The organism is Massilia sp. YIM B02763, from assembly GCF_030412015.1.
Taxonomy (GTDB): domain Bacteria; phylum Pseudomonadota; class Gammaproteobacteria; order Burkholderiales; family Burkholderiaceae_D; genus Telluria.
Genome location: NZ_JASNRD010000003.1, coordinates 228,314 through 285,256, shown reverse-complemented (window position 1 = coordinate 285,256; position 56,943 = coordinate 228,314). Strand labels below are relative to the sequence as shown.

The following is a 56,943-nucleotide window of genomic DNA, read 5'->3' as shown; positions in this document are numbered from 1 at the left end:
CTTGAGATGGTTTAATTAATCAAACGAACAAATGCGGGAAGATTTCCTCTCAGACCATGGAGGAAACGCATGACGTTCTTGTATATACCGGATCACGGCGTGCCCCAGCGGGCCCTGGGTGAGCGGAGGGTCGACCGCGAGACGGCGGCGACGATCGACGCTGTTCTGCGCGTGCCGGGCCCCAGGGCGGCCGCCCATGCGCTGGCCCGCCACAATATCGATGTGATGACGGCGGTGCGCCTGGTGGCTTCGCCGCAACGACGGCGGGAGTAGCCGCACCGCGCCGCACCGCGTGCATGTGCCGGCGATCGATACGGCCGGGCTGCCCCGGCGGCCATCGATCGCGGTAAAATGGCGTCCCTGGCAAGACCTTTCTTCCTTGCCTACTCGAATCGACCACATGAACGTCCCACGCGAAATCAGTGCCGACGCGGCGAAACGCCTCGCGACCGAAAAGCACACGCCCATGATGCAGCAATACCTGCGCATCAAGGCCGACTACCCCACCATGCTCGTCTTCTACCGCATGGGCGACTTCTACGAGCTGTTCTACGAAGACGCGGAAAAGGCCTCGCGCATCCTGGGCATCACGCTGACGGCACGCGGCGCCTCGGGCGGCAATCCGATCAAGATGGCGGGCGTGCCGTTCCACTCGCTGGATCCCTACCTCGCCAAGCTCGTCAAGCTGGGCGAGTCGTGCGCGATCTGCGAGCAGATCGGCGATCCGGCCCTGTCGAAAGGTCCCGTGGAGCGCAAGGTCGTGCGCGTCGTCACGCCGGGCACGCTGACGGATTCGGACCTGCTGCCGGAAAAGGCCGAGCGTCCGCTGCTGGCCGTGTGCACCGTCGCCAACCGCAAGGTCGTCACGACGGGCCTGGCCTGGCTGTCGCTGGCCAGCGGTGCGCTGCGCCTGATGGAATTCGCGGGCGATGCGCGCGTGGCCGCCACCCGCCTCGTGCAGGAACTCGAACGCATCGCGCCGGCCGAGGTGCTGCGCGCGGATGCCGATGCGGACATGTTCGAAGCCAGCCCCGTCGGCCATACGGCGCGCGTGCCCGAGTGGCATTTCGACGTCGTCCACGGCCACAAATCGCTGCTGGACCAGCTGGGCGTCGCGACCTTGTCCGGCTTCGGCGCGGACGGCATGGGCGCCGCGTTCGGCGCGGCCGGCGCGCTGCTGCGCTATGCCCAGTCGACGCAGGGACGCGGTCTGCAGCACGTGAAGAGCCTGTCGGTGGAATCGGAGAGCGAATTCATCGGCCTGGACGCCGCCACGCGCCGCAACCTGGAGCTGACGGAGACCATCCGCGGCCACGAGTCGCCCACGCTGTTCTCGCTGCTGGACGGCTGCCGCACGGCGATGGGCTCGCGCCTGCTGCGCCACTGGATCCACCACGCGAAGCGCGACCAGTCCGTGGCCCGTTCGCGCCACGAGGCGATCGGCGCGCTGGCATTGAACGAAGCGGCGCACGATTTGGCCGCGACGCTGACCCACGTGCCGGACGTCGAGCGCATCACCACGCGCATCGCGCTGCAGACGGCGCGTCCGCGCGACCTGGCCAGCCTGCGCGACGGCCTGAAGCAGCTGCCGGCCCTGCGCGAGCAGGTGGCGCGCTGCTTCATCCCGGGCGACTCCTGCCTGCTGCGCGACATCCACGACGCCCTGGCCGTCCCCGAAGACTGCCTGGACCTGCTGGTGCGCGCCGTCGCCGAGGAACCGGCGGCCATGGTGCGCGACGGCGGCGTGTTCGCGCGCGGCTTCGATGCGGAGCTGGACGAACTGCGCGCGCTGTCCGAGAACGCGGGCCAGTTCCTCGTCGACCTGGAGACGCGCGAGCGCGCCCGCACCGGCATCGCCAACCTGCGCGTCGAGTACAACCGGGTGCACGGCTTCTATATCGAGGTGACGAACGGCCAGGCCGACAAGGTGCCGGAAGACTACCGCCGCCGCCAGACGCTGAAGAACTGCGAGCGCTACATCACGCCGGAACTGAAGGCCTTCGAGGACAAGGCCCTGTCCGCGCAGGACCGCGCGCTGGCGCGCGAAAAGCTGCTGTACGAACTGCTGCTGGGCGACCTGGCGCCGCACATCGGCTGCCTGCAGCGCATCGCCGCGGGCATCGCCCAGATCGATGCGCTGGCCGCGCTCACGGGCCACGCCGTGCGCAACAACTGGTGCGCGCCGCAGCTGGTGCAGGATCCTTGCTTGACCATCGTCGAGGGCCGCCATCCGGTGGTCGAACAGCAGATCGAGCGCTTCATCGCCAACGACTGCGTACTGTCGAACGACCGGCGCCTGCTGCTGATCACCGGTCCGAACATGGGCGGCAAATCGACCTTCATGCGCCAGGTCGCCCTGATCACGCTACTGGCCTACATCGGCAGCTACGTGCCGGCGGCCAGCGCGACGATCGGCCCGATCGACCGCATCTTCACCCGCATCGGCGCCTCCGACGACCTGGCCAACGGCCGCTCGACCTTCATGGTCGAGATGACGGAATCGGCCACCATCCTGAACGGCGCCACCGAGCACTCGCTGGTGCTGATGGACGAAGTGGGCCGCGGCACGTCCACCTTCGACGGCCTGGCGCTGGCATGGGCGATCGCGCGCCACCTGATCGACGCGAGCCGCAGCTTCACCTTGTTCGCCACCCACTATTTCGAACTGACCCAGCTGCCGGAAGCGCATCCGAGCGCCGTCAACGTGCACCTGTCGGCCGTCGAGCACAAGGACAGCATCGTGTTCCTGCACGCCGTGCAGGACGGCCCGGCCTCGCAGAGCTACGGCCTGCAGGTGGCCCAGCTGGCCGGTGTGCCGCCGGCCGTGATCCGCGCCGCGCGCAAGCACCTGGCGCGGCTGGAATCGCAGGCGCTCGACGCGACGCCGCAGCTCGACTTGTTCGCGCCGGCACAAGCAGACGATGCGGCGGACGATGCGGTGGACGCGGACGGCGCCGCCCCGGCCGTGGCGCCAGCCGGCATCGCCCCCTCCCCCGCGCTCGCGCTGCTGGACGACATCGATCCGGATGCCTTGACACCGCGCGAGGCGCTCGAGCGCCTGTACGAACTCAAGCGCCTGGCCGCCGGCTGATGCGCAAGCGCCGCCCGTTCGTCCGACTGTCCGCCCTCCTGGGCGCGGCCCTGCTCGCCGCCGGCGCGTTCGCCGCCGGCGACGGCAAGCAGGACGACCATGGATCGGCGCACCGCTTTGCCATCATCGGCCACGGCGCGGCGGACGGCGGCGACAAGCGCCTGAAAGAGGCGCTCGGCGACAACGACGGCAAGGACGTGGCCTTCCTCGTCCTCACCGGCATCAAGGGGGCGGCCGAACCCTGCAGCGACAAGCTGTACCAGCAGCGGCGCGAACTGGTCGACGCGGCGCGCCGCCCCGTCGTGGTGCTGCCGGCCGGCAGCGACTGGACCGAATGCCGCAACAGCGCCGGCCGCACGAACGCGATCGAACGCCTGAACCGCATCCGCGAGCTGTACTACGGCGAGCCGTCGGCGCTGGGCGCGCACAAGCTGTCGCTGACGCGCCTGTCGACGAGCCCGCGTTTTCGCAGCTATGCGGAAAACGCCCACTGGTCGGTGGGCAAGGTGCTATACGCCACCGTCAACATGCCGGCGGATAACAACCACTACCTGACGGCGGCCGGCCGCAACAGCGAATACGAGGACCGCCTGGTGGCCAACCGCTTCTGGCTGAACCGCCTGTTCACCATCGCCAGGCGCGACAAGCTGGAAGCGCTGGTGCTGTTTTCGGAAGGCGATCTGAAAGCCTTCTCCCAGCCGACCGGCCTGCGCGCCCTGCTGCGCAGCGCGCTGCCGGAAAACGACGGCTTCGCCGAGACGCGGCGGCAGGTGCTGACGCTGGCGCAAAAATTCCGCGGCAAGGTACTGCTGGTCGACAGCGGGCGGATCGCCAAGGGCGTGAAGCCGGCGATCGAGTGGCAGGGCAACGTGGGGCACCTGTCGGTGGGGGCGCAGGCGGTCGAGGTGGCGGTCGATCCGGCGAACCGGGTGCTGTTCAAGGTCGACAAGGGGACGGGTGGCAAGAAGGAAGACCATCCGAAGGCGGAAAGCCAGAAAACAGGCAAGAAGTAACCCCGTCGCCCCTGCGCAGGCAGGGGCCCAATCTCGCGTCAATGCTCGGAAATCGGGTCCCTGCCTGCGCAGGGACGACGTTGTTAGTGTTCCGTACTACGTATTACTGCAGCGGCTGGCTACGGAAATGGTCGCCCGGCTCGCTGTCCTCGATCTCGTCGTGCGCATGGCCGTGGTGGCCGTGGGCGCCGTGCACGTGGCCGTGGGCCACTTCTTCCGCGGTCGCTTCGCGCACGTCGATCACCGACAGTTCGAAGCGCAGTGCCATGCCGGCCAGCGGGTGGTTGCCGTCGAGCACGACCTTGTCGTCCGCCACGTCGGTCACGGTGAAGATCACCGGCTCGTCGTCGCCGCCTTCGGCCACGCCTTCGAACTGCATGCCGACTTCGATCGGTTCCGGCAGGCGCTTGCGGTCCTCGACCTTCACCAGGTTCGGGTCGTAGTCGCCGAACGCATCGTCCGGCTCGATCTGGATGGTCGACGTGTAGCCCACATCCTTGCCGTCCAGCTCTTCTTCGATCTTCGGCAGCGTGTTCTCGTAACCACCGTGCAGGTAGACCATCGGCTGGGCGCCGTCTTCGATCAGGTTGTTCTGGGCGTCGGACAACTTGTAGTTCACCGACACAACCGTGTTCTTGGCAATCTTCATTGCGCTTCCTTTCGTGGGTAAGGGTCCGATTATACCCCCATCACCGTTTTTCCCCGCCCCGCCCATGGGTATAATGGCGCATGCAAAAACTTCAGCTCCTCGGGAACATTACTCCCGCCCAGTTCCTGCGGGATTACTGGCACAAGAAACCGCTCCTGATCCGCCAGGCGATCCCCAATTTCAAGCCGCTGCTCAAGTTCGAGAAACTCGCCGAACTGGCCCGGCAGAACCACGTCGAATCCCGCCTCGTCACCCTGGCCGATGGGCAGTGGGACATGCAGCACGGTCCGCTGACCGAACTGCCCCCGCGCACCCAGCGCGAATGGACGATGCTGGTGCAAGGCATCAACCTGCACGAGCCGAAGGCGGATGCGCTGCTGCGCCAGTTCCGCTTCGCGCCGGATGCGCGACTGGACGACCTCATGGTCAGCTTCGCCACCGACGGCGGCGGCGTCGGCCCGCATTTCGATTCCTACGACGTGTTCCTGCTGCAGGCGCAGGGCAAGCGGCGCTGGCGCATCGGCGCGCAGCAGGACCTGACGCTGGTCGAGGGCGTGCCGCTGAAGATCCTGGCGAACTTCGAACCGGAAGAAGAGTTCGTGCTGGAGCCGGGCGACATGCTGTACCTGCCGCCGCATTACGCCCACGACGGCGTGGCCGAAGGCGAGTGCATGACCTATTCGATCGGTTTCCGCTCGCCGTCGTTCCAGGAACTGGGCGAAGCCTTCCTGCAATTCATGGCCGACTCGATCGACCTGCCGGGCCGTTATGCCGATCCGCAGCTGACGCCGGCCAAGAACCCGGCCGAGATCCCGCGCGACATGCTCGCCACCGTCACGGAAGAGCTCAACAAGGTGCGCTGGGACGAGGAAGACGTCACCATCTTCCTGGGCGAATACCTGTCCGAACCGAAGCACAACGTGTTCTTCACCCCCGTCGCCAAGCCGCTGACGGTGGGCCGCTTCATGGAACAGGCGGCCAAGCGCGGCCTGAAACTGTCGCCCAAGACGCTGATGCTGTACCGCGGCAAGAACGTGTTCATCAACGGCGAGTCGTTCGCCGTCGGCCGCGCCGACAAGGTCGTGCTGGACGTGCTGGCCAACGAGCGCGGCCTGGACGGCGCCATGCTCGACCAGGCCTCGGACGACGTGCTGGACGCGCTGTACACCTGGTACTCGGACGGCTGGCTCGAACTGGGCTGACGGGACGGGTCGGACATGGTCGAGCCGGCGATCCAGCGTTTCGACACCCGCGCCGCGTTCCAGGCGCACCTGCGCGCGGCATTCGCCCAGGCGCGCGCCACGCTCGACCTGTTCGATCCCGATGGCGCGCTGTTCCTGCTCGGCACGGCGGATGCCGATGCCGAACTGCGCCGCTTCCTGCGCGGCGGCGGCCAGCTGCGCGTGGCCGTCCATTCCAGCGGATGGCTGGAACGCGAGGCTCCCCGCTTCGTCCGCCTGCTGCACGATTTTTCGCATGCGGTCGCGTGCCGGACGACGCCGCGCCACCTGCGCGAGCTGAGCGACTCCTTCTGCATCGCCGACGACCTGCACGTCGTGCGCCGCTTCCACAGTGCCCATCTGCGGGGCGAAGCGGCCTTTGACGCACCTCAAGAAACCGAAGTTCCACGCGCCCGTTTTACGGCGATCTGGAGCGAGTCGCTGCCCGGTTTGCAGGCGTCCACGACGGGTCTCTGAAGACAGCGTTTTTGCCATTTTTCCTATGAAAAACAGCGCCCTGACAGGCGGTCACATCTTGTAACAATATGAAGCTTGGGCGTTCCGGCAATAGTTACAGCTTGACACGAGTTTTCTATTGCGATTCAGTAAATTTGGCTATAATATCGCGCTAGGAAGGTTCCCGTTGTCTGTAGGCACTTTTTCAAAGTATAAATAGCTACGAGAATTCCTGACGAGCGATAATTACCGGTAATTATTCATCGCACCACCTTTTGAATATTAAGGAAAAAACCATGAAAAAATCTCTGCTGATCGTTTCCCTGCTGGCTGTTGCTCTGGCTGCTTGCTCGAAGAAAGAAGAAGCCGCTCCGGCCGCTCCGGCTGCTGAAACCGCTGCTCCGGCTGCTCCGGCTGCCGACACCACCGCTGCTCCGGTCGCTCCGGCTGCTGACGCAACCGCCCCGGCCGCTCCGGCTGCCGCTGACGCTGCTGCTTCGGCCGCTTCGGCTGCCGCTTCGGCTGCTTCGGCTGCTGCTGACGCCGCTTCGGCTGCTGCTGCTCCGGCAACCAAGTAATTCGACTCCGGTCGAAAAAGAAACCGGCCTTCGGGCCGGTTTTTTTTCGTCCAGAGGTCGAATTACGTAGGGTGGACGGGTTCCCCGTCCACGCGTTCAAGCAACCTATGAGCGGCCGCACCGCGATGTCGAGCAGCGCATGGGCGGCCGCACGGCAATGTCGAGCAGCGTGAGCGGCCGCACGGCAATTCAAACCGGGGTTGAACGCGTGGACGGCAGAGCCGTCCACCCTACCAATAAAAAAACCGGCCTCACGGGCCGGTTTTTCGTATGAAGCAACAGCGAGATTATTTCAGCTCGTCCGCCAGCAGCTTCAGGATCTTGGCGCCAGTCGGCGACGTTTCCGGCTTGCCGTCGTTGGTCTGGACGGTCACGTCGCTGGTGGTCGCGCCCTGCACGGCCGAGACGAGCACGCGGTACTTCTGCGCTTCCTTGTTCTTGTCCTCGTTGCCGAACAGCTTGCTGAAGAAGCCTTCCTTCTTGACCGCGTCCGGATCGACGTAGCGTACGAAATAGATGCCCTGCACGCGGTCGCGGTCTTCCACGGTGAAGCCGACACGGTCCAGCGCCAGGCCGACGCGGCGCCAGGCGCGGTCGAAGCCTTCGTCGACGACGACCTTGTTGCCTTCCAGCTTGGCGTGCTGCGCTTCCATCGGCGCATTGGCGACGAAGGCGCTGGCTTCCTTGACCTTGGTGCCGGTCAGCTGGGCCATCAGGCGGCTCAGGAATTCGGCTTCCAGTTCCGGATCGTTCGGACGGGCGGTCCAGGTGGTCGATTCGTTCTGCTGGCCGACCAGCACTTCCTCGGCGCCGCGGTGGCTGATGTAGACCTCGGTCGAGCCGTCCGCACGGCGTTCCAGGCGGGTGCGGAACTTGTCGCGCTCGCCCGTCGAGTAGGCCGAGTCGAACACCTTGCCGATGGTGCGGCGGATGAAGTCCTGCGGAATCTTGGCGCGGTTCTCGGCCCAGTTGGTTTCCATGATGCCGGTCTGCTGCGACTCGGTTTCCACCGTGAAGCCGGAGTTGGCCCAGAATTCCTGCAGCTGCGGCCACAGCTGCTCCGGCGTCTGCTTGACCACGAGCCAGCGCTGGTTGCCCTGGCGCTCGATGCGCACGGCATCGGTCGACACCTGGCCGACCTGCTCGCTGGCCGCCGGCAGGCCCGGCGCCTGGGCGCTGTGCTGCTGCTGGTAGCCGGAGGCGGTGGCGACGCCGCGGCCATCCGGCACGGCGTAGCGGTTATCCTTCTGGAGCTGGGTCAGGTCGGGCGGGATGTCCAGCGGGGCGGCCTTCTTCGCGGCCTTGTAATCCACTTTGTCCGATTCGAACACGGTCGTGCACGCTGCCAGGGCGAGTGCCATGGCGGTCAGCGCCACGGTGCGGGTCATAGTCTTGCGATTGGTCATATGTTAAAGCGGGTAAGGCAGATCCAGGGTCCGAAGACCGTTCATCAAAGGACGCCGGCTTCGCGCAGCGCGGCGCGGACCGTGTCGTGGTATTGCGCGGACAGCGGCGCCAGCGGCAGGCGCAGTCCGGCCGGCATCTTGCCCATCTCGGCCAGCGCCCATTTCACCGGCACCGGATTCGGTTCGATGAACAGCTTGCCGTGCAGCGCCAGCACGCGGTTGTTGATCTCGGTGGCGCGGCCGATCTGGCCCGCCATCGCCGCCTCGCACAGTTCGTGCATGGCGCGCGGCGCCACGTTGGCCGTCACCGAGATATTGCCGGCGCCGCCGCAGAACATCAGCGCGATCGCGGTCGCGTCGTCGCCCGAGTACACGCCGAACGGCTTGTTGCCGGCGAAGGAACGGTCGACTTCGCGCAGCAGCTCGATGCCGCGGCCGATATTGCCGGTCGCATCCTTGATGCCGACGATATTGTCGATCGGCGCCAGGCGCAGCACCGTCTCGTTGCTCATGTCGGCCACGGTACGGCCCGGCACGTTGTACAGGATCACCGGCAGGTCGACCGCTTCCGCGATCGCCTTGAAGTGGCGGTACATGCCTTCCTGGGTCGGCCGGTTGTAGTACGGGACCACCTGCAGGGTGGCGTCGGCGCCCACGTCCTTGGCATGACGGGTCAGCGCGATCGCTTCCGCAGTGGAATTGCCGCCGGTACCGGCGATCACCGGGATGCGGCCGGCCACGTGCTCGACCGCCAGCTTGACCAGTTCGCAGTGTTCCTCCGGGCTGACGGTGGCCGATTCGCCGGTGGTGCCGACGATGACGATGCCGTCCGTGCCTTCCGCGACGTGCCAGTCGATCAGTTTGCGCAGGGTGTCCCTGTCCAGACTGCCGTCCTCGAACATCGGAGTGACGAGTGCTACTATGCTGCCCTTAATCATATCTCTGGACCGTGCCGTTAATAAATAAAAATTGGATTGTAGCGGATAGCCCGCGGTTATGGTTCATTCCGCGCCAGATAAATGGTCGAGCCGGGCCGTCGCCGGGTCGAAGCCCTGGCCCACGGCGCACAGGCGCTGCAGGCGCGCCGGACGCGGTCCTTGCACCACCCCATCCTCGAACGCGACGACGCGCAGGCCGCCCCGTCCGGCCAGGCCGAGCAGCTCGCCCGGCATGAGCAGGAAGTCCGGATTCGACGGCTTGCCGAAGGTTTCGTTCCCGCGCGCGAAGGTTTCGTAGATCAGCACGCCGTCCGGCGCCAGCGAGGCCGCCAGCGCGCCGAACAGCGGACGGTGCAGGTAGTTGGTGACGACGATGCCGGCCAGGCTGCGCGGCGCGAACGGCCACGGGTTGCCGGGGGCCTCGACGTCGTACTCGACGGGTTCGATGTTCTCGCCGGCCGCGGCGGCCAGGGCCTCGCGGTCGCGGTCGAGGGCGATCACGACGTGGCCCAGCGACGCCAGCAGGCGCGCGTGGCGGCCGCTGCCGCAGGCCAGGTCGAGCACTTCGCCCTGCCGGATGAGCGGGGCCCAGCGCCGCACCCAGGGGGATGCGTCTTCGAAACGATGGTTCATGGTGGTATCCCGATGCGAACGGTGCCGCTCAGTTGCCGCCCACCAGGGCCAGCAGCGGCATGGCCAGCAGCCGCAGCCCGATGCCGGCCACCGTCTCGACGAAGAACAGCCAGTAGGTGACGACCTTCAGCAGGATCAGCGCCAGCAGGATCAGGAAGCCGTACGGCTCCAGGCGCGCGTACTGGTAGGCGGCCTTGTGCGGCAGCAGGCTGAACACGACGCGGCCGCCGTCCATCGACGGGATCGGCAGCAGGTTGAACGCCATCAGCCACAGATTGGTTTTGATGCCGGCGCTGGCCACGAGGTTCGGAAAATCTTCCTGGACGTCGAACACGTGCAGGCAGATCGCCAGCAGCATCCACAGGAAGGCCATCAGGAAGTTGGCGCCCGGACCGGCCAGCGCCACGAAGGCCATGTCGCGCTTCGGGTGCTTCATCTGGCCGTAGTTCAGCGGCAGCGGCTTGGCATAGCCGAACACGAAGCTCGTCATCAGATACATGACGGCGGGAATGACGACGGTACCGATGGGATCGATGTGGGCCAGCGGATTCAGGGTGGTCCGGCCGGCGGCGTGGGCGGTGTTGTCTCCGAGGCGGCGGGCGACGAATGCCTGGGCGGCATCGTGCATCGTGATCGCAAAGAGGACGGGAAGTGCGTAGACCGCTAGGTTGCGTATGAGTTCATCCATTCTGCGATTCTATCAGAGGGCGTGGTCGGGACAGCCAGAAGTGGTAAGTAAAAGCAACTAAAGAGCCATGTCGTTCCCGCGCAGGCGGGAACCCATGCTGAGCAACCGGATTCGCTATGTCAAGGATGCCACTATCGTCCGGCAGGTCGACTTCGGCATATCAGCATGGATTCCCGCCTTCGCGGGAATGACGGTGTAGTTTACATATCGCGACTTACAGCCCGAACACGGCCGGATCCCCCCGCCCCTCGCGCAGCAGCGCCGGCTCGGGCCCCGTCAGGTCGACGATGGTGGTGGGCTCCAGCGTGCCGGCGCCGCCGTCGATCACCAGCTCGATCTGCTTGCCCAGGCGCTCCTGCACTTCCTCGGGGTCGGACAGCATGTGGTCGTCGCCGGGTAGCTGCAGCGTGGTGCCGATCAGCGGTTCGCCCACTTCGTCCAGCAGCGCCAGCAGGATCGTGTTTTCCGGCACGCGGATGCCGATCGTCTTGCGCTGCGGGTGCGACAGGCGGCGCGGCAGCTCGCGCGTCGCCTCCAGGATGATCGTGAACGGCCCCGGCGTGACGGCCTTCAGCTGGCGGTACTGCTGGTTGTCGACGCGCGCGTACTGGGCGATCTCGGACAGGTCGCGCACCAGCAGCGTCAGGTGGTGCTTCTCGTCGACGCCGCGGATGCGGCGCAGCCGCTCGACCGCCGCCTTGTCGTCGAGGCGGCACACGAGGGCATACGCGGAATCGGTGGGGGCGGCGACGATGCCGCCCGACTGGATGATCTGGGCCGCCTGGCGCAGCAGGCGCGGTTGGGGATTCTCGGGGTGGATCTCGAAATATTGGCTCATCGTGTGGGCAAGCGCTCAACGCGCGTAATTGGTCTGGCGCAGCGCCTGCAGCGCCGCGATGCGTTCTTCCATCGGCGGGTGCGAGGCGAACAGCGCGCCCCAGCCGCCACCGCCGCCGGCAATGCCGGAAGCGGCCATCGATTGCGGCAAGCCGCCCGGCTGCATGCCGCCCAGGCGCGCCAGCGCATGCTGCATCGGCACGGGGCTGCCCAGCAGCCGTGCCGAGCCGGCGTCGGCGCGGAACTCGCGCTGGCGCGAGAACCAGGCCACGATGATCGAGGCCACGAGGCCGAACACGATCTCGCAGACGAACACGGTGATCATGTAGCCGAAGCCGGGACCGCGGTCGTCCTCGCCCTTGCGGAACAGCATATTGTCGACGAAGAAGCCGACCACGCGCGCGAGGAACACGACGAAGGTGTTCACGACGCCCTGGATCAGCGTCAGCGTGACCATGTCGCCGTTGGCGACGTGGGCGACCTCGTGGCCCAGCACGGCCTCGACCTCGTCGCGGTTCATGTTGGCGAGCAGCCCCGTGGACACGGCCACCAGCGCGGAATTCTTGAAGGCGCCGGTGGCGAAGGCATTCGGTTCGCCCTCGTACACGGCCACTTCCGGCATGCCGATGCCGGCCCGCTCGGCCAGCGCGCGCACCGTGTTCACCAGCCACAGCTCGCTCGCATTGGCCGGCTGGTCGATGACGCGCGCTCCCGTGGACCACTTGGCCATGGGTTTGCTCATCAACAGGGAAATGATCGCGCCGGTGAAGCCAACGACCAGCGAGAACACCAGCAAGGCGGGCACGTTGATGCCGGCGCCGCTCACGGGACGGGCGACGCCCAGCACGTTCAGCACGACCGACAGCACGAGCACCACCGCGAGGTTGGTGGCGAGGAACAGGACGATGCGTTTCATGGCGGCGAACCTCCGGACGGATACTGCTTATCAGACCGTCAAGATAAGGCCATGATGGATGAAATTCAAGCGATGATCGGCTTCGTTAAGACAGCTCTAAGCGCCAGACCGTCGCCCCTGCGAAGGCAGGGGCCCAGGCTCGCTCCCTAGAACCAGTCGTGCCAGACGGGCTTGAGGCCCGCCGGCAGCGGCGGCAGCTTGTCGAATTCGACGCGCGCTTCCCCCGGCGCATGGAAATCCGTGCCGCGCGAGGCCAGAAAGCCGTAGCGGCGCGCCTTTTCGGCATAGATCGCGTACTGGTCCGGCGTGTGGCTGCCCGTGACGACCTCGATCGCGTTGCCGCCCAGCTGGCGGAATTCGTCGAACAGCGCGCCCTCCGCCGTCTCGTCGAAGCGGTAGCGGCCCGGGTGGGCGATCACGGGGATGCCGCCGGCGGCGCGGATCCAGCCCATCGCATCGGCCAGCGTGGCCCAGCGGTGCGGCACGTAGCCGGGCCGGCCCTCGGTGAGGAATTTGCGGAACACTTCGGACGTCGTGCCGCAGGCGCCGATTTCGCACAGGTAGCGCGCGAAGTGGGTGCGCGACAGCAGGTCCGGATTGCCCACGTACTTGACGGCGCCCTCGTAGGCATTCGGGATGCCGGCGCGCTCGAGCTGCGCGGCGATCTCGCGGCCGCGCGCATCGCGTCCCGCGCGGGTCGCGGCCAGCCCCCGGTTCAGGATGGCGTTGTCCTCGTCGACCTGCAGGCCGACCAGGTGTACCGTCTCGTTCGCCCAGGTGATCGAGATCTCGACGCCGGCCACGAAGCGCATGCCCAGCTCCAGCGCCCGGGCCCGCGCGGCCTTGATGCCGCCGACCTCGTCGTGGTCGGTCAGCGCCCAGGCATCGACGCCGCCCTTGCGCGCGTAGGCGGCCACGGCGGCGGGCGCAAGCACGCCGTCGGAAACGTTGGAATGGCAGTGAAGGTCGACTTTGAGCATGGCTACCATTGTACGCGGAACGCAAAAACCGCGAACGGCTTACCAAATACGCAACGGCAAGCCGACCGGCAGGGTGGACGGCTTCGCCGTCCACGCGTCCGACCAGAGCGTGATGCACGGCGATGCCTGCCCGGATTGAACGCGTGGACGGCAAGCCGTCCACCCTACCCGTCAGGCAGCGAGAAAATCCTCGATCATGCGCGCCAGCCGTTCCGGCTGGTCATGGTGCAGCATATGCCCCGCGTCCGGCATCATATGCGGCGTCACGTCCTGCAGCATGCCCAGGCGCCGGTCGATTTCCGCGCGCGCCTGTTCCTTCGGTCCCATCCAGCGCCACATGTCCGTGTGCTCGGCCTCGACCCACAGCACGGGCGCGGCGATGCGGCGCCAGCAGGCGAGCACTTCCTCGGCTTGGTACAGCAGCGGGTTCGTCATCTTGTGCGCGGGGTCGCCCAGGATTTCCCACAGGCCGTCCGCGTTTTGCGCCGCCCAATGCCCGGCGAGGAAGGCGGCGCGGGCGTTGGACAGGCGCGGATTGGTCTTCTGCAGGCGCGCCGCCACCTCGCCCAGGTCGGCGTAGCCCCGCATCGCCGGCGGTGTGCGCAACTCGTCCAGCCACTTGGCATAGCGCCCGGGCGCCTGCTCCGGCCTGGTCGCCGGCAGGCCGAAGCCTTCCAGGTTGATCAGGCGCGCGATGCGCTGCGGGCGCACGCCCGCATACAGGCTGACGATATTGCCGCCCATGCTGTGGCCGAGCAGGTCGACCGGGGCGTCCGGCGAATAATGGTCGAGGATGGCCTCCAGGTCGGCGAGGTAGTCCGGATACCAGTAGGTGTCCGTGCCGGAACGGTCGGACAGGCCGAAGCCGCGCCAGTCAGGGGCGATCACATGCCAGTCGCCCGCCAGCGCGTCGACGACGAACTGGAACGACGCCGACATGTCCATCCAGCCGTGCGCCATGAACAGCTTCGGCGCGCCCTCCTCTCCCCAATGGCGCACGTGCAGGCGCAGGCCGCGGACGGGTAGGAATTCGGAACGGGACGGTCTCATGGCGCTTCCTGTGCTGGCTAAAATAGTACGGTCGTTCGGATCTTTTGGGATTATAAGCGCAAAGCTTGAATTCCCGCAGCGAGGCCCCATCTTCGCCGTCTGCCGATGGATGCGGACGCGAGGGCGTAAAATAGCGGTATTCCAACCTTTCTTCCGCGAGCACATCCATGGCGATTTACCAGCTGGGCGAACATGCGCCCGAGATCGATGCATCGGCCTACGTCGCCGAGTCGGCCAACCTGATCGGCAAGGTGACGCTCGAGGCGAATGCCTCGGTGTGGTTCGGTGCCACGCTGCGCGGCGACAACGAGCGCATCACGATCGGCGAAAACAGCAATGTGCAGGAAGGCACCGTGATGCATACGGACATGGGCTTTCCACTCGTGCTCGGCAAGAACGTCACCGTCGGCCACCAGGCGATGCTGCACGGCTGCACCATCGGCGACGGCACGCTGGTGGGCATCCAGGCCGTGGTGCTGAACGGCGCAAGGATCGGCAAGGGTTGCCTCATCGGGGCCGGCGCCCTGGTCACGGAAGGCAAGGAATTCCCGGACAACTCGCTGATCCTGGGCAGCCCGGCCAAGGTCGCGCGCACCCTGACGGCGGAAGACCTGGGCAAACTGGAAAGCATTGCGGCCGGCTATGTCGAGCGCGGCCACCGCTACAAGGCGGAACTCAAGAAAATCGGATAAAAGAATGACGACTGATACCAGCAAGGACACTCTGCAAAAATTCATCTTCGACAACGCCGCCGTGCGCGGCGAGCTGGTCGAGATTTCCAACGCGTGGCGCGAGATCCAGTCGCGCCACGACTACCCGAAGGCGGTGCGCTCCCTGCTGGGCGAGATGGTCGCCGCGGCCGCGCTGCTGTCGGCCAACCTGAAGTTCAACGGCTCGATCGTCATGCAGATCCATGGCGACGGCCCGGTGAAACTGCTGGTGGTCGACTGCGACGCCGACCTGCACCTGCGCGCCACCGCCAAGCTGCGCGACGGCGCCGTCGTGGCCGACGATGCCAAGGTCGAGGAACTGCTGAACGCCGGCGGCCAGGGCCGCTTCGTGATCACGCTCGACCCGCAGGACAAGGTGCCGGGCCAGCAACCGTACCAGGGCGTGGTGCCGCTGGTGGGCGAGGACATCGCCACCATCATCGAGAACTACATGCTGCGCTCGGAACAGATGGACACCAAGCTGTGGCTGGCGGCGGACGACCAGGTCGCGCGCGGCCTGCTGCTGCAGAAGCTGCCGCGCAACAGCAATATCGAAGGCCAGGTCGCGCAGGCCAGCGAGGAAGAAGACGCCGAGACCTGGAACCGCGCCGTGATGCTGGGCCAGACGCTGAAGCAGGAAGAACTGCTGTCGACCGACGTGGAAACCCTGCTCAAGCGCCTGTTCTGGGAAGAGACGATCCGCGTGTTCGACCCGCTGCATCCGGAATTCCACTGCACCTGCTCGCGCGAGAAGGTCGGCAACATGCTGAAGATGCTGGGCAGGGAAGAAGTCGAATCCGCCCTGCACGACCTGGGCGAGCTGGGCATCAACTGCGACTTCTGCGGCAAGCACTACGGCTTCGACGCCGTCGACTGCGCGCAGCTCTTCGCCAGCGAGACCGCGGCGGATGCGGTGGCGCCGGCGTCGGACGTCAAGCACTGACCGGTCGCCGCTGGCATGGTGGGCACGTGGTGCCCACCCTACGGGCGGAATAGCGCAGGGTGGGCATTACATGCCCACCTTTTTTTTCGCCGAACGCCGCGCCATCGAAAAACCCTATCTTATGCATTGGTAATATAAACAGCATCACTTTACCAACAATGTTAAGCTGTTATTCATCGACGCAGCGTTTCTGCTGTGGATTAACAAAGCTATGGAGAACATAAGATGAACATCAATATCGGCATTACCACCGAAGACCGCGCAAAGATCGCCGACGCCCTGTCGCACGTGCTGGCAGACAGCTACATGCTGTACCTGAAGACCCATAACTTCCACTGGAACGTGACGGGCCCGATGTTCCAGACCCTGCACACGACCTTCCAGGACCAGTACACCGAACTGTGGAACGCGCTGGACGACATCGCCGAGCGCATCCGCGCGCTGGGCCACTTCGCACCGGGCACCTATGCCCGCTTCGTGGAACTGTCGTCGATCAAGGAAGAAGCCGGCGTGCCGAACGCCCAGGAAATGATCCGCCAGCTGGTCGACGGCCAGGAAGCGCTGATCCGCACCGTACGCAGCGCCTTCAGCATCGCCGATGCCGCCAACGACCAGCCGAGCGCCGGCATGCTGAGCGACCGCATGGAAATCCATGAAAAGAACGCGTGGATGCTGCGTTCCTTCCTGGAGAACGGCCAGTCGGCGTAATCCGTACAGCCAGACAATGTCGTCCCTGCGCAGGCAGGGACCCAAGTTCTGTCCGCGTCATTGCAACGCATGCAAAATTGGGTCCCTGCCTGCGCAGGGACGACTCCGTTTACGCCGTATTCCTTCACCCAAGCATATCCATTTTTCTTGCCACGCTGATCATCGCGGCCTGTAACGCGACGGCACCGTCGCGTGACGGAGCGCCCGCGCGCTCAGCGCTCGCGCCGCGCGTCCCTGCCGTCCGCCGCGGCGCGCAGGGTGCCGGCCAGCGCATCGAGCGCGAACGGCTTGCGCACGAGTTGCACGTCCAGCGACTGCAGCCGCTCCGGCTCCACCATATAGCCGCTGACGAGCACCACCGGCAGCCCCGGACGGTGCTGCGCCAGCCAGCGCGCCAGGTCGATGCCGTCCATGAAACCCGGCATCATCACGTCCGACAGCACCACGTCGAAGGCGGCCAGGTCAGCCTCCACCGCGGCGTCGGCGCTGGCGGCCACGGACACGCGGGCACCCAGCCCCTGCAGCAGCGCCGCAGTCGTTTCCGCCACCTCGGCATCGTCCTCCACGCACAGGATGCGCATGCCGTCCAGCGATGCGGTCCCGCCCTGCTCCGGCGCGGCCGCCGCTCCCGTCGGGGCGCTGCTGCGCGGCAGCAGGATGCCGACCGTGGTGCCGACGCGTTCGCGCCGGATGTAGGCGAAGCCCTGGCTCTGGATGGCGAAGCCGTAGACCTGCGACAGCCCCAGGCCCGTACCCTTGCCGACCGGCTTGGTCGTGAAGAAGGGTTCGAACGCCTGGCGCGCCACCTCCTCGGACATGCCTTCGCCGTCGTCGGTCAGGCAGACGCAGACGAAATCGCCCGCCAGATGGCCGGCCTCCGGCAGGGCCGGATCGGGCAGGGTCCAGTTGCGCACGGCCAGCTCCAGCATGCCGCCGCGCGGCATGGCGTCGCGCGCATTGCCAGCGATATTCAGCAGCGCCGCATCGAGTTGCGTCGGGTCGGCCAGCACGGGCCAGGTATCGGGCGCCACGCGGGTGCGCAGGCGGCGCTCGGCGCCGAGCGTACGCAGCAGCAGTTCCGCCGTGGCGCGCAAGTGCGCGCGCAAGTCCAGCACGATGGTGGCCAGCGGCTGGCGCCGCGCATAGGCCAGCAATTGCTGCGTCAGCGCGGCGCCGTGGTCGCTGGCGCGGCGGATGCCGTCCAGCGCCCGGCCGACGCGCGTCTGCGCGTCCTTGTCCAGCAGCATGCGCACGAGGGTCTCGCCGCCGGAGATGACTTGCAGGATGTTGTTGAAGTCGTGGGCCACGCCCCCGGTCAGCCGCCCCAGCGACTCGAGCCGGCGCGCCTCGGCCAGCGCCTGTTCGACGCGGCGCCGTTCCTGCACCTCGCGCTCCAGCGAGGCCGTGCGCTCGGCCACGGCCTGTTCGAGCACGCCGGCCTGGCTGCCCAGTTCCTCCAGCCGGTCGCGCAGCGCGAATTGCAGGCGCCGGGTGCGCAGCGCCGAACGGATCGCCATCAGCAGCGCCTGGCGCGTCGTCGGCCGCGCCAGCAGCGTCACGTTGCCGATGCCGGCCAGGCGCGCGAACCGGTCGGTGTCCACGGCGCCGACGGCGGCGAGCACCAGCAGCGGCACGTCGGACCAGGGCGACTGGCGTCCCAGCGCGGCGTCCAGTGCTTCGGGCGAGCACTGCGCGAGCCCTTCCTCGGTGACGACCGCGGCCAGCGCATGGTCGCCGAGGGCCGCATATAGATCGGCAGCCGCCGCGCAGTCCTGCCAGGCGACGCCTTCGCCGTCGAGCAGCGCGCGCAGCAGGGCCGCATCGCCCGCGGCCGGGGCGAAGATGGCGACGTGGGCGGTATCACGCTTCAAGCGGAGAAGCGCCGGCCTCGCGGTCGGCGACGTCGATGCGCGCGCCGATGCGCACGCCTTCCTCGGTCAATTCCAGGGCGTGGATATCGGGTGCATGCTTGCCCTGGCGCTTCTTCAACACGCAGATCGCCTTGTGCACGACGTTGTCGCGCTCGTAGTAGCGCAGCGAAATGATGTTGTCGGTGATGATGCTGAGCGCATCCGGCTCCTTCGACGTGTCCAGCCGCGCCGAGTGGGCGCCGACGATGATCGCCATCACCTTCATGTTGCTGAGATAGGAAAACAGCTCGTGCATCTGCGGCAGCAGCGATTTTTCCTCGCGGATGATGTCGAGGTAGGAGTTGATGCTGTCGATGATGATCAGGCGCGCGTTGCGGTCCTCGACCAGGCGGCGCACGCTCCAGATGAATTCTCCCGGCGAGATGCGCGACGGGTTCACGCGGCGCAGGTGGAAGTGGCGCGGGTGCTCGCCGTCCTCGTTGCTGCCGTCGTTCTCGACCTCACCCTCTCCCATGTGCGCCACCACGCGCGAACGCAGCGTCGTTTCCGATTCGTCGAAGTTGAAGTAGCCGACGTCGTGGCCGGCGCGCACCGTGGCCAGCGCATACTGCAGCGCCAGCGTCGTCTTGCCGACGCCGGACGGACCCAGGATCATCGTCGAGCTGCCGGCCGTGAGCGGGCCGCCGAACAGCGCATCGAAGCGCTCGATGCCGCTGCAGATTTCCAGGGCCGGGCAATCGCGCTGGTGCTCCTGGGCGATCAGGCTGGGAAAGACCAGCACCTGGCCGGTGAGGATCGCGTAATCGTGCCAGCCGCTCTGGAAATCGCCGCCGCGCAGCTTCACCACGCGCAGGCGCCGGCGCGCGGCGCCGAAGCTGCGTTCCATCTGCTCGAGCGCGATGACCCCGTGCGCGGCGCTCTGCAGGTCGAAGTCGGGCGGGTCGCTGGTCACGTCGTCGAGCAGCAGGACGCTCGCGCCCATCTGCGTCAGGCGCTGGCGCAAGGCGATGATCTGGCGCCGGTAGTGCGCGCTGTCGCGCGCCAGCAGGCGGATCTCGACCATCGAGTCGATGACGACGCGCGCCGCGCCGGACCGCTCGACCCGCTCGGCCAGGCGGTCCACCAGTTCCGACAGTTCGCTCTCGGTCGGCAGCAGGATCGTCTGCGGCGCCGGCGCACCCGGGGGCAAGGGCAGCATCTCGACGAGGTCGATGCCGTCCAGCGACCAGCCGTGGTTATGCGCCGTGGCGCGCAGTTCGTCGGCGCTTTCGGACAACGTCAGGTAAAGGCAGCTGTCGCCGGCCTTGATACCTTCGATCAGGTAGCGCAGGCCGAGCGTGGTCTTGCCCGTTCCCGGACGGCCTTCGATCAGGTGGATACGGTTGCGCAGCAGGCCGCCGCGCAGCACGGCGTCGAGTTCGGGAATGCCTGTCGCAAGGCGGGTGAGTTCTGGGGCCATCTGGATCCGATCGTGGTAGAAATGGCAATGTTTTCCAGAATTCTAGCGAACTGTGCGGAAGAGTTTGGTTCGCTTCCGCACGCAGTGCACGGATGACCGATGCGTGCACCGCGGCGATGTTGGTCAGTCGTTTCTGATCATGCCGTCAGAATTTCCTTCTATTTCTATTCGCACAATGCCATCGAGCAAGTTGAGTTGCATCAATTGGCCAAAATCAATTGCACGGTCCAATAAGCGCCAGTGTACGGATGCGTGCACGTGGCACCGGGACGATGTAGCTTTTATACAAGCAGACATGGCTCCGGTTGTTCCAATCTTGTGGAGGTCAGGAATGAACCAGGCAGACTCTATCGATTGCGGCGACACACTGGCAGTACTCGACAACACCAAGGCAGACGCCCCACCCTCGCGCCGCATCGTCGCGCGCTACCCCATCGCCACCATCGGCTCGCGCACCAGGCGCGGCGGCCAGGTGGTGCTTGCCGGCGACGACCAGCAGGCCGACGACTTTCGCGTCGCCTGCGTGGGCGACCGGGTGCGCTATCCGGACGGCAGCGAGAGCGTGATCGTCTCGGGCGCGGGCCACGCGTCGACCTTTGCCGATCGTCCGATCGCGCTGGTCGGCAGCCACGTGGCGAATGGCGACCGCATCGTCGCGCGCGCGCAAAGCATCGGCGAGATCGTCGTCGTCGAAGGCGAAACCATTCCGGGACTGCTCGATCCGGGCTACTTCCCGCAGCAGGACGCCTGCCGCTGAGCCGAACTATGCATGCCGCCTGCTCCGGCGCGGCGGCATGCGGGAGGTATGCCTACGCCGACGGCGTGGACGGCGGCAGGTGCAGGTCGATCACCTTCATGATCGCCAGGGTGGTATCGAGGCTCATCTCGCCGGCGGCGAGCGCCGCGGCGAGCTGGGCACGCGGCAGGCCGGCAGCGGCGGCCAGGTGCGCCAGGCCGTCGGCGCGGGACACGTTCGCCAGCGCGTCGGCCATGAGATCGGCGTCGCCCGACTCGAAGGCGGCGGCCAGGTAGGCGGCGATCGCCTCGAGCGTGTCGAGGCTGGCCGGATCCGAGGGCGGCAGGTCGCTCATGGTGTCAAACTCGTATCAATCCGGGCATCAATCGCGGCATCAATCGTCGAGCGGCCGTTGCGGCTGCTTCTTGTCCTTCTGCGGCGGCGGAGGCGGCGGCTCGGTCATCATGACGGCCGGCTTCTCGTCCTTGCGCAGCACCTGCACGAAGATCTCGTTCGACTTGATCATGCCCAGCTCGTAGCGCGCCCGTTCCTCGACGGCGCCCAGGCCGTCGCGCAGGTCGCGCACTTCCGATTCGAGCTTGGCGTTGCGCGCGATGAGCTGTTCGGTCTTGGCATGGCTGGCGTCGAGCTGCGACTCCAGGTCGGCCACGGCCAGCCAGCCGCCCTTCCCCAACCACAAGGGGTACTGGATCAGCAGCAGGAGGACGGCAAGGGCAAGGGTGATGATGCGCATGGAAGTTCATGGGTGGATGCGCAAAGCGGCCCGCACGGCAATGCCGCCCGGGCCGCCCGTCATCCGGTCGAGCGATTACTTCAGGTTGTAGAACGCGTCGCGGCCCGGGTAGCTGGCGATGTCGCCCAGGTCTTCTTCGATGCGCAGCAACTGGTTGTACTTGGCCATGCGGTCCGAACGCGACAGCGAGCCGGTCTTGATCTGCAGGGCGTTCATGCCGACGGCGATGTCGGCGATGGTCGAGTCCTCGGTCTCGCCCGAACGGTGCGAGATGACGGCGGTGTAGCCGGCGCGCTTGGCCATTTCGATGGCGGCGAAGGTCTCGGTCAGGGTGCCGATCTGGTTGATCTTGATGAGGATCGAGTTGGCGATGTCCTTCTGGATGCCTTCCTTCAGGATCTTGGTGTTGGTGACGAACAAATCGTCGCCCACCAGCTGGACCTTGCGGCCCAGCGCCTGCGTCAGCGTGGCCCAGCCGTCCCAGTCGCCTTCGGCCATCGCGTCCTCGATCGAGATGATCGGGTACTTGTCGCACCAGGTCGCCAGCATGTTGGTGAAGTCCTGGGCCGACAGCTTCAGGCCGCCTTCGCCTTCCAGCACGTACTGGCCATCCTTGTAGAACTCGCTGGCGGCGCAGTCCAGGCCGATGGCGATGTCCTGGCCGGCCACGTAGCCGGCCTGCTCGATCGCCTGCATGATCAGCTTGATGGCTTCCTCATGGTTCGCGACCGACGGGGCGAAGCCGCCTTCGTCGCCGACGGCCGTGTTCAGGCCCTTGCTGTGCAGGATCTTCTTGAGGGTATGGAACACCTCGGCGCCGTAGCGGATGGCTTCCTTGAACGACGGGGCGCCGACCGGGATGATCATGAATTCCTGGATGTCCAGGTTGTTGTCGGCGTGCGCGCCGCCGTTGATGACGTTCATCATCGGCACCGGCATCTGCATCGCGCCCGAACCGCCGAAGTAGCGGTACAGGGGCAGGCCGGCTTCTTCGGCGGCGGCCTTGGCGACGGCCATGGAGACGGCCAGCATCGCGTTCGCGCCCAGGCGGCTCTTGTTCTCGGTGCCGTCCAGGTCGATCAGGGTGCGGTCCAGGAATGCCTGTTCGTTGGCGTCCAGGCCCATGATGGCTTCGCTGATTTCGGTATTGATGTTCTCGCAGGCCTGCAGGACGCCCTTGCCGAAGTAACGCTTCGGATCGCCGTCGCGCAGTTCGATGGCTTCGCGCGAGCCGGTCGACGCGCCCGACGGTACGGCGGCGCGGCCCATCACGCCCGATTCCAGCAGCACATCGCACTCGACGGTCGGATTGCCGCGCGAGTCGATGATTTCGCGGCCGATGATATCAACGATAGCACTCATGGTTCTTTAGTCTCCAGAAAGTAAATCGATTGGGGGCGTGGCCAGCCGCAGGACACGCTTTCAAGTTGCCGTCGCCCCCGCGCAGGCGGGGGCCCAATGTTGCATGCGCTACCGTACGCGTCATTGGGCCCCTGCCTGCGCAGGGGCGACGTTGTTTTACTGTAACTTATTCGAAGTTGGACTCGATGAATCCAGCCTTCTTGACGATGCGGTCGATATCGACCAGCGTCGTGAGCAGTTCCTTCATGCGTCCCAGCGGCACCGCGTTCGGGCCGTCCGACAGCGCGCAGGCCGGGTTCGGATGGGTTTCCATGAACAGGCCCGACACGCCGGCGGCGACGGCCGCGCGCGCCAGCACCGGCACGTGTTCGCGCTGGCCGCCGGACGAGGTGCCCTGGCCGCCCGGCAGCTGCACCGAGTGGGTCGCGTCGAACACGACCGGGCAGTTCGACTCGCGCATGATGGCGAGACTACGCATGTCCGACACCAGGTTGTTGTAGCCGAACGAAGCGCCGCGCTCGCAGGCCATGAACTGGTCCGGCAGGCCTGCTTCCGCGGCTGCGGCACGGGCCTTCTCGATCACGTTCTTCATGTCGCCCGGCGCCAGGAACTGGCCCTTCTTGATATTGACCGGCTTGCCCGAACGCGCGCAGGCGTTGATGAAGTCGGTCTGGCGGCACAGGAAGGCCGGGGTCTGCAGCACGTCGACCATGCTGGCCACGTGCGGGATCATCTCTTCGTCGTGCACGTCGGTCAGCACCGGCACGCCGATTTCCTTGCGCACGTCGGCCAGGATCTCCAGGCCCTTTTCCATGCCCGGGCCGCGGAACGACTTGCCCGAGGAACGGTTGGCCTTGTCGAACGACGATTTATAGATGAATGGAATGCCCAGCGCCGAGGTGATTTCCTTCAGCTGGCCGGCCACGTCCATCGCCATCTGGCGCGATTCGATCACGCAGGTGCCGGCGATCAGGAAGATCGGCTGGTCGAGACCGACCTCGAAGTCGCACAGTTTCATGCTGCATCTCCTTGCACGGCCGGCGTATTGGCGGCCTGGTTATTGGCATTGCCTGCCTGGTGCGCCAGCGCGGCGCGGATGAACGAGCTGAACAGCGGATGGCCGTGGCGCGGGGTCGACTTGAATTCCGGGTGGAACTGGACGCCGACATACCACGGGTGCGCCTGGCGCGGCAGTTCCATGATCTCGCACAGGTCTTCGTTCGGGGTGCGCGCGGCGACCACGAGGCCTGCAGCTTCGACCTTCGGCAGGTAGTAATTGTTCGCTTCGTAGCGGTGACGGTGGCGCTCGGTCACGACGTTGCCGTAGATCTCGGCGGCCAGCGTGCCCGGGTTCACGGCGCAGGTCTGCGCGCCCAGGCGCATGGTGCCGCCCAGGTCGGAATTGGTGTCGCGCTTCTCGACCTTGCCGTCGTGGTTCTGCCATTCCGTGATCAAGGCGACGACCGGCTGGTCGGTCTCCGGATCGAACTCGGTGGAATTGGCGTTCGGCAGGCCGGCCATGTGGCGCGCGTATTCGATCAGCGCGACCTGCATGCCCAGGCAGATGCCCAGGTAGGGAATCTTGTTTTCGCGGGCATAGCGGGCGGCCATGATCTTGCCTTCCACGCCGCGCTTGCCGAAGCCGCCCGGAACCAGGATGGCGTCGTACTTGCCCAGGTGGTCGCAGCCCGTCGACTCGATCTCTTCCGAGTCGATGTATTCGATGTTGACGCGGCTTTCCGTGTGGATGCCGGCGTGGCGCAGCGCCTCGGTCAGCGACTTGTACGATTCGATCAGGTCCACGTACTTGCCGACCATGCCGATGGTCACTTCGTGCTTCGGATTCTCGAGGGTGTGGATCAGCTTGGTCCACATCGACAGGTCGGCCGGCGGGGCCTTGATGTCGAGGGCTTCCAGGATGATCTCGTCCAGGCCCTGGTCGCACAGCACCTGCGGCACCTTGTAGATGGTGTCGACGTCCCACACGGAGATGACGGCCTGCTCTTCGACGTTGGCGAACAGCGAGATCTTGGCGCGCTCGTCGTCCGGGATGCGGCGGTCGGCGCGGCACAGCAGCGCGTTCGGCGAAATGCCGATCTCGCGCAGCTTCTGCACCGAGTGCTGGGTCGGCTTGGTCTTCAGTTCGCCGGCCGACGAGATGTACGGCACCAGGGTCAGGTGCACGAAGGCGGCGCCCTTGCGGCCCGAACGCAGCGACAGCTGGCGCGCCGCTTCCAGGAACGGCAGCGACTCGATGTCGCCGACGGTGCCGCCGATCTCGACCAGCGCCACGTCCACGCCTTCGGCGCCGCGGCGGATATAGTCCTGGATCTCGTTGGTGATGTGCGGGATCACCTGCACGGTCTTGCCGAGGTACTCGCCACGGCGTTCCTTGCGGATCACCGATTCATAGATCTGGCCCGTGGTGAAGTTGTTCACCTTCTTCATGCGGGTGCTGATGAAGCGCTCGTAGTGGCCCAGGTCCAGGTCGGTCTCGGCGCCGTCGTCGGTGACGAACACTTCGCCGTGCTGGGTCGGGCTCATGGTGCCCGGGTCCACGTTGATGTACGGGTCGAGCTTGAGCATGGTGACTTTGAGGCCGCGCGATTCGAGGATCGCGGCGAGAGAGGCGGCCGCGATCCCCTTGCCCAGGGAAGACACGACGCCGCCAGTGACGAATACGAATTTGGTCATTGTGCTGATGGTGCCGAACGGCACGCGCGGGAAATTGAAATTATACCTTAAACCTGCAAATACTTCTTTATTGCAATTATGAAATACGCGAGCAATGTAGCGATACCGCCATGGTGAACCGCATCCGCATCGCATCGGCGCAAGGTATCCTGGTAGCAAAACTACAAGAGAATCGACCCCTTCCAGGCGCATCTGCACTCAAGTGTTGGAAAAGTGCACTAGAAATGTAAGCACCCGTCCTAAAGAAGTCATTACACATACACAAAACCCACTAAACTAAGAGTTATTTCCGTCAAGAATTTCTTTCATAAGGGCAATGATGGGTATCTTCAGCAACTTCAATATCGGCAAACGTCTGGCGCTCGGTTTCGCACTGACGCTGGCGATGGCCGTCGTGATCGCCGGTTTCGCCATGTCGCGCCTGCAACAGGCATCCGACCATACCAGTTCCGTCCTCGCCGAGCCGCTGGCCAAGGAGCGCCTGATCACGGAGTGGTACATGCAGATCTTCGGCGCCGTGCGCCGCACCGCCGCCATCGCCAGGAGCAGCGACCCGTCGCTGAACGCCTATTTCAAGGAAGATTCCGCCGCCACGGGCAAGCGCTCGGCCGACCTCGTCAAGCAGATCGAGCCCCTGATCGCCGCCGGCGAGGAACAGGCGCTGTGGGACCGCATCTCGGAACTGCGCAAATCGTATTCGAGCGCACGCGACGCCGTCACCAAGGCCAAGGCCGATGGCGACGTCGAACAGGCCAACAAGATCCTCGACGAGAAATTCACGCCTGCCGCCAAGGCCTACCAGGAAGCCGTACAGCAGCTGGTCGCCATGCAGCAAGCCCGCATCGCGGCCGACGCCCAGGTGCTCAAGGACGACGTCGGCTTCAGCCGCACCCTGATCATGGCCTTGACCGCCGGCGCCGTCGCGCTGGGCGCCATCAGCGCGATCCTGCTCACGCGCGGCATCGTGGGGCCGATCCGCGCGGCCGTCAGCGTGGCCGAAACGGTCGCCTCCGGCGACCTCACCCGCCGCATCGATGCCGGGAAGACGCAGGACGAGACCGGCGCCCTGCTGCGCGCGCTGGCCCACATGAACGACAGCCTCGTGCGCATCGTCACCGAAGTGCGCGGCGGCACCGACGCCATCCACGGCGCCGCGGGAGAAATCGCCAGCGGCAACCTCGATTTGTCGAGCCGTACCGAGCAGCAGGCCGCCGCCATCGAAGAGACGGCGGCGTCGATGTCGCACCTGACCGACACCGTGCGCCAGAACGCGGACAACGCCCGCCAGGCCAACCAGCTGGCGATCAGCGCCTCCGAAGTGGCCGTGCAAGGCGGTTCCGTCGTCGGCCAGGTGGTCGAGACCATGGGCTCCATCAACGACTCGTCGAAGAAGATCGTCGACATCATTTCCGTCATCGACGGCATCGCCTTCCAGACCAATATCCTGGCGCTGAATGCGGCCGTGGAAGCGGCCCGTGCCGGCGAACAGGGCCGCGGCTTCGCCGTGGTCGCGGGCGAGGTGCGCACGCTGGCCCAGCGCTCGGCGGCAGCCGCCAAGGAGATCAAGGAATTGATCGGCGACTCGGTCGCCAAGGTCGATGCCGGCTCGAAGCTGGTGGACCAGGCCGGCAGCACGATGGAGCAGGTCGTCGCCTCGATCCAGCGCGTGACGGACATCATGGCCGAGATCTCGTCGGCCAGCCAGGAACAGACGGACGGCATCCAGCAGGTGAACGGCGCCATCGGCCAGATGGATGAAAGCACGCAGCAGAACGCCGCCCTCGTCGAGGAAGCGGCCGCCGCCGCCGGCTCGCTGCAGGACCAGGCATCGCGCCTGGCGCAAGCCGTGGGGGTCTTCAAGGTGGATGCCGCCGCCGTGTCCTACGCTGCCCCGGTTGCCGCGGCACCGGCATCGGCAGCCGGACGCGCCGCATTGCCGGCGGCACGTCCGGCTGCGGCCGGGAAGCCGTCCTCCAGTACGGCGTCCGTCAAGACGGCGGCCGCCAAGGCGCCCATTCCCACGGCGCGCGCGAAAGCCGCCGCCGGCGACAGCGATTGGGAAGAGTTCTGAGGCGCGGTGGGCGGCGCACGCCCACCGCGTCTTCGCATTCTAGATAGCGAACAAGAATTTTATTCGGTTACTGTTGCGAGGCAGCATCAAAACCTTCAGTTAAAAAAGATTGTTGCCCGAAAGCACCGTAAAATTAGGGTTCGTATTGACGTAGCTCAAAGGACTAATTTTATGGCTGTGTTTGCAAACATGAATATCGGCAAACGCCTCGGCGCCGGCTTTGCCCCCGTGCTAGCGATGACGCTGGCGATCGCCGTCGCCGGCATCTGGCACCTGCGCGCCATGGCCGCCGATACCCGCGCCATGATGGACAAGCCGATGGCCAAGCAGCAGATGATCGCTGAATGGCGTACCCAGACCTTCGGCGCCGTGCGCCGCACGATCGCCATCGTCAAGAGCTCGGACCCGAGCCTGGGGCCCTTCTTCAAGGAAGACGCGGACAAGACCGTCAGCCGCACGACGGAACTCATCGAGAAGATCGAACCGCTGCTGTCGACCGCCGAGGAAAAGGCGCAGTTCAAGAAAATCGTCGATGCGCGCAAGGTCTACACGGATGCCAAGAATGCCGCCGTGAAGGCCAAGACGGGCGGCGATGCCGACGAAGCGGCGCGCATGCTAGACAAGGAATTCCTGCCGGCCGCCAAGGCCTACGAGGCAGCCGTCGGCGAGCTCGTCGAACTGCAGCGCGAGCAGATCGCCGCCAACGCCGTCGCCATCGAAGACACCATCACCAAGAGCGCCACCACGATCGGCGTGCTGTCCGCCATCGCCCTCCTCATCGGCATCGCCTGCGCCTGGTTCCTCACGCGCGGCATCGTGCGTCCCATCCGTGAAGCCGTCGAGCTGGCCGAAGCCGTCGCGTCGGGCGACCTGACCCGCCGCATCGCGGCGAACGACGACCGCAACGAAACCGGCGCCCTGCTGCGCGCGCTGGCCCACATGAACGACAGCCTCGTGCGCATCGTCACCGAAGTGCGCGGCGGTACCGGCGCCATCCATGGCGCCGACGGCGAAATCGCCATCGGCAACCTCGATATGTCGAGCCGTACCGAGCAGCAAGCCGCCGCCCGCGAGGAAACGGCCGCGTCGATGTCGCACCTGACGGACACCGTGCGCCAGAACGCGGACAACGCCCGCCAGGCCAACCAGCTGGCGATCAGCGCCTCGGAAGTCGCCGTGCAAGGCGGTTCCGTCGTCGGCGAAGTCGTCACCACGATGAACGCCATCAACGAATCGTCGAAGAAGATCGTCGACATCATCACCGTCATCGACGGCATCGCCTTCCAGACCAATATCCTGGCCCTGAACGCGGCCGTGGAAGCGGCCCGTGCCGGCGAGCAGGGCCGCGGCTTCGCCGTGGTTGCAGGCGAGGTGCGCACGCTGGCCCAGCGCTCGGCGGCAGCGGCCAAGGAGATCAAGGAACTGATCGGCAACTCGGTCGCCAAGGTCGATGCCGGCTCGAAGCTGGTCGACCAGGCCGGCAGCACGATGGAGCAGGTGGTCGCCTCGATCCAGCGCGTGACGGACATCATGGCCGAGATCTCGTCGGCCAGCCAGGAACAGACCGACGGCATCCAGCAGGTGAACGGCGCCATCGGCCAGATGGACGAAAGCACCCAGCAGAACGCCGCCCTCGTCGAGCAAGCGGCCGCCGCCGCCGGCTCGCTGCAGGACCAGGCGTCGCGCCTGGCGCAAGCCGTCGGCGTGTTCAAGGTCGAGACTGCGGCGGCAATGCGGTCGGCCCTCGTCGTCGCCTGAAGTAACGCTTCAACGAGGCGCCCGGTCCACGCGGGCGCCTTTTCCGCTGCCCCTCCGCGGCCAGTTCTGCCGCAATCGCTCCCCTCCGGCCTGCCATACGATTATTTCCATCATATTGTGTTGCGTCAAAGCATCAAAAAATACAATTGGTGAGTTTTAGTTACCGTAAAGCATCATAGAATGGCCCTTCATATTTACATGGTAGACAGGGGACTCATTCATGGCTGTGCTTGCAAATCTCAGTATCGGAAAACGTCTCGCGGCGGGCTTTGCCCTCGTGCTGGCATTGACGCTGGCGATCGCCGTCGCCGGCATCTGGCACCTGCGCGCCATGGCGGCCGACACGCGCGCGATGATGGACGTGCCGATGGCCAAGCAGCAGATGATCGCCGAGTGGCGCACCCAGACCTTCGGCGCCGTGCGCCGTACGATCGCCGTCGTCAAGAGCTCGGACCCCAGCCTGGCCGGCTTCTTCAAGCAGGACGCGGAAATGACGGCCAACCGCGCGACCGAGCTGATGCAGAAGATCGAGCCGCTGCTGTCGAACGACAAGGAAAAGGCCCAGTTCTACAAGATCAATGACCTGCGCAAGGTCTATGCGGCCGCCAAGGAAGCGGCCGTGAAGGCCAAGGCGAGCGGCAATGGCGACGAAGCCGCGCGCATCCTCGACAAGGAATTCCTGCCGGCCGCCAAGGCCTACGAAGGCGCGGTCGGCGTCCTCGTCGACATGCAGCGCGACCAGATCGCCGCCAGCGCCGTCGCCATCGAAGCCACCATCACGAAGAGCGCCACCACCATCGCCATGCTCAGCGCCGGCGCCCTCCTCATCGGCATCGTCTGCGCCTGGTTCCTCACGCGCGGCATCGTGCGCCCGATCCGCGAGGCCGTCGAACTGGCCGAAGCCGTCGCCTCCGGCGACCTCACCCGCCGCATCGACGCCAACGATCGTGCATTCAACAGCGGCGACGAGACCGGCGCCCTGCTGCGCGCCCTGCACCACATGAACGACAGCCTCGTGCGAATCGTCACCGACGTACGTAGCGGCACCGGCGCCATCCACGGCGCCGCCGGTGAAATCGCCAGCGGCAACCTCGATCTGTCCAGCCGTACCGAACAGCAAGCCGCCGCCATCGAAGAGACGGCCGCGTCGATGTCGCACCTGACGGACACCGTGCGCCAGAACGCGGACAACGCCCGCCAGGCCAACCAGCTGGCGATCAGCGCGTCAGAAGTCGCGGTGCAAGGCGGTTCCGTCGTGGGCGAAGTCGTCACCACGATGAACGCCATCAACGAATCCTCGAAGAAGATCGTCGACATCATCACCGTCATCGATGGCATCGCGTTCCAGACCAACATCCTGGCGCTGAATGCCGCCGTGGAAGCGGCTCGTGCCGGCGAACAGGGCCGCGGTTTCGCGGTGGTCGCGGGCGAAGTGCGCACGCTGGCCCAACGCTCGGCCGCGGCCGCCAAGGAGATCAAGGAACTGATCGGCAACTCGGTCGCCAAGGTCGATGCCGGTTCGAAGCTGGTCGACCAGGCCGGCAGCACGATGGAGCAGGTCGTCGCCTCGATCCAGCGCGTGTCGGACATCATGGCCGAGATCTCGTCGGCCAGGCTTGAACAGACCGACGGCATCCAGCAGGTGAACGGCGCCATCGGCCAGATGGACGAAAGCACGCAGCAGAACGCCGCCCTCGTCGAGGAAGCGGCCGCCGCCGCCGGCTCGCTGCAGGACCAGGCATCGCGCCTGGCCGAGGCCGTGGGCGTATTCAAGGTCGAGGCCGGCCTGGCAGCCGCGACGGCACCGGCACGGACTGGCGTGGCCGTGCCGGCTGCCGGCCGTCCGGCCCCTGCGCGCGCGCAGCTGCGTACCGTTTCTGCCCGCAAGGCCGCGCCGTCCAGGGTGGCAAGCAAGGCGGAACGCCAGGAGCCCGTCGCCGCTGGTGACGAGTGGGAAACCTTCTGATCCCTTCCGGGCGGGCACCCCGCTGCCCGGCCTCGATTGCGGCCATATCCCTCGTTTAACGACAAGTGATGTTGCCTTTCAACACCATTAATCACAAAAATTCCCTTTCGTAATGTTTATTGCCTGAAAACATCTTTAAAATGCGGGGCAAACAACATTCATTTACAGAAAGGGATGCACTGTGAGAAATCTTAGTATCGGTAAGCGGCTCGGCATGGGCTTCACGCTGATCCTCGCCGTCACCGTGGCGATTGCCGCGTTCGGCATGTGGCGTATGCACCAGGTGGCGGAATCGACCCGCGCCATGGCCCTGCCCCTCAAGAAGGAACGCCTGATCACCGACTGGAACACCCAGATCTTCGGCGCCATCCGCCGCACCGCCGCCATCGTCAAGAGCAGCGATCCTTCCCTCGGCGCCTACTTCAAGGACGACGCCAGCGCCACCACCGGCAAGTCGGCCGACCTGCTGAAACAGATCGAACCGCTGCTAACCGACGCCGACGAACAGGGGCTGCTCAAGCAGATCGCCGAACAGCGCACGCTGTACCGCACCTACACGAATGCCGCGATGAAGGCGAAAGCCGACGGCGACCAGGCGCAGGCCGTCAAGATTCTCGACGAATCGTTCACACCGACGGCGAAGCGCTTCCAGGCCCTACTCGACGAATTGATCGCGCTGCAGCACCGCAAGATGGACGCGCACAACGACGCGATCCTGCACAGCCAGACCACGACCATCGAACTGCTCGCCGTCCTGACCGCGTGCGCGGTCGCCATCGGCGCCTTCTCCTCCTGGCAGCTGACGCGCGGCATCGTCGGGCCGATCCGCGCCGCCGTCGGCGTGGCCGAGGACGTTGCCGGCGGCAACCTCACCTGCCGCATCGAACCGCAAGGCAAGGACGAGACGGCCGCGCTGCTGCGCGCCCTGCGCCACATGAACGACAGCCTGGTGGGCATCGTCAGCCAGGTGCGCGGCGGCACCGACACCATCGCCACCGCATCGAACCAGATCGGCGCCGGCAACCTCGACCTGTCCAGCCGCACCGAGGAACAGGCCAGCGCGCTGGAGCAGACGGCGGCATCGATGGAAGAACTGACCACCACCGTGCGCCAGAACGCGGACAATGCGCGCCAGGCCAACCAGCTGGCCATCGCCGCCTCGCAGGTCGCGACCCAGGGCGGCGCCGTCGTCGGCGAAGTCGTCACGACCATGAACGCCATCAACGACTCGTCGAAGAAGATCGTCGACATCATCACCGTCATCGACGGCATCGCCTTCCAGACCAACATCCTGGCCCTGAACGCCGCCGTGGAAGCGGCCCGTGCCGGCGAACAGGGCCGCGGCTTCGCCGTCGTGGCGGGCGAGGTACGCACGCTGGCCCAGCGTTCGGCGGCAGCGGCCAAGGAAATCAAGGAATTGATCGGCAACTCGGTCGCCAAGGTCGATGCCGGTTCGAAGCTGGTGGACCAGGCCGGCAGCACGATGGAACAGGTGGTGACGTCGATCCGCCGCGTGACGGACATCATGGCCGAGATCTCGTCGGCCAGCCAGGAGCAGACGACCGGCATCGAGCAGGTCAACCAGGCGATCGCCCAGATGGACCAGACCACGCAGCAGAACGCCGCCCTCGTCGAGGAAGCGGCGGCGGCGGCCGCATCGCTGCAGGAACAGGCGTCCAGGCTGGCCCATGCGGTGGATGTGTTCAAGCTGAATGGGCAGGCAGCGGTACGCCCGTCGCGGCTGGCGCTGGAGGCGGCCTAAATCACCGTCGCCCCTGCGAAGGCAGGGGCCTAATTTCCCTCGCGTTCACGCAAAATTGGGTCCCTGCCTGCGCAGGGACGACGTGGCTGCTCCCCTGCTCTGTGTGCGCCCGAACCGAATTTTTCCTGGCTCGGGTTATCCTTCCCATCCCAACACAGGAGGCAGAAAATGTCCTACGAGGAACGCGACGACTATGGCATGTACAGGAACAAGCACGGCAAGGGGCCGGGCCCGGAACTGATGGGCGCGAACACCCTGATCGGCGACCATGTGCACAACCTGCAGAACGAACACCTGGGCGTCATCAAGGAATTCATGGTCGACATGCGCACCGGCAGCATCGCCTATGCCGTGATGTCGGCCAGCCGCTTCCTGGGCATCGGCGAAAAACTGTTCGCCGTGCCCTGGCAGGCGCTCACGCTCGACACGAAAAACAAGCGCTTCACGATGGACGTGTCCAAGGACCGCATCGACGCGGCCCCCGGCTTCGACACCGACCACTGGCCGAACATGGCCGACCAGGGCTGGATGGACGCCGTGCACGCCCACTACGGGACGACGCGCGCCGCGTGAGCGCGCGCCGTCGCCAGGTCAGCGCTTCGGCGCCATCAGGTCGAGCAGGATCGCCGTTTCGGCCTTGATGGTATTGGTCAGCGTCGGCTTCAGGTCCGGCGCCCACTGCGGCGAGTGCGTCCCCGGCAGCGGCTGGCCGGCCTTCTTCGCCGCTTCCAGGCGCGCCGCGTCGACGGCGCCCACGTGGATCAGGAGGGCTTTCACGCCCGGCTGCTGGCCGTACATCGCGAAGTCCTCGGACGTCATCTTGGCCGGCATCTCCTTCACGAATTCCGGACCCACGGCGGCCGTCACGGCCTTGACCGCGCGCGCCATCAGCTCCGGATCGTTGTAGACCGAATCCGTGCCCGGCTTGATGTCGACCTGCGGTTCCTTCGGCGCGCCGGCCGCCATCGCCTCCCCTTTCGCCTCGCGCACGATGCTGGCCAGCACGCGCTGGCGCACCTCGGGACGGAAGGTGCGCACCGTCAGCGCCAGCTTGACCTGGTCCGGCACGATGTTCGCCTGGGTGCCGCCCTGGATGCTGCCGACGGTGATGACGACCGGATCGAGCGGATTGTTCTCGCGCGACACCAGCGTCTGCAGCGCCAGCACGAGGCGCGACGCCATCACGACCGGGTCGCGGGTCTCGTGCGGCACGGCGCCGTGGCCGCCCTGGCCGAACATGGTGATGGTGACGGTGTCGGCCGAGGCGCGGAACGGGCCGGCGTGCCACATGATCGTGCCCGAGGCCATGCTGGCGTCGTCATGCATCGACAACGCGTAGTCCGGCTTCGGGAAGCGCGTGAACAGGCCGTCCTTGAGCATGGCGGCGGCGCCCGTCAGCGGCTCCTCCGACGGCTGGCCGACCAGCATCAGCGTGCCGCTCCAGGCCTTGCGGTTTTCCGCCATCAGTTTCGCCGTGCCGTACCAGGCCGACATGTGCAGGTCGTGGCCGCAGGCATGCGCCACCGGCACGGTATCGCCGGCCGCATTCTTCGTCGTCACCTTGCTGGCGAACGGCAGGCCCGTCTTTTCCAGCACCGGCAGCGCGTCCATCTCGGTACGCAGCATCACGGTCGGGCCGGGGCCGTTGCGCAGGATCGCGACCACGCCGGTGCCGCCGACGCCGGTCGTCACCTCGAAGCCGAGCGCCTTGGCGCGTTCGGCCAGCTTGGCGGCCGTCTGCTTTTCGTTGAAACCCAGTTCCGGGTTGGCGTGCAGGTCCTGGTAGAAGGTTTCCAGCTTCGGGTAGTCGGCGTTCAGCTGGGCGGCGAACGGGGCCGGCAGCGAGGCGGCGTGGGCGGCGCCGCCGGCCAGGGCGGCGGCGACGAGGGTATGGCGCAGGGTATGGCGGAGGATGTGGGAAGGCTTCATGGAACTCACTTCTTTGAACGTACTTCGGGGATGGGGAAGACAACAACGCTTGCGGGCACGAATCGCTGGGTGCCTCGCTTTCAGCCTAACAGGGGCATTCGAATTTAACAATCCTACCAGTACAGTGTCAGAAAATACCTACAAAATTGTCTCATTATAATTTCTACGAGGAATTTTTTATTTCCGGATTGTATAGGCAAGCGTAGAATTCCCGGCTCCGGCCAGCCCCCTCGCCCGTGTCCCATGCTCCCCGCACCGAGCAGGCTCCTGCACGCGTGGCTCGCCATTTCATCTGCATACAAGGACTGTCGCAATGGGTTTATTTGCAAACATCAGGATCGGTAAACGTCTCGGCCTGGGCTTCTTCCTGATTCTCGCGATGACCGTCGTCATCGCCACCGTCGGCGTCTGGCGCCTAACCGAGGTGGCCGGCGCGACCCGTGCCATGATGGACGCGCCGCTGGCCAAGGAACGCATGATCACCGACTGGTACAGCCTGAACTTCGCCTCGATCCGCCGCACCGCCGCGATCGTCAAGAGCTCGGACCCGTCGCTGGGCGCCTACTTCAAGGAAGACTCGGCCGCCTCGGTCAAGAAGGCCGCCGAACTGCTCAAGGGCATCGAGCCGCTGATCGCCGCGAGCGGCCCCGAGCACGACCTGTTCGCCAGGATCCTGGAGCAGCGCAAGACCTACAGCGCCACGCGCGACGGCGCCGTCAAGGCCAAGTCCGAGGGCAACGCCGAGGAAGCGGCGCGCATCCTCGACCAGCAATTCACCCCGGCCGCCAAGCTGTACCAGGACCTGCTGCAGGAACTGGTGACGCAGCAGCGCGCCAGCATCGACGCCACGGCCAAGGACATCGACGCCAAGGCCGGCATCAGCACGCGCCTCATCGTCATCCTGAGCGCCTGCGCCGTCGTGGCCGGCGCCATCCTGTCATGGATCCTGACGCGCGGCATCGTGGGTCCGATCCAGGATGCCGTCAGCGTCGCCGAGACCGTCGCCGCGGGCGACCTGACCCACGCCATCGAATCGCGCACGAGCGACGAGACGGGCGCCCTGCTGCGCGCCCTGCGCCACATGAACGACAGCCTGGTGGGCATCGTCAGCCAGGTGCGCGGCGGCACCGACACCATCGCCACCGCTTCGCGCGAGATCAGCGCCGGCAACCTCGACCTGTCCAGCCGCACCGAGGAACAGGCGAGCGCGCTGGAACAGACGGCCGCCTCGATGGCGCACCTGACCGACACCGTGCGCCAGAACGCGGACAATGCCCGCCAGGCCAACCAGCTGGCCATCGCCGCCTCGGAAGTCGCGACGCAGGGCGGCGCCGTGGTCGGCGAAGTCGTCACCACGATGAGCGCCATCAACGACTCGTCCAAGAAGATCGTCGACATCATCACCGTCATCGACGGCATCGCCTTCCAGACCAATATCCTCGCCCTGAACGCGGCCGTGGAAGCGGCCCGCGCGGGCGAACAGGGCCGCGGCTTCGCGGTGGTCGCGGGCGAGGTACGCACGCTGGCCCAGCGCTCGGCGGCGGCGGCCAAGGAAATCAAGGAGCTGATCACGGCCTCGGTCGCGAACGTGGACACGGGCGCCAAGCTGGTCGACCAGGCCGGCGCCACGATGGAGCAGGTGGTGACGTCGATCCGCCGCGTGACCGACATCATGGGCGAGATCACCAGCGCCAGCCAGGAACAGACGACCGGCATCGAGCAGGTGAACGGCGCGATCGGCCAGATGGACCAGGTGACGCAGCAGAACGCGGCCCTCGTCGAGGAAGCGGCAGCGGCCGCCGCGTCGATGGAAGACCAGGCCGGCAAGCTGGCGGACGTGGTCAGCGTGTTCAAGCTGGACCGCGCGCACAGCCTGGGGGCCGCGTCGGCGGCGCCGATGGCGCAGGCTGCGCGGATCGTGGGCAAGCCCGTGGCCAGGCCGGCGGCGAGCCGGGCGGTGGTGGCGAAGGCGAAACCGGTACAAGCCGCGAAGGCGGCCGGTGCCAAGCCCGCTGTAAAGCCCGCTGAGCAGGCTGCGCCCGCGCATGCCGGCGACGACTGGGAAGAATTCTGAGGCCGTGTCAGTGAGGGCCATGCCGACCGGCTGACGGCGCGGCTGGCTTCCGCCCGTTTGCTCCATCCCCAATACGGCCCGCATGGCGAACGCTATAGTAATCCGTCCGATCGTTCGACGCCCGCCCGCATGGCGGATACCGTACGGTCTCATGGGAGGGAGCACCTTGAACAAATTCCTGGATTACTTCAAGCCGCAACGCGTCCGCGCCCCGGACAATCCCGTCGCCGGCGACGGCGCCCACGGTGCGAGCGCCGAGGACGGTGATGCCCGCTTCGTCGTCACCGATATCGGCGGCAAGCGCTACCGCATCGAATCGGACGACAACTACCTGCGCCATATCGAAGGGGCCTTCGAGCCGCACATGGTGCTGCTGTTCGATACCCTGGTGGCGCCGTCCGACACGGTGCTCGACGTCGGGGCGAACATCGGCTGCACCGCGATCCTGTTCGGCAGCCGCGCGCAGCGCGTCGTCGGCTTCGAACCTTCGCCCACGACCTACCGCTTCCTCCAGAAGAACCTGCAGGCGTCCGGCTTGGACAACGTCACCCTGGAAAACATAGGACTGGGCAAGACTGCGGGGCGGTTCGAATTGACCTATGCCGCCGACAACCGTTCCGGCGGATTCGTGTCGAACAAGCTGCAGGCCTCGGCCGGACACCGGATCGAGACGATCGAGATCGCGCGCGGCGATGCGTTCCTGGAAGCGGCCGGCATCGGCAAGGTGGATTTCATCAAGATCGATGTCGAGGGTTTCGAGCGCGACGTCATCGAAGGCCTGCAAGGCACCCTCCAGGCCTGCAAGCCGACGGTGACGCTGGAGTTGAACCACTGGTGCCTGAACGTATTCCAGCGCACGTCGGTGCCGGACTTCCTCGACTTCCTGCGCGGCGTCTTCCCCTACCTGTACGCCGTCGAGCCGGACGACATCCGCAACCTGCACGACACGGACGAGGCCTACCACGTCATGTACAGCCATGTCGTGGGAGGCTTCAAGTATCCGAATATCGTCGGCGCATTCGATCCCGCGCGGCTGGAACGGTTCGGGACCAGCTTCGGGCGTACGATCGCGTAAGCAGGCCCCGGAAATACGGCGGCCGGATGGATCGGACCGTGCAGGCTGCCGTCAAGCTGCGGCGCTACGCTTGCCGGCTCATTTGACGATCGCCCGGAACGTAATTTCGATCAGCTGCGCCGGAAATGCGAGGCGCGATACGCCGATCAGGTTACTGGCGACCTGCGGCCGTTCGGCGCCGTAGCACTCCTTCCTGACCTTGCCGGCGACGGCGAATGCGGCGTCGACGTCCAGGACGTACAGCGTCTCTTCGACGACATGGTCCAGCGTGGCGCCGAATTCGGCGAGGAGCGCGACGGCGTTCGCATACGTCCGGCGCATCTGCTGCTCCATGGCCGAGAAGTCGACGGGCTTGCCGTGCGCGTCCAGTTGCGCGGGCGCGACCAGCGCCCCCTGCCCGTCGTGCGCAAGTTGGCCGGACACGTAGACGACGTCTCCGACTTGCACGGCCTGGCAATAACCATAGATGTCTTCCCAGGCGACGCCGTGGTTGGCGACTTTTTTCTCGAGCTTGGCGATTGCGTTCATGCAGAATCTCTTTCAGGTGGATGAAGGGGGCATGGAATGAAGAAACCAGCCGCATTCTGTGATCGAACCCGAGGCGCCGTATTGTATGTGCGTGCTCTGCCCGGCTAGCAAAAATCCCTGCTGCGCGTATCCAGGCTCCCCAGCAGGTGCGACATGTCGACCAGGCGCTTGGCGACCAGGTGCCGCACCTCCCCTTCCCGCTGCCAGACCCCATACACGCCCAGCAGCGACGCGTTCAGCACCTCGCGCCGCTGCTGCTCCACGAGGCTGGCCCACACGATCACGTTGATGTTGCCCGTCTCGTCCTCGATGGTCAGGAACAGCACGCCCTTCGCCGTGCCGGGACGCTGGCGCACGGTGACGATGCCGCAGGCGCGCGCCAGCTGGCCGTTGTGGAAGTCCATCAGCACCTCGGCCGGCAGGAAGCGCTTGGCCAATAACTGCTTGCGCAGCAGCGCCAGCGGATGGCGGCCCAGCGTCAGGCCTTGCGCACGGTAGTCGCCGACGATTTCCGCGCCTTCCGACGGCGCCGCCAGCGACGGGGTTTCCTCGACCGGCACCGTCGGGCGCAGCAGGTCGCGGTCGGGCACGGCGCCCACCGCTTCCCACAAGGCCTGGCGCCGGTGGCCGGCCAGGCCCACGAGCGCGTTGCCGCCGGCCAGCACCTGCAGGTCGTGGCGGTCGAGCGATGCGCGCCGCGCCAGGTCGGCCACGCCGGCGAACGGGCGGATCGCGCGGGCCAGCTCGATGCGTTCGCCCGCTTCCTGCTTCAAGCCGCGCAGCATGTGCAGGCCCAGGCGCACCGCGGGCTGGGCGCGCGACGTATCGTGCAGGTCTTCCAGCGCCGACTCCCAGCCGCTGACCGTCACGTCGACGGGACGCACCTCGATGCCGTGGCGGACGGCGTCCTGCACCAGCTGCGACGGACTGTAGAAGCCCATCGGCTGGCTGTTGAGGAGCGCGCACAGGAAGGCGACCGGTTCGTGGCACTTCAGCCAGGAGCTGGCATAGGCCAGCAGCGCGAAGCTGGCCGCGTGCGATTCGGGGAAGCCGTATTCGCCGAAGCCCTGGATCTGGCTGAAGATCTGCTCGGCGAACGCCATGTCGTAGCCGCGCTCCAGCATGCCGCCGACGATGCGCTCGTAGTAACGCTCGAGGCCTCCCTTGCGCTTCCAGGCCGCCATGGCGCGGCGCAGCTGGTCGGCCTCGCCCGGGGAGAAGCCGGCGGCCAGGATCGCCACCTGCATCACCTGCTCCTGGAAGATCGGCACGCCCAGCGTGCGCTGCAGCGCGATCTTCATGTCCGGACTCGGATAGACGACGGGCTCCTTCTGCTCGCGCCGCTTCAGGTAGGGATGCACCATCCCGCCCTGGATCGGTCCGGGGCGCACGATCGCCACCTCGATCACCAGGTCGTAGAACCGGCGCGGTTTCATGCGCGGCAGCATGCTCATCTGCGCGCGCGATTCGATCTGGAAGACGCCGACCGTGTCGGCCCTGCAGATCATGTCGTAGGTGGCCTTGTCGTCGTGCGGAATGTCCTGCATCTCGAACACGGTGCCGCGCCGCAGGCTCACCAGTTCCAGGCCGCGGCGCAGCATCGACAGCATGCCCAGCGCCAGCACGTCGACCTTCATCAGGCCCAGTTCCTCGAGGTCGTCTTTGTCCCACTGGATGACGCTGCGCTCCGCCATCGTCGCGTTCTCGATGGGGACCAGGCGCGACAGCTGGCCGCGCGCCATCACGAAGCCGCCCGGATGCTGCGACAAATGGCGCGGAAAGCCGAGCAGGCGCTGGGCCAGCGACGCCCATTGCTGCGACAGCGGCGCTTCCGGATCGAGGCCGCTTTCCGCCAGGCGGTTCAGCAAATCGGCCTTGCTGTCGAACCAGTGGTGCTGCTTGCAGACCTTGTCGACGATGGCCAGGTCCACGCCCAGCGCCCGCCCGCTGTCGCGCAGCGCGCTCTTGGGCCGGTAGCTGATGACCACCGCGGCCAGTGCCGCGCGCGTGCGCCCATACTTGCGGTAGATGTACTGGATGACCTCCTCGCGGCGCTGGTGCTCGAAGTCGACGTCGATGTCGGGCGGTTCATTCCGTTCTTTCGAGATGAACCGTTCGAACAACAGGTTCGCGCGCGCCGGATCGACCTCCGTGATGCCCAGGCAGTAGCACACCGCCGAATTGGCGGCCGAGCCGCGGCCCTGGCACAGGATGTGTTGCGAGCGCGCGTAGCGCACGATGTCGTAGACGGTGAGGAAGTAGTGCTCGTAGCGCATCTCGGCGATGAGCGCCAGCTCGTGCTCGATCTGCGCCTGCACCTTGGCCGGAATGCCTTCGCGGAAGCGCCGGTGCGCGCCGGCCCAGGTCTCGCGGCGCAGGTAGCTGGCGGCCGTGTGGCCGGCGGGGACGACTTCGTCCGGGTATTCGTAGCGCAGCTCGTCGAGCGAGAACGTGCACTCGTCCATGATGCGAATCGTTTCGATCAGCGCCGCGCGCGGATAGATGTTCGCCAGGCGCACGCGCGAGCGCAGGTGCTGTTCGGCGTTCTGCGCCAGCAGATAGCCGCATTCGGTGACGGGTTTGCCGATGCGCACGGCGCTGAGCGTGTCCTGCAGGGGTTTGCGCGATCGCACGTGCATCACGACGTGGCCGACGGCGACGATCGGCAGGCCGTGCTGCCAGCCGACTTCCTCGACGGCCATGCGGTGCGCCTCGTCGAAGGCGCGGTGCAGCAGGTTCAGGCCGATCCAGGCCCTTCCGCCGAACGTCTGCGCGAGCCACGCGGCCTGCACGTGCAGGCGGTCGACGTCGGCCGGTTCGTGGCCGGGATACGCGGGCAGCAGGATCGCCAGGCAGTCCGGCATGCCGGCCAGGTGGGACAGGTGCTCCGGCGGCCCATCGAGGTCGCCGGGGCGCAGCAGGTAGCTGCCCTTCTCGCTGCGCGTGCGTCCCAGCGTGACCAGTTCGCACAGGTTGCCGTAGCCGTTGCGGTTCCGCGCCAGCAGGATCAGGGACAAGGCGGGCGAGCCGTCCGGGTGCTCGAGGTGGAAGTGGGCGCCGACGATGAACGGCAGGCCGGCCCGCTTCGCTTCCGCATGCGCGCGCACGACGCCGGCCAGCGAGCACTCGTCGGTGAGCGCCAGCGCCGCATACCCCAGTTCCACCGCGCGTGCCACCAGCTCTTCCGCATGCGACGCCCCTTGCAGGAAGGAGAAGTTCGACAGGCAGAACAGCTCGGCGTAGGCAGGCAATCCCTGCGCGGAAGGTGGGTCGTTAGGCATCGGCGTACGTTTTGCGGCAAGTTAAAATGAACCTTGCCAACAATACTACTGTATAAAAACACAGTATAACGTACGAACCCGACAATTGCGAAACATGCACATCCCTGAATCGATCCATGCCTTGATCTGCTTCGGCGCGCGCCCCGGCGAAGGCAACCCGGCCCTGGTCGTCGAAGGCGGCGATCCGTCTCCGCAAGCGCGCCAGCGCCTGGCGCGCGGGCGCAACACGACCTGCGTCTTCATCGACGAGGACGGCGACGGCACGGTCCGCGTCGATTACTGGTATCCGCACATGCGCAGCCCGCTGTGCCTGCACGCGACGCTGGCGGTGGCGGCCGTGCTGTTCCGGCGTACGCCCGATGCGGAGGTCATCGCCGTCGAGACGGCCATGCACGGCCAGCGCCTGGCGCTGCTGCGCGACGGCGACGACTACTTCGTGCGCCTGGCCGCCCAGGCCGTGCCGCAGGTCGACGTCACGGCGGCGCAGGCAGCGGCGCTGCTGGGTACCGCCCCCGTCTCTCCGCCGCGCCTGGCATCGGTCGGCAGTCCCAAGCTGCTGGTCGAGGTGCGCGATGCCGCCGCGCTGTACGCATTGCAGCCCGACCTGGCCTGGATTGCCGCCTGGAGCAGGCAGCACGGCATCAACGGCATCTATGCCTGGTACCGCTGCGAGGATGGCGTCTACGAGGGCCGCAACTTCAACCACCTCGACCCGGCGCTGGAAGATGCCGCGACCGGCGTGGCGGCAGGCGCGCTGACGATCGCGCTGGGCCGCAGCCTGGTGCTGTACCAGGGCCGCGCCGTCGGCGGCGACTGCCTGATCCGCACCCGCATCGACGGGCCGGCGCTGCTGGTGGGCGGCGCCGCCGCATTTGCCTGAATCGTCGACTGGGTTACACTGCGCCGATGGAAAACAACAAACCGAACGACAGCGCCCTCTCCACCGGCGCCTTCGCCGCGCTGCAGGCCCGCTTCCAGGACCAGTCGCGCAAGGCGCAGGCCTATTACACCGTCATGCACGCCGTGCGTCCCGTCGCCGGCAGCGACGATGCGGCCGACGCCTGGATGAACGCGCCCCTGGCCGCCTTCGACGGCGCCACGCCCGCGCAACTGGTCGCGCAAGGACGCCAGGACGACGTGCTGGCGCATATCGCGACACTGTAATCTTCTTAATTGAACGGACATCTGGGTGCTATTCATTACATAAAATGACATCCGGGAGGCGCATAATCGCAATATGACGACCTCCATCTCATCCTCGACCCTGGGCCTCGGCGGCACGAGCGGCCTGTCCGACCTGTACACCTCGGCGACCAAGTCGCTGCTGGCGCAGAATCCCGGCATCAAGCACATCGATGCGCAACTGACGCGCGACGGCGCGCGCCTGTCCGGCCTCGGCAAGCTGGCGCTGGCGCTGGACGACTTCCGCACCAGCGCCGGCAAGCTGTCGTCCGACAAGCTCGACATGGCGGCCAGCTCCAGCGGCAAGGCCGTCGGCGCCCAGCTGACGTCCAAGGAGGCGGCGGCCGGCACCCATGCGGTGGAGGTCAAGCAGCTCGCCCAGGGCCAGCAGCTGGCGAGCAAGGCGCTGCCCGACAAGGGCGCGGCGCTCGGCAGCGGTTCCGCCACCGTGATCAAGGTCCAGACGGGCACGGGCAGCAATGCCACCATGACGACGGTCCGCATCGACGACACCAACAACACGCTCGACGGCATCGCCCAGGCCATGCGCGACGCCGGCCTCGATGCCAAGGTGGTCCAGGACGGCAAGGGCTATTCGCTGAGCCTGACGGGCAAGACCGGCGCGGCCAACACCATGAGCATCAGCGTGGCGGGCGACCCCGTCATGACGGGCTTGCTGTCCTACGGGCCGGGCGTGAACAGCGCGATGACGCAGAAGGCCGCGGCCCAGGACGCGCAGTTCACCGTCGACGGCAAGGCGCTCACGTCCAGCACCAACAAGTCGGACACGGCGATCGCCGGCGTCTCGCTGAGCCTCACGGCCACCGGCAAGAGCGACGTCGCCGTCAAGCGCGACCCCTCGGCCATCGCCGCCAACATCAAGGATTTCGTCGGCGCCCTCAATGCGATGAACACCAAGGTGGCCGGCCTGAAGACGGGGGATGCGGACGGCGACGCCGCCATCATCCAGGTCCAGAACCAGCTGGGCGGCATCCTCGACGCGGCCGACCCGAAGGCGCTGGCGGACATGGGCATCACGCGCAAGGGCAATGGCCTGGTGCTGGACGAGGCCAAGCTGAACGCGGCCATCGCCGCCGATCCGGACAAGGTCACGCAGCTGTTCGGCAAGTCGGGCACGGGCCTGGCCGACCAGTTCGCGACCCGCATCACGCAGCAGATGAGCAAGGGCGGCACGCTCGCCAGCCAGGCCGCCACGGTGCAGGCCGAGGTCGACAAGCTCAATACGCAGAAGCAGCAGGTCACCGACACCATCAACCGCCAGGCCAGCCTGCTGGTGCAGCAGTACGCGTCGGCCGGGACGGGCGGCAGCTCGCTGTTCGGTGCGGGAATGACGAAGCCGATGTCCTTGTTCGACTTCATGGCTTGACCGGACGGCGGCGCAAATCACCGTCGTCCCTGCGCAGGCAGGGACCCAATCGCGCATGCGCAGCCGATATGCGAACAACATTGGAGCCCTGCCTGCGCAGGGCCGACGACGGTGTGCGTTGCCTTTCGCGCTCATCCGCCGGAACTAATCCCCTCCCGGACGACTCTGCTGCATGTCCACGGGAGATAACATGACGGATTCAGACAGACTCGCCGGCAAACGCATCGCCGTGCTCGCCGCCGACGGCTTCGAGCAGGCCGAACTGGAAGCCGCCCTCGCGGCGCTCAAGCATGCCGGCGCCCAGCCCACCCTGCTCGCCCTGCGCCGCGGCCGCATCCGCGGCATGCAGGTGCACCAGTCCGCGGAACTCTTCAAGGTCGACGCGGCCGTCGACACGGCGCGCGCCGCCGACTACGACGGTCTCCTGCTCCCCGGCGGCTACATCGGTCCCGACCTGCTGCGCCAGTCGGCCCCGGCGCGCGACTTCGTGTGCGACGTCCACGCCCTCGGCAAGCCGATCGCCGCGATGTCCCATGCGCCGCTGGTGCTGGTGTCCTGCGGCCTGGCGCGCGGCCGCACGCTGACGGCCTGGCCCGGCATCCGCGACGACCTCGTCAATGCCGGCGCCGCCTGGCTGGACCGGGACACGGTGCGCGACGGCCTGCTGCTCACCAGCCGCGGCCCGCAGGACGCCGACGCCTTCATCCGCGAGATGCTCGCGCTGTTCGCGGGAGAAGCGCCGCCGGCGGCCGCGGCGCCGTCCGATTCCGATCCGCAGCGGCTGGCGCCGCTGGAGGCGCCCGAGCAGCCGCTGCGCTGGCTGTCCGCCCCCTCGATCGGCACCATGCTGAGTCTTGCCCTGCTGGGCGTGGGCGTGGTGGCCGCGAACCACAGCCGGCGCAAGAAAGACGAGGCGTCCCCCACGACGCCCGCCGACGGCGGCTAGCCCCCACATCGTCCCGGAGCAGGACGGGCCCGCATGCGCGCCATCGCCAAGCGTGCGCCAGCGTCCGGATCGTCTATCATGGGTCAGCGTATTATCTGAATCACATGATTGCCCGGATCCCAACCTGCCCATGACCGAATACACGCTCCAGCAAAAAGTCTTCCTGCTCCTCCTCGCCATCGTCACCATCGGTTTCGGCTGGATCCTCCTCCCCTATTCAGGCGCCGTGTTCTGGGGCGTCGTGCTGGCCATCCTGTTCGCGCCCCTGTACCGCAAGTTCGTCGCGCTCACCAGGAACAAGAAGACGGGCGTGGAGCGCAAGAACGGGTCGGCCCTGCTCACGCTGCTCGTGATCGTGGTGCTGGTGCTGATCCCCGTGGCCCTGATCAGTGTCTCGCTGGTCCAGCAGGCCGTTGCCGTGTACGCGAAGGTCAGTGCCGGCCACATCGACTTCGGCGCCTACTTCCGCCAGGTCATCGGCGTGCTGCCGGACTGGATGATCGGCCTGCTGGAACGCTTCGAGCTGACCAGCCTCGCGACCATCCAGCAGAAGCTGTCCGCCGTCGCGGCCCAGGCCAGCCAGGTGGTCGGCAAGTACGCGCTCAACGTCGGCAGCATGACGCTCGACTTCCTGGTCAGCCTGACCATCATGCTGTACCTGCTGTTCTTCCTGCTGCGCGACGGCGACAACCTGGCGCGCCGCGTGCGCCAGGCCGTGCCGCTGGGCCGCATGTACAAGCAGCGCCTGTTCGACAATTTCACCACCGTGATCCGCGCCACCGTCAAGGGCAACGTGCTGGTGGCCGCCGCGCAGGGCACGCTGGGCGGCATCGCGTTCTGGTTCCTCGATGTCCAGGGCCCGCTGCTGTGGGGCGTGGTGATGGCCTTCCTGTCGCTGCTGCCCGCCGTCGGCGCGGCCATCGTATGGGCCCCGGTCGCCATCTACTTCATGGTCTCGGGCTCGCTGTGGGAAGGCATCGGCCTGATCGTCTACGGCGTCGTGGTCATCGGCCTGGTCGACAACGTGCTGCGCCCGCTGCTGGTCGGCAAGGACACCAAGATGCCCGACTACGTCGTGCTGCTGTCCACGCTGGGCGGCATGGCGCTGTTCGGCCTGGACGGCTTCGTCATCGGGCCCGTCGTCGCTGCGCTGTTCATCGCCGCCTGGGACCTGTTCGCATCGGCGCCGGAATTTCACGCGGATTGAGCATCCATGCACCACGGATGAGCAGCACCCGCTCGCCCTCGGTGCAATTCTCACGCATATAACCAAACCTGTTGTACTTATGAGACGAGGTAATTGTTGCTCTGGGATTAATTGATTAGGATTTATTTTTTCCCAGGGGAGCACTTACTTGAAACTGACACCGATTCGCCAGGCGATCCTGCTTGGCCTGACCGGCGCCGCGGCGTTCGCTCTCGCGCCAAGCGCCACCGCACAGAACCAGGCCGTCACGCCGGCAGCAAGCAGCCAGGACGGCGGCATGCAGAGCGTGAACATCGTCGGCTCGCGCCGCGTGGGCAACAACTCGGCCACCGACACCGTCGTCCCGGTCGACTACATCCCGATGACCAAGGTCACCGAGCAAGGCGGCCAGTTCGACCTGGCGCAGACGCTGACCAATATCTCGCCGTCGTTCAACTCGACCCGCCAGAGCGGCGCCGACGGCGCCGACCTGGTCGACTCGGCCGCCCTGCGCGGCCTCGGCTCGGACCAGACGCTGGTCCTGATCAACGGCAAGCGCCGCCATACGACGGCGCTGGTGAACCTGTTCGGCGCGCGCAACCGCGGCAACACGGGCACCGACATGAACGCGATCCCGCTGATGGCCATCAGCAACGTACAGGTGCTGCGCGACGGCGCGGCGGCGCAGTACGGCTCCGATGCGATCGCCGGCGTGATGGACATCCAGCTCAAGAAGACCCTCGGCTGCGAATCCGTGCTCGGCGCCGGCCAGTACACGGAAGGCGACGGCACCAACTGGCTCGCCTCGGCGTATTGCGGCGTGGCCGTCGGCGGCGGCGTGCTGGGCATCACCGGCGAATACCTGGACCGCGGCCGCTCGAACCGCGCCGAAGAAGGCAATCCGCGCATCATCGGCGACTCCAAGGTCAAGAACAAGACGGTCTACCTGAACGGCGAATTCCCCCTCGGCCCGGGCAAGCTGTACCTGACCGCCGGCGCCCAGGACCGCGACGCCTCCTCGGCCGCCTTCGCCCGCGGCGGCGTCGGTTCCGACGACATCCCGTCGCGCAACTCGGCAGCGATGTACCCGAACGGCTTCGTCCCCTTCATCGACGCCGACGTCGACGACCGCTACGGCACCATCGGCTACCGCACCCGCCTCGGCGAATGGGCCAGCGACTTCTCGCAGACCTACGGCTACAACCGCATGCGCTACACGACGGCCCATACGCTGAACGCCTCGATCGCCAACCTGGACCTGATCAACGGCGGCCGCGGCATCAGCCCGTCGCAGTTCGACGCCGGCGGCTTCGCCTTCCGCCAGCTGACCACCAACGCCGACTTCAGCCGCTTCTACGACGGCGTGCTGGGCGGCCTGAACGCGGCCTTCGGCTTCGAGTACCGCGCCGAGAACTACAAGATCTTCGCCGGCGAACCGGGCTCCTACATCGACGCCGACGGCGTCGGCTTCGGCGGCAATGCCGGCAGCCAGGGCTTCCCGGGCTTCCAGCCGGGCGACGCGACCGACCGCAACCGCCACAGCAGCGCCGCCTACCTCGACTTCGAGGCCGACGTGGCGCCGCGCACCAAGCTGCAGGCCGCCGTGCGCTACGAGCATTATTCCGACTTCGGCTCGACCACCACCGGCAAGCTGGCCGGCTCGTACAAGCCGACCGACGACATCCTGCTGCGCGCCTCGGCCAGCACGGGCTTCCGCGCGCCGTCGCTGCAGCAGGTGTTCTTCTCCTCGACCTTCACCGACTTCGTCAGCGGCGTGCCGCTGGACGTGGTGCTGGCGCCGAACGGCGGCACCGTCGCCAACGCGGCCGGCATTCCGAAGCTGAAGGAAGAGAAGTCGAAGAGCTTCACGCTGGGCGCCACCTGGACCCCGACGTCGTCGATCTCCGTCACGGCCGACCTGTACCAGATCTCGATCGACGACCGCATCGTGCTGTCGGGCCGCTTCGACGCCGACAACTACCCGGCGCTGGGCGCGATCCTGCAGAACCTGGGCGTGGGCCAGGCCCAGTTCTTCGTCAACTCGGTCGACACCCGCACCCGCGGCCTGGACCTGACGGCGTCGCACCGCATGCCGCTGGGCGCCGGCAAGCTGAACACCTTCCTCGCCGCCAACTTCAGCAAGACCGAAGTGACGGGCGTGCATGCGCCGTCCGCCCTGGCCGGCTACGAAGACGTGCTGCTGTCCGAGCGCGAGCGCCTGTTCATCGAGGAAGGCGGCCCGCGCCGCAAGGTCACGCTGGACTTCGACTATATCCTGGGCCAGCTGGAGACGGACTTCCGCATCGTGAACTACGGTCCGCAGACCCTGGGCACCTTCTCGGGCCCGCCGGTGCCGAACCAGCACTACAAGTCGAAGACCTCGGCCGACCTGGCCTTTACCTGGGCCTTCAGCGACAAGACCAAGCTGACGGTGGGCGGCACGAATATCTTCAACGTGCATCCGACCGAACAGGATCCGAACGAAACCGATAACGGTTTCAAGTACGAAAGCGTGCAGTTCGGCCTGAATGGCGCGGCGTATTTCGCGCGCTTGTCGCATAAGTTCTAAAAAAGCGGTAACACATGAACCGTCGTTCCCGCGCAGGCGGGAACCCATGCTGAACCCCGGAATTCGGTATCTCGGAAGCACGCGCAGGCTTCAGAAATACTGACCTCGGGAACTCGGCATGGGTTCCTGCCTGCGCAGGAACGACGGTTTTTTATTGCTGGGTTATTCCCGAAGATTTTATTGTTGAGCCGAACTTTCCATATCTCGCCGGCATTACCCTTAATTGCGCCGCAACGTGAAGCCACAATATTGAAGGATGTGCTATTTTTAGCGTCGCTGATGCATAAGACCAGACGTCGATGTGGAGGGATCCTGAATGAGCTTGTCCAAAGAATCGCTGCTTGCCGATCCACCCGTAGAGCGTTCATTTTCTATCGGGGAAATGACGGAGCATGCCATGCAGGCGAAGCGGGTCATGGATACCATGCCATTGCTGTCGCTGGTTGTCCCCTTCTATAACGAAGAGGAAATGATCGCGCATTTCTTTGCGCGGGTCATTCCCGAACTCGAAGCCATTCCGAATATCCGCTTCGAGATCCTGTGCGTCAACGACGGCAGCCGCGACCGCACGCTGGAATGCCTGGTGTCGTTTTCCCAGGGCGACTCGCGCGTGCGCGTGATCGACCTGACCCGTAATTTCGGCAAGGAGGCGGCGCTCACGGCCGCCATTTTCGAAGCGCGCGGCGACCTGATCGTGCCTTTCGACGCCGATTTGCAGGACCCGCCCGAAGTGATCGGCAAGCTGGTCGAAAAATGGCGCGAAGGGTATGAAGTGGTATTGGCCAAGCGCGCCGACCGCGAATCCGATTCGGCCCTCAAGAAATGGACGGCCTTGCTGTTCTACCGTGTCCACAACGAAGTGTCGGACGTGCCGATTCCGGAAAACGTGGGCGATTTCCGCTTATTCACGCGCAGCGTCTGCGATGCATTGAAGACGCTGCCGGAATCCTGCCGCTTCATGAAAGGCCTGTTCGCCTGGGTCGGCTACAAGACGGCCGTGGTCGAATACAAGCGCGAAGCGCGCGCGGCCGGCAAGACCAAATTCTCCGGCTGGAAGCTGTGGAATTTCGCGCTCGAAGGCATCACCAGTTTCAGCACGCTGCCGCTGCGCATCTGGACCTATCTGGGCGTCTCGGTCGCCATTTTCGCCCTGATCCGCGCGGTCTGGCTCGTCTTGCGCACCATGATCTATGGCGTCGACGTGCCCGGCTATGCATCGCTCGCCACGGCCGTGCTGCTGCTGGGCGGCATCCAGCTGATCGGCATCGGCGTGCTGGGCGAATATGTCGGCCGCATCTACGTCGAATCGAAGGGGCGTCCCGTGTACCTGATCCGCAAGCGCTACGAAAGGACGCCGGCGCATGCGTGACCGCGCGGCGCTCCGGCGCTTCCTGATGTACGCTGTGGTCGGCGTGGCCGGCACGGCCGCCCATTACGCCTTCCTGCTGACGGCCGTGTCGATGGGCGCGCTCAAGCCCGTGCCGGCCTCGGTGCTGGGCGCCGTCGTCGGGGCCGTCGTGAACTTCGTGCTGAACGCGGCCTTCACCTTCCGCGGCCAACAAGCCAGCAAATTCGGCCACTTCGACTGGGGCACGGCCTCGCGCTTCTTCGCCACCGCGGGCCTGGCCGCCATCGCCAACGGCGCCTTGATGGCCGTGCTGGTCGACGGCCTGCGCCTGGACTACCGCCTGGCCCAGCTGATGGTGACGGCCATCCTGATGTGCGCGACCTACGCGATCAACTCCATGTGGACCTTCCGTGTCAGCAAAGCTCGCTAACCCCTCCGCCGTCGCCGGCCTCGGCGCGGACCGCAGCGTCGACCGCCCGGCCCCCTTGACCGCCGCGCGCTTCTGGACGCTGTGCGCGCTCGTGACCCTGTTCGCGCTGGCGCTGCGCCTGCCCACGCTGGCGAGCCGCTCGCTGTGGCTGGACGAGACCTACAGCGCCTGGTTCGCCGCCGTGCCCCTGCACGAGTTGTGGACCAGCGTGCCGCTGTACGAGACCCACCCGCCGTTCTACTACACGCTGCTCAAGGGCTGGACCGCGCTGTTCGGCACGGGCGAGGTGGCGATGCGCAGCATGTCCGTCCTCGCCAGCGTGCTGACCGTGTTCCTGCTGCCCGTCTGCGCCCGCCAGGCCCGGCTGGGCGCGCGCGCTGAACGCGTGGCCCTGCTCGCGGCCCTGTTCCTGGCCGCGAACGCCTACAGCATCAATTTCGCCCAGCAGGCGCGCCCCTACGGCATCCAGGCGCTGAGCGGTTCGCTGGCCGTGTTCTTCTCGGCGATGCTCGTCCTCGAATTCCTGCGTCCTTCGGGCCGCCTGCGCACCTGGGTGGTCGGCCTCGCGCTGTCCACGGGCGTGACGATGTGGCTGCACAACACGGGCGTGTTCGCCGCCTTCGGCATCTGGACCGGCATGGTCGCCGCCCTGCTGCTGTGCACGTCCGGCCCGCGCCGCACGCAGGTGCTGGCCGTGGGCCTGGCCGGCATCGGCGCGCTGCTCGTGTGGTCGCCGTTCGTGCCGATGCTGATGAAGCAGAGCGCGGCCATGGCCAAGCTGAGCTACTGGATCCACTTCAAGCCGTCCAACACGATCGCCGCCTGGAGCGTGATCAGCGGCGCTCCCATCATGCACTATCCCGTGGCCCTGCTCGTGCTGGCCGGCTTTGCCTGGCTGTGGAAGCACGCGCGCGCCCATTTCTGGCACCTGGGCTGCGTGCTGGCGCTGCCGATCCTGGCGCTGGCCGCCTACAGCTTCCTGCTCAAGCCCGTGTTCCTGTCGCGCCTGTTCGAGTGGCTGGCGCCCCTGGGCATGGTGCTGCTGGCGCTCGGCATCCACGCCTTGCGCCCGCGCTGGCGCCTGCCGGCCGTCGCCGTCATCCTCGCGCTGTCCGCCTATGCCGTCGCCAACTTCTACCGCTCGCAGACGGAAAACTGGCGCGAGACGCTGGCCCAGCTGAAGCAGGAAAGCCGGCCCGGCGACCTGGTGCTCGCCTTCCCGAACGAGATCCAGATGCCCGTCGCCTACTACATGAAACCGGGCACCGGGCCGGCCGTGACCTACCTCCCCGGCCCCTTCCCCGCGCTGGGACTGGAACGCACCTACACGGGCAATTCGGGCGCGCCGAACATCGCGCCGGAAGACGCCGCCCGCGTGCGTGCGCTCGCCGAAGGCCACCGGCGCGTCTGGCTCGTCGAGCGCCTGGCGAACCTGTACGACCCGGACGACATCGTCATGAAGGAATTGGGCAGCCGCTACCGGCTCGTCAAGAAGATCGACGGGATCGGGGCGGTGATCCGCTTGTACGAATTGCCGTGATCGGCGTGAACGGTGGGCATGTAATGCCTTGCGGCTGTTCGTAGGGTGGGCACCACGTGCCCACCATTCACCCTGGGAAAGTCACGGTGACTTCGAGGCCGCCCAGCCGCTGCGACTCGCCCAGCGCCAGCGTCGCGCCATGCTGCTGCGCGATCGACTTGATGATGGCCAGTCCCAGCCCGCTGCCGGCCGCGTCGCTGCCGGGTACGCGATAGAAACGGTCGAACACGCGCTCGCGTTCTTCCGGCGGAATGCCGGGACCGCTGTCCTCCACCGTCAGGCGCACGGCGCGCGTGTCGGCCACGACGGACACGTCGACCGTGCCGCCGTTGGGCGTGTACTTGATGGCGTTGTCGACCAGGTTGCGGGCGAGGATCATCAAGGCGTCCGGCTGGCCCTGGATGTCCGCGCTGTCGGCGCGCTGCAGGCCCAGGTCGATGCTGCGCGCCTGCGCCAGGCCCGCCAGGTCGGCGACGGCGCGCTTGGCCACGCCAGCCAGGTCGACAGCCTGGTGCGGCGTCGCGCTCGCTTCCTGGCGCGCCAGCACCAGCAACTGCTCGACCAGGCGCGTGGCGCGCTCGATGCCGGCGCCGAGGCGGCCGATGGCGATGCGGCGCGCCTCCGGATTGTCGTTGGCGCGCTCCAGGCTCTGCACCTGCAGCTTCAGCGCGGCCAGCGGCGTGCGCAGCTCGTGGGCGGCGTCGCCGACGAAGTGCTGCTGGGCGTCGAACGCAGTGCGCACGCGGCCGAACAGCAAATTCAGTTCGTGCACCAGCGGGCGCACCTCGTCCGGCAAGCCGGCTTCGGAAACAGGGGAGAGATCGTCGGCCTGGCGCGACGCGACCTGCTTGCGCACGCGCGCCACCGGTTCCAGCGAACCGCTGACGACCCACCACACGACCAGCATCAGGATCGGCATCATGACGGCGATGGGCCCCAGCGTGCGCAGGGCCAGGTTGCTGGCCATGCTGCGCCGCACGGCCAGGTCCTGCGCGACCTGCACGGTCTGGCTGTTGGCCTGGATCGAGAAGATGCGGTACGTCGTGCCGTTGGCCCGCACATTGGAAAATCCCAGCACGGCGCGTTGCGGCAGGCGCGCGTGCGAGACGCTCTTGAACACCTGCACGCCGTCCGGCGACCACACCTGCACGACGAGGTCGTCGTTGCCGGCGACCGGCGTCTCGACGTTGGCGGTTTCCTCGGTACTGGTGAGCGGGATGCGCGAGCGCAGCGACAGCGCCATTTGCTGCATGTGGTAATCGAAGATCTGGTCGGCATCCTGCAGCGCGGTGCGGTAGGCGATGAAGGCCTGGGCGACGGCGGCGATGGTGATCGCCGCCAGCAGGAACCACAGCAGGCGCCCGCGCAGCGAGTGCGTGACTTTCATCCTCATACCCGTTTCATGCTTTCGGAACCATATAGCCCACGCCGCGCACGTTCTGGATGAGGTCGCTGCCGAGCTTCTTGCGCAGGCCGTGGATATAGACTTCGACGGCATTGCTGCTGACCTCGTCGCGCCAGCTGTACAGCTTTTCCTCGAGCTGGGCGCGCGACAGCACGGCGCCCGGACGCGCCACCAGCGCTTCCAGCACGGCCCATTCGCGCGCCGACAGCACGATCGGCTGGCCGTCGACCAGCACCTCGCGCGTGGCGGGATTGACGGAGATGTTCTTGTATTCGAAGACGGGTTCGGCCCTGCCCGCGGCGCGGCGCAGCAGCGCGCGGATGCGCGCCAGCAGTTCGTCGAGGTCGTAGGGTTTCAGGACATAGTCGTCGGCCCCGGCGTCGAGGCCGGCGATACGCTGGGCGACGGCGTCGCGCGCCGTGGCGACCAGCACCGGGGTGCGGTCCTTGCGCGAGCGCATCGAGCGCAGGACGTCGAGGCCGTCCTTGCGCGGCAGGCCCAGGTCGAGCACCACCAGGTCGTAGTTCTGGTTCTGCATCAGGGCCGTGTCGGCCATCTCGCCGTCCTTGACCCAGTCGACGGCGTAGTGCTCGGCCCTGAGCAGGTCGAGCACTACTTCGCCGATCATCGTATCGTCTTCCACCAGCAGCAGCCGCATCAAATCCCCCGATTCTCAGAAACCATGCGGATGAAAGAACTCACGATGCCTTAACCGATCCGCACAGGGATGAAGATTTTGTCATCTCCCCGCTGGATCAGCAAGGCCACGGACTTGGTGGACTTGCTCACCACGTCGCGTACCTGCGCCACCGAGTTCACCGGCTTGCCGTTCACGGACAGCAGGACGTCGCCCGGCTGCACGCCGGCGGCTTCGGCCGCACCGCCCGCATCCTCGATCACGAGGCCGGCCATGATGCCGGACTGGCGGCGTTCGAGCGGCTCCAGCGGACGCAGGGCCAGGCCCAGCTTGGCGCCACTGTTGTTGCTGGCCAGGTTGTCGCCGTCCGCCACGTCGGGCTTGTCGTTGGCATTGGCCAGCGTGGCGTTCAGCTGCACGATCTTGCCTTCGCGCCAGACTTCCAGCGCGACCTTCTCGCCCGGCTTGGCGATCGAGACGATGCCCGTCAGGTCGCCACCGGCCACGATCGGCTGGCCGTTGAGCTTGCGGATGATGTCGCCCGACTTCAGGCCGGCCTTGTCGGCGGGGCTGCCCCGCTCGACGGTCGCGACCAGCGCGCCGTCCGGCGAATCGAGCTTGAACGAATCCGCGAAGCCCTGGTTTACGTCCTGCACGCCCACGCCCAGCTTGGCGTGCTGCACCTTGCCGGTGGCGACGATCTGGTCCTTGATGCGCACGGCGACGTCGATCGGGATCGCGAACGACAGGCCTTGGTAGCCGCCCGTCTGGCTGTAGATCTGCGAGTTGATGCCGACCACCTCGCCGCGCGTGTTGAACAGCGGACCGCCCGAGTTGCCGGGGTTGACGGCCACGTCGGTCTGGATGAACGGCACCGAATCGTTCGGCAGCGTGCGGCCTTTCGCGCTGACCACGCCGGCCGTCACGGTCGACTCCAGGCCGTAGGGCGAACCGATGGCCAGCACCCACTCGCCGACCTGCAGGTTGCGCGTGTTACCCAGCGGGACCACCGGCAGGTTCTTGGCGTCGATCTTCAGCACGGCCACGTCGGTCTTCGGGTCCGAGCCCAGGACTTTCGCGCGGTATTCGCGGCGGTCCTTCAGCTTGACCGTGACTTCGGACGCATCGCGCACCACGTGCGCGTTGGTGAGGATGACGCCGTCCGGGCTCACGATGAAGCCCGATCCGGCGCCGTAGACGACTTCCCCGCGACCGCCGCCACGCGGTTGCTGCGGCTGCTGGAAGCGACGGAAGAATTCGAAGAACGGATCGTCCTCGTCGAACTGCGGCATCTGGCGCTGCGACACCTTCGTGGTGCCGACCACGCGGATGTTCACGACGGCCGCGCCGTTGTGCGAGACGATCTGGGTAAAGTCGGGCAAGGCCGCGGCGGGCGAATTGCCCGCGACCGGGGCCGGCGCGGCCGGTACCGGCGCGGGAGCGGCGGCGGCGGGAGCGCGGGCGGCTGCCTCGGCGGCGGCGACTGCGTTATTGTGATTGACTGCGACCGCGCCGACCGCTCCGCCAATGACGCCGGCCGCGCACAGGGCCAGCGTGAGACGTTTTGCGGTGATGGCAGTGGCACCTTCGTTTTGCATGGACGACTCCTGGATTGGAAAAAGTGGTTCGATGAAGCTGTTTTGGTAGGGAGTAGTGTGGCCCAGCAGTCTTAGATCATCCTTAAGTTTTTTCGGCCCCGTATTAGGCGTGGCTTAAGGTAGGGTGGACGGCTTCGCCGTCCACGCGGTGATACGCGATGGCGGCACAAGAGATACGTGTGCGTTGGACTGCCGCAAAATAAAAAAGGCGCCGCAGCGCCTCTTGTGTTTGGTGGGCACATGGTGCCCACCCTACGATTACCTGCCGATTACGCGGCTTGCTGCTGGCCCGGTTGCTCCAGCACTTGCACGTTGTCGGTATTGCCGTTGGCGTCCGCGATCGCGATCTTGCGCGGCTTGAACGCTTCGGGCACTTCACGCACCAGTTCGATGGTCAGCATGCCGTTGTCGAAGCCGGCGCTGACGACCTTCACGTGGTTGGCCAGCTGGAAGCGCTGTTCGAAATCACGCGAGGCGATGCCGCGGTGCAGGAAGGTACGCTGCTGCTCGTCCTTGTTCTTGCGTCCGGTGACATGCAGGGTGTCGCGCTCGGCAACGATCTCGATCTCGTTGCGGGTG

Annotated in this window: 49 protein-coding genes (1 of these 49 running past the window's edge); 26 read left to right on the top strand and 23 right to left on the bottom strand. The window is 66.4% G+C overall.

Going from position 1 to position 56,943, the window contains the following annotated elements:
• Positions 1-69 precede the first annotated feature (69 nt).
• From QPK32_RS06895 to QPK32_RS06885, 3 genes are all read left to right on the top strand, one after another.
• Positions 70-273: a hypothetical protein gene (locus tag QPK32_RS06895; RefSeq protein ID WP_290412043.1), complete on the top strand. Its 204-nt coding sequence runs from the start codon at positions 70-72 to the stop codon at positions 271-273.
• Positions 274-400: 127 nt separating this feature from the next.
• The gene (gene mutS / locus QPK32_RS06890; RefSeq protein ID WP_290412042.1) at positions 401-3,091 is read left to right on the top strand and encodes a DNA mismatch repair protein MutS; all 2,691 of its coding nucleotides are present in this window, start codon (positions 401-403) and stop codon (positions 3,089-3,091) included.
• Positions 3,091-4,104, top strand: a complete 1,014-nt coding sequence (locus tag QPK32_RS06885) for a hypothetical protein (RefSeq protein WP_290412041.1) — start codon at positions 3,091-3,093, stop codon at positions 4,102-4,104. Before mutS ends, QPK32_RS06885 begins: the two co-directional genes overlap by 1 nt.
• Positions 4,105-4,207: 103 nt before the next feature.
• Here the strand turns inward: QPK32_RS06885 and QPK32_RS06880 are convergent, their stop codons facing one another.
• Positions 4,208-4,753 (bottom strand): peptidylprolyl isomerase, encoded by a 546-nt coding sequence (locus QPK32_RS06880; protein WP_290412040.1) that lies wholly within the window; start codon positions 4,751-4,753, stop codon positions 4,208-4,210.
• Positions 4,754-4,833: 80 nt separating this feature from the next.
• Here QPK32_RS06880 and QPK32_RS06875 point away from each other — a divergent pair, with 80 nt between their 5' ends.
• From QPK32_RS06875 to QPK32_RS06865, 3 genes are all read left to right on the top strand, one after another.
• Positions 4,834-5,955, top strand: a complete 1,122-nt coding sequence (locus tag QPK32_RS06875) for a cupin domain-containing protein (protein ID WP_290412039.1) — start codon at positions 4,834-4,836, stop codon at positions 5,953-5,955.
• Between the two features lie 15 nt (positions 5,956-5,970).
• Positions 5,971-6,450 (top strand): hypothetical protein, encoded by a 480-nt coding sequence (locus tag QPK32_RS06870; protein ID WP_290412038.1) that lies wholly within the window; start codon positions 5,971-5,973, stop codon positions 6,448-6,450.
• A 275-nt stretch (positions 6,451-6,725) separates the two neighbouring features.
• Entirely contained in the window at positions 6,726-7,007 is a 282-nt protein-coding gene (locus QPK32_RS06865; RefSeq protein WP_290412037.1) for a hypothetical protein, read from the top strand.
• A 287-nt stretch (positions 7,008-7,294) separates the two neighbouring features.
• Here the strand turns inward: QPK32_RS06865 and bamC are convergent, their stop codons facing one another.
• The 8 genes from bamC to QPK32_RS06825 all read right to left on the bottom strand — a co-directional run bounded on the left by bamC (position 7,295) and on the right by QPK32_RS06825 (position 14,455).
• Entirely contained in the window at positions 7,295-8,395 is a 1,101-nt protein-coding gene (gene bamC, locus QPK32_RS06860; RefSeq protein ID WP_290412036.1) for an outer membrane protein assembly factor BamC, read from the bottom strand.
• Positions 8,396-8,457: 62 nt separating this feature from the next.
• A complete protein-coding gene (dapA, locus tag QPK32_RS06855; RefSeq protein ID WP_290412035.1) occupies positions 8,458-9,351 on the bottom strand; it encodes a 4-hydroxy-tetrahydrodipicolinate synthase in 894 nt (297 codons plus the stop codon).
• A 63-nt stretch (positions 9,352-9,414) separates the two neighbouring features.
• The gene (locus QPK32_RS06850; RefSeq protein ID WP_290412034.1) at positions 9,415-9,984 is read right to left on the bottom strand and encodes a bifunctional 2-polyprenyl-6-hydroxyphenol methylase/3-demethylubiquinol 3-O-methyltransferase UbiG; all 570 of its coding nucleotides are present in this window, start codon (positions 9,982-9,984) and stop codon (positions 9,415-9,417) included.
• A gap of 28 nt (positions 9,985-10,012) precedes the next feature.
• Positions 10,013-10,672, bottom strand: a complete 660-nt coding sequence (locus tag QPK32_RS06845; RefSeq protein WP_290412033.1) for a site-2 protease family protein — start codon at positions 10,670-10,672, stop codon at positions 10,013-10,015.
• A gap of 214 nt (positions 10,673-10,886) precedes the next feature.
• Complete coding sequence (locus QPK32_RS06840) at positions 10,887-11,510, bottom strand: L-threonylcarbamoyladenylate synthase (RefSeq protein WP_290412032.1); 624 nt, start codon at positions 11,508-11,510, stop codon at positions 10,887-10,889.
• Between the two features lie 15 nt (positions 11,511-11,525).
• Positions 11,526-12,425, bottom strand: a complete 900-nt coding sequence (gene htpX / locus QPK32_RS06835; RefSeq protein WP_290412031.1) for a protease HtpX — start codon at positions 12,423-12,425, stop codon at positions 11,526-11,528.
• Between the two features lie 146 nt (positions 12,426-12,571).
• Complete coding sequence (locus QPK32_RS06830) at positions 12,572-13,405, bottom strand: 3',5'-nucleoside bisphosphate phosphatase (RefSeq protein ID WP_290412030.1); 834 nt, start codon at positions 13,403-13,405, stop codon at positions 12,572-12,574.
• Positions 13,406-13,576: 171 nt separating this feature from the next.
• The gene (locus QPK32_RS06825) at positions 13,577-14,455 is read right to left on the bottom strand and encodes an alpha/beta fold hydrolase (protein ID WP_290412029.1); all 879 of its coding nucleotides are present in this window, start codon (positions 14,453-14,455) and stop codon (positions 13,577-13,579) included.
• Positions 14,456-14,622: 167 nt separating this feature from the next.
• Between QPK32_RS06825 and QPK32_RS06820 the strand changes: the two genes are divergently transcribed.
• The 3 genes from QPK32_RS06820 to QPK32_RS06810 all read left to right on the top strand — a co-directional run bounded on the left by QPK32_RS06820 (position 14,623) and on the right by QPK32_RS06810 (position 16,816).
• Entirely contained in the window at positions 14,623-15,147 is a 525-nt protein-coding gene (locus QPK32_RS06820) for a gamma carbonic anhydrase family protein (RefSeq protein ID WP_290412028.1), read from the top strand.
• Positions 15,148-15,151: 4 nt separating this feature from the next.
• The gene (gene hslO, locus QPK32_RS06815) at positions 15,152-16,108 is read left to right on the top strand and encodes an Hsp33 family molecular chaperone HslO (protein ID WP_290412027.1); all 957 of its coding nucleotides are present in this window, start codon (positions 15,152-15,154) and stop codon (positions 16,106-16,108) included.
• A gap of 225 nt (positions 16,109-16,333) precedes the next feature.
• Entirely contained in the window at positions 16,334-16,816 is a 483-nt protein-coding gene (locus QPK32_RS06810; RefSeq protein WP_290412026.1) for a Dps family protein, read from the top strand.
• Positions 16,817-17,028: 212 nt separating this feature from the next.
• On the opposite strand, the gene QPK32_RS06805 is transcribed toward QPK32_RS06810, so the two are convergent.
• Both QPK32_RS06805 and QPK32_RS06800 read right to left on the bottom strand, forming a co-directional pair.
• A complete protein-coding gene (locus QPK32_RS06805; RefSeq protein ID WP_290412025.1) occupies positions 17,029-18,687 on the bottom strand; it encodes a response regulator in 1,659 nt (552 codons plus the stop codon).
• Positions 18,677-20,146: an ATPase domain-containing protein gene (locus QPK32_RS06800; protein ID WP_290412024.1), complete on the bottom strand. Its 1,470-nt coding sequence runs from the start codon at positions 20,144-20,146 to the stop codon at positions 18,677-18,679. Before QPK32_RS06800 ends, QPK32_RS06805 begins: the two co-directional genes overlap by 11 nt.
• A 331-nt stretch (positions 20,147-20,477) precedes the next feature.
• On the opposite strand from QPK32_RS06800, the gene QPK32_RS06795 reads away from it, so the two are divergent.
• On the top strand, positions 20,478-20,903 hold the full coding sequence (locus QPK32_RS06795; RefSeq protein ID WP_290412023.1) for a PAAR domain-containing protein: 426 nt from the start codon (positions 20,478-20,480) through the stop codon (positions 20,901-20,903).
• Positions 20,904-20,955: 52 nt separating this feature from the next.
• On the opposite strand, the gene QPK32_RS06790 is transcribed toward QPK32_RS06795, so the two are convergent.
• The 5 genes from QPK32_RS06790 to QPK32_RS06770 all read right to left on the bottom strand — a co-directional run bounded on the left by QPK32_RS06790 (position 20,956) and on the right by QPK32_RS06770 (position 25,692).
• The gene (locus QPK32_RS06790; RefSeq protein ID WP_290412022.1) at positions 20,956-21,237 is read right to left on the bottom strand and encodes a hypothetical protein; all 282 of its coding nucleotides are present in this window, start codon (positions 21,235-21,237) and stop codon (positions 20,956-20,958) included.
• Positions 21,238-21,276: 39 nt separating this feature from the next.
• A complete protein-coding gene (gene ftsB / locus QPK32_RS06785) occupies positions 21,277-21,636 on the bottom strand; it encodes a cell division protein FtsB (protein WP_290412021.1) in 360 nt (119 codons plus the stop codon).
• A gap of 75 nt (positions 21,637-21,711) precedes the next feature.
• Positions 21,712-22,998, bottom strand: a complete 1,287-nt coding sequence (eno, locus tag QPK32_RS06780) for a phosphopyruvate hydratase (RefSeq protein WP_290412020.1) — start codon at positions 22,996-22,998, stop codon at positions 21,712-21,714.
• Positions 22,999-23,164: 166 nt separating this feature from the next.
• Positions 23,165-24,016, bottom strand: a complete 852-nt coding sequence (gene kdsA / locus QPK32_RS06775; protein ID WP_290412019.1) for a 3-deoxy-8-phosphooctulonate synthase — start codon at positions 24,014-24,016, stop codon at positions 23,165-23,167.
• A complete protein-coding gene (locus tag QPK32_RS06770) occupies positions 24,013-25,692 on the bottom strand; it encodes a CTP synthase (RefSeq protein ID WP_290412018.1) in 1,680 nt (559 codons plus the stop codon). Before QPK32_RS06770 ends, kdsA begins: the two co-directional genes overlap by 4 nt.
• A gap of 319 nt (positions 25,693-26,011) precedes the next feature.
• On the opposite strand from QPK32_RS06770, the gene QPK32_RS06765 reads away from it, so the two are divergent.
• The 5 genes from QPK32_RS06765 to QPK32_RS06745 all read left to right on the top strand — a co-directional run bounded on the left by QPK32_RS06765 (position 26,012) and on the right by QPK32_RS06745 (position 33,822).
• A complete protein-coding gene (locus QPK32_RS06765; protein ID WP_290412187.1) occupies positions 26,012-27,763 on the top strand; it encodes a methyl-accepting chemotaxis protein in 1,752 nt (583 codons plus the stop codon).
• 171 nt (positions 27,764-27,934) lie between these two features.
• On the top strand, positions 27,935-29,521 hold the full coding sequence (locus QPK32_RS06760; protein ID WP_290412017.1) for a methyl-accepting chemotaxis protein: 1,587 nt from the start codon (positions 27,935-27,937) through the stop codon (positions 29,519-29,521).
• Between the two features lie 220 nt (positions 29,522-29,741).
• Positions 29,742-31,487, top strand: coding sequence for a methyl-accepting chemotaxis protein (locus QPK32_RS06755; RefSeq protein WP_290412016.1), 1,746 nt, complete (start codon positions 29,742-29,744; stop codon positions 31,485-31,487).
• A 181-nt stretch (positions 31,488-31,668) separates the two neighbouring features.
• Positions 31,669-33,249, top strand: a complete 1,581-nt coding sequence (locus QPK32_RS06750) for a methyl-accepting chemotaxis protein (protein WP_290412015.1) — start codon at positions 31,669-31,671, stop codon at positions 33,247-33,249.
• A gap of 168 nt (positions 33,250-33,417) precedes the next feature.
• On the top strand, positions 33,418-33,822 hold the full coding sequence (locus tag QPK32_RS06745) for a PRC-barrel domain-containing protein (protein ID WP_290412014.1): 405 nt from the start codon (positions 33,418-33,420) through the stop codon (positions 33,820-33,822).
• An 18-nt stretch (positions 33,823-33,840) separates the two neighbouring features.
• Here the strand turns inward: QPK32_RS06745 and QPK32_RS06740 are convergent, their stop codons facing one another.
• Positions 33,841-35,178: an amidohydrolase gene (locus tag QPK32_RS06740; protein WP_290412013.1), complete on the bottom strand. Its 1,338-nt coding sequence runs from the start codon at positions 35,176-35,178 to the stop codon at positions 33,841-33,843.
• Positions 35,179-35,491: 313 nt separating this feature from the next.
• Between QPK32_RS06740 and QPK32_RS06735 the strand changes: the two genes are divergently transcribed.
• Both QPK32_RS06735 and QPK32_RS06730 read left to right on the top strand, forming a co-directional pair.
• Positions 35,492-37,252, top strand: coding sequence for a methyl-accepting chemotaxis protein (locus QPK32_RS06735; protein WP_290412012.1), 1,761 nt, complete (start codon positions 35,492-35,494; stop codon positions 37,250-37,252).
• Between the two features lie 166 nt (positions 37,253-37,418).
• Positions 37,419-38,327: an FkbM family methyltransferase gene (locus QPK32_RS06730; RefSeq protein ID WP_290412011.1), complete on the top strand. Its 909-nt coding sequence runs from the start codon at positions 37,419-37,421 to the stop codon at positions 38,325-38,327.
• A 78-nt stretch (positions 38,328-38,405) separates the two neighbouring features.
• On the opposite strand, the gene QPK32_RS06725 is transcribed toward QPK32_RS06730, so the two are convergent.
• Positions 38,406-38,855, bottom strand: coding sequence for a RidA family protein (locus tag QPK32_RS06725; protein WP_290412010.1), 450 nt, complete (start codon positions 38,853-38,855; stop codon positions 38,406-38,408).
• 104 nt (positions 38,856-38,959) lie between these two features.
• A complete protein-coding gene (locus QPK32_RS06720; protein WP_290412009.1) occupies positions 38,960-42,136 on the bottom strand; it encodes an error-prone DNA polymerase in 3,177 nt (1,058 codons plus the stop codon).
• A gap of 94 nt (positions 42,137-42,230) precedes the next feature.
• On the opposite strand from QPK32_RS06720, the gene QPK32_RS06715 reads away from it, so the two are divergent.
• The 9 genes from QPK32_RS06715 (at position 42,231) to QPK32_RS06675 (ending at position 52,724) form a co-directional block, all read left to right on the top strand.
• Positions 42,231-43,016 (top strand): PhzF family phenazine biosynthesis protein, encoded by a 786-nt coding sequence (locus QPK32_RS06715; protein ID WP_290412008.1) that lies wholly within the window; start codon positions 42,231-42,233, stop codon positions 43,014-43,016.
• A gap of 26 nt (positions 43,017-43,042) precedes the next feature.
• Positions 43,043-43,300, top strand: coding sequence for an antitoxin Xre/MbcA/ParS toxin-binding domain-containing protein (locus tag QPK32_RS06710; RefSeq protein ID WP_290412007.1), 258 nt, complete (start codon positions 43,043-43,045; stop codon positions 43,298-43,300).
• Between the two features lie 73 nt (positions 43,301-43,373).
• Entirely contained in the window at positions 43,374-44,705 is a 1,332-nt protein-coding gene (gene fliD, locus QPK32_RS06705; RefSeq protein ID WP_290412006.1) for a flagellar filament capping protein FliD, read from the top strand.
• Positions 44,706-44,895: 190 nt separating this feature from the next.
• Entirely contained in the window at positions 44,896-45,651 is a 756-nt protein-coding gene (locus QPK32_RS06700; protein ID WP_290412005.1) for a DJ-1/PfpI family protein, read from the top strand.
• A 130-nt stretch (positions 45,652-45,781) separates the two neighbouring features.
• Positions 45,782-46,858: an AI-2E family transporter gene (locus QPK32_RS06695; RefSeq protein ID WP_290412004.1), complete on the top strand. Its 1,077-nt coding sequence runs from the start codon at positions 45,782-45,784 to the stop codon at positions 46,856-46,858.
• 148 nt (positions 46,859-47,006) lie between these two features.
• Positions 47,007-49,406: a TonB-dependent siderophore receptor gene (locus tag QPK32_RS06690; RefSeq protein WP_290412003.1), complete on the top strand. Its 2,400-nt coding sequence runs from the start codon at positions 47,007-47,009 to the stop codon at positions 49,404-49,406.
• A gap of 415 nt (positions 49,407-49,821) precedes the next feature.
• Entirely contained in the window at positions 49,822-50,775 is a 954-nt protein-coding gene (locus tag QPK32_RS06685) for a glycosyltransferase family 2 protein (RefSeq protein ID WP_290412002.1), read from the top strand.
• Positions 50,768-51,184, top strand: coding sequence for a GtrA family protein (locus QPK32_RS06680; RefSeq protein ID WP_290412001.1), 417 nt, complete (start codon positions 50,768-50,770; stop codon positions 51,182-51,184). The genes QPK32_RS06685 and QPK32_RS06680 overlap by 8 nt, the downstream gene beginning before the upstream one ends.
• Positions 51,165-52,724, top strand: a complete 1,560-nt coding sequence (locus QPK32_RS06675; protein WP_290412000.1) for a glycosyltransferase family 39 protein — start codon at positions 51,165-51,167, stop codon at positions 52,722-52,724. The genes QPK32_RS06680 and QPK32_RS06675 overlap by 20 nt, the downstream gene beginning before the upstream one ends.
• A gap of 67 nt (positions 52,725-52,791) precedes the next feature.
• Here the strand turns inward: QPK32_RS06675 and QPK32_RS06670 are convergent, their stop codons facing one another.
• The 4 genes from QPK32_RS06670 to QPK32_RS06655 all read right to left on the bottom strand — a co-directional run.
• A complete protein-coding gene (locus QPK32_RS06670) occupies positions 52,792-54,111 on the bottom strand; it encodes an ATP-binding protein (RefSeq protein WP_290412186.1) in 1,320 nt (439 codons plus the stop codon).
• A 13-nt stretch (positions 54,112-54,124) separates the two neighbouring features.
• The gene (locus QPK32_RS06665; protein ID WP_290411999.1) at positions 54,125-54,787 is read right to left on the bottom strand and encodes a response regulator transcription factor; all 663 of its coding nucleotides are present in this window, start codon (positions 54,785-54,787) and stop codon (positions 54,125-54,127) included.
• Positions 54,788-54,837: 50 nt separating this feature from the next.
• Positions 54,838-56,364: a Do family serine endopeptidase gene (locus QPK32_RS06660; protein WP_290411998.1), complete on the bottom strand. Its 1,527-nt coding sequence runs from the start codon at positions 56,362-56,364 to the stop codon at positions 54,838-54,840.
• A gap of 269 nt (positions 56,365-56,633) precedes the next feature.
• Positions 56,634-56,943, bottom strand: the 3' portion of a protein-coding gene (locus QPK32_RS06655) for an Hsp20 family protein (protein WP_290411997.1). Its footprint extends 164 nt past the window's final position; only the last 310 of its 474 coding nucleotides appear in the window; its start codon lies beyond the right edge, outside the window; it ends in the stop codon at positions 56,634-56,636.

What these genes read in the sequence shown, in the direction of transcription:
- QPK32_RS06895 (WP_290412043.1), top strand. Translation starts at nt 70, where the DNA reads ATGACGTTCTTGTATATACCGGATCACGGCGTGCCCCAGCGGGCCCTG.
- mutS (WP_290412042.1), top strand. Translation starts at nt 401, where the DNA reads ATGAACGTCCCACGCGAAATCAGTGCCGACGCGGCGAAACGCCTCGCG.
- QPK32_RS06885 (WP_290412041.1), top strand. Translation starts at nt 3,091, where the DNA reads ATGCGCAAGCGCCGCCCGTTCGTCCGACTGTCCGCCCTCCTGGGCGCG.
- QPK32_RS06880 (WP_290412040.1), bottom strand. Translation starts at nt 4,753, where the DNA reads ATGAAGATTGCCAAGAACACGGTTGTGTCGGTGAACTACAAGTTGTCC.
- QPK32_RS06875 (WP_290412039.1), top strand. Translation starts at nt 4,834, where the DNA reads ATGCAAAAACTTCAGCTCCTCGGGAACATTACTCCCGCCCAGTTCCTG.
- QPK32_RS06870 (WP_290412038.1), top strand. Translation starts at nt 5,971, where the DNA reads ATGGTCGAGCCGGCGATCCAGCGTTTCGACACCCGCGCCGCGTTCCAG.
- QPK32_RS06865 (WP_290412037.1), top strand. Translation starts at nt 6,726, where the DNA reads ATGAAAAAATCTCTGCTGATCGTTTCCCTGCTGGCTGTTGCTCTGGCT.
- bamC (WP_290412036.1), bottom strand. Translation starts at nt 8,395, where the DNA reads ATGACCCGCACCGTGGCGCTGACCGCCATGGCACTCGCCCTGGCAGCG.
- dapA (WP_290412035.1), bottom strand. Translation starts at nt 9,351, where the DNA reads ATGATTAAGGGCAGCATAGTAGCACTCGTCACTCCGATGTTCGAGGAC.
- QPK32_RS06850 (WP_290412034.1), bottom strand. Translation starts at nt 9,984, where the DNA reads ATGAACCATCGTTTCGAAGACGCATCCCCCTGGGTGCGGCGCTGGGCC.
- QPK32_RS06845 (WP_290412033.1), bottom strand. Translation starts at nt 10,672, where the DNA reads ATGGATGAACTCATACGCAACCTAGCGGTCTACGCACTTCCCGTCCTC.
- QPK32_RS06840 (WP_290412032.1), bottom strand. Translation starts at nt 11,510, where the DNA reads ATGAGCCAATATTTCGAGATCCACCCCGAGAATCCCCAACCGCGCCTG.
- htpX (WP_290412031.1), bottom strand. Translation starts at nt 12,425, where the DNA reads ATGAAACGCATCGTCCTGTTCCTCGCCACCAACCTCGCGGTGGTGCTC.
- QPK32_RS06830 (WP_290412030.1), bottom strand. Translation starts at nt 13,405, where the DNA reads ATGCTCAAAGTCGACCTTCACTGCCATTCCAACGTTTCCGACGGCGTG.
- QPK32_RS06825 (WP_290412029.1), bottom strand. Translation starts at nt 14,455, where the DNA reads ATGAGACCGTCCCGTTCCGAATTCCTACCCGTCCGCGGCCTGCGCCTG.
- QPK32_RS06820 (WP_290412028.1), top strand. Translation starts at nt 14,623, where the DNA reads ATGGCGATTTACCAGCTGGGCGAACATGCGCCCGAGATCGATGCATCG.
- hslO (WP_290412027.1), top strand. Translation starts at nt 15,152, where the DNA reads ATGACGACTGATACCAGCAAGGACACTCTGCAAAAATTCATCTTCGAC.
- QPK32_RS06810 (WP_290412026.1), top strand. Translation starts at nt 16,334, where the DNA reads ATGAACATCAATATCGGCATTACCACCGAAGACCGCGCAAAGATCGCC.
- QPK32_RS06800 (WP_290412024.1), bottom strand. Translation starts at nt 20,146, where the DNA reads ATGGCCCCAGAACTCACCCGCCTTGCGACAGGCATTCCCGAACTCGAC.
- QPK32_RS06795 (WP_290412023.1), top strand. Translation starts at nt 20,478, where the DNA reads ATGAACCAGGCAGACTCTATCGATTGCGGCGACACACTGGCAGTACTC.
- QPK32_RS06790 (WP_290412022.1), bottom strand. Translation starts at nt 21,237, where the DNA reads ATGAGCGACCTGCCGCCCTCGGATCCGGCCAGCCTCGACACGCTCGAG.
- ftsB (WP_290412021.1), bottom strand. Translation starts at nt 21,636, where the DNA reads ATGCGCATCATCACCCTTGCCCTTGCCGTCCTCCTGCTGCTGATCCAG.
- eno (WP_290412020.1), bottom strand. Translation starts at nt 22,998, where the DNA reads ATGAGTGCTATCGTTGATATCATCGGCCGCGAAATCATCGACTCGCGC.
- kdsA (WP_290412019.1), bottom strand. Translation starts at nt 24,016, where the DNA reads ATGAAACTGTGCGACTTCGAGGTCGGTCTCGACCAGCCGATCTTCCTG.
- QPK32_RS06770 (WP_290412018.1), bottom strand. Translation starts at nt 25,692, where the DNA reads ATGACCAAATTCGTATTCGTCACTGGCGGCGTCGTGTCTTCCCTGGGC.
- QPK32_RS06765 (WP_290412187.1), top strand. Translation starts at nt 26,012, where the DNA reads ATGGGTATCTTCAGCAACTTCAATATCGGCAAACGTCTGGCGCTCGGT.
- QPK32_RS06760 (WP_290412017.1), top strand. Translation starts at nt 27,935, where the DNA reads ATGGCTGTGTTTGCAAACATGAATATCGGCAAACGCCTCGGCGCCGGC.
- QPK32_RS06755 (WP_290412016.1), top strand. Translation starts at nt 29,742, where the DNA reads ATGGCTGTGCTTGCAAATCTCAGTATCGGAAAACGTCTCGCGGCGGGC.
- QPK32_RS06745 (WP_290412014.1), top strand. Translation starts at nt 33,418, where the DNA reads ATGTCCTACGAGGAACGCGACGACTATGGCATGTACAGGAACAAGCAC.
- QPK32_RS06740 (WP_290412013.1), bottom strand. Translation starts at nt 35,178, where the DNA reads ATGAAGCCTTCCCACATCCTCCGCCATACCCTGCGCCATACCCTCGTC.
- QPK32_RS06735 (WP_290412012.1), top strand. Translation starts at nt 35,492, where the DNA reads ATGGGTTTATTTGCAAACATCAGGATCGGTAAACGTCTCGGCCTGGGC.
- QPK32_RS06725 (WP_290412010.1), bottom strand. Translation starts at nt 38,855, where the DNA reads ATGAACGCAATCGCCAAGCTCGAGAAAAAAGTCGCCAACCACGGCGTC.
- QPK32_RS06720 (WP_290412009.1), bottom strand. Translation starts at nt 42,136, where the DNA reads ATGCCTAACGACCCACCTTCCGCGCAGGGATTGCCTGCCTACGCCGAG.
- QPK32_RS06715 (WP_290412008.1), top strand. Translation starts at nt 42,231, where the DNA reads ATGCACATCCCTGAATCGATCCATGCCTTGATCTGCTTCGGCGCGCGC.
- QPK32_RS06710 (WP_290412007.1), top strand. Translation starts at nt 43,043, where the DNA reads ATGGAAAACAACAAACCGAACGACAGCGCCCTCTCCACCGGCGCCTTC.
- fliD (WP_290412006.1), top strand. Translation starts at nt 43,374, where the DNA reads ATGACGACCTCCATCTCATCCTCGACCCTGGGCCTCGGCGGCACGAGC.
- QPK32_RS06700 (WP_290412005.1), top strand. Translation starts at nt 44,896, where the DNA reads ATGACGGATTCAGACAGACTCGCCGGCAAACGCATCGCCGTGCTCGCC.
- QPK32_RS06695 (WP_290412004.1), top strand. Translation starts at nt 45,782, where the DNA reads ATGACCGAATACACGCTCCAGCAAAAAGTCTTCCTGCTCCTCCTCGCC.
- QPK32_RS06685 (WP_290412002.1), top strand. Translation starts at nt 49,822, where the DNA reads ATGGATACCATGCCATTGCTGTCGCTGGTTGTCCCCTTCTATAACGAA.
- QPK32_RS06680 (WP_290412001.1), top strand. Translation starts at nt 50,768, where the DNA reads ATGCGTGACCGCGCGGCGCTCCGGCGCTTCCTGATGTACGCTGTGGTC.
- QPK32_RS06670 (WP_290412186.1), bottom strand. Translation starts at nt 54,111, where the DNA reads ATGAAAGTCACGCACTCGCTGCGCGGGCGCCTGCTGTGGTTCCTGCTG.
- QPK32_RS06665 (WP_290411999.1), bottom strand. Translation starts at nt 54,787, where the DNA reads ATGCGGCTGCTGCTGGTGGAAGACGATACGATGATCGGCGAAGTAGTG.
- QPK32_RS06660 (WP_290411998.1), bottom strand. Translation starts at nt 56,364, where the DNA reads ATGCAAAACGAAGGTGCCACTGCCATCACCGCAAAACGTCTCACGCTG.